Source organism: Pseudoalteromonas sp. SWYJZ19, from assembly GCF_015864375.1.
GTDB lineage: Bacteria > Pseudomonadota > Gammaproteobacteria > Enterobacterales > Alteromonadaceae > Pseudoalteromonas > Pseudoalteromonas arctica.
Genome location: NZ_JADYXI010000012.1, coordinates 57,672 through 115,342, shown reverse-complemented (window position 1 = coordinate 115,342; position 57,671 = coordinate 57,672). Strand labels below are relative to the sequence as shown.

Below are 57,671 nucleotides of genomic sequence, written 5' to 3'. Positions count from 1 at the left end.
ATAAAGTATTAAATGCTCTGTGTATTATAACATTAGAAGCGAGTTAAAAAGTTATCAAGCAGTTCTAAGCCTTGATCAGTTAGAATAGCTTCGGGGTGAAACTGCACACCTTCGATTGCTAGTTCTTTATGAAGTAACCCCATAATTTCGTCAAACTCGCCTTGCTCAGTCTGAGTCCATGCGGTTACTTCAAGTTCTTTAGGTAGAGTTTGTGCTTTAACCACTAAAGAATGATAACGACATACTGTTAACGGGTTAGCTAAGCCTTTAAACACCCCTTTATTAGTGTGAACTATGGGTGATGTTTTACCGTGCATTACTTTTTTAGCACGTATTACATCTCCCCCTAAAGCTTGCGCGATAGTTTGATGCCCCAAGCAAATCCCTAAAATAGGATATTGCCCTTTTAGTTGCTCAACAACATTTAACGAAATACCCGCTTCGTTAGGCGTGCATGGCCCCGGCGATAACACGATGTGTTTCGGGTTCAACTGCTTTATTTGTGCAATGCTTAGCTCGTCATTACGTTTCACTAAAACGTCTTGATCTAAACGCTGAAAATATTGCACTAAGTTGTAAGTAAACGAGTCGTAGTTGTCGATCATCAACAGCATTACACAACAAACCTTATAAATTATTGACCACTTACTTCACACAAGTGGTACTAAGCGCTGCATTCTACCACTATTAATTAACCAACATAAATTAGCAAAAAGCGTTAAAAATTAACTATTTTAGCTAAAATGCTTAAAAGCCTTTAGCAGGTATTGGTTTACTTAACCTGAACTCTGGTTAAGAGATTTATTAACGTATTGAATCATGGTGATATTTAAATTTATTTTCTCTAGCCAGAGATTCCTTGCAGCTTGAGCAATAATATCGAACCCTAAGCTTTTTACGAGTAGTTAATACTCCTATTTAGGCTGTATACCCCAACAATAAATTATTGACCTCTAAAGTACATGCGTTTATTGATCGCTCTATTAAATACTTTAGTGAAATACCTTACTGAGCAAAATAAACAGATTGTTTGCGCTACATCAAATTAGCGGCTCAATGGTTGAATTATATCTATGTAAGCCCCAGTGTATTATATGAAAGGCAGTAATTCACTTATACAACTCACTTACTTGTGAGCTCATTTATATCCTACTAAGGAGCGAATATGTTAGGCGAAGACCACTCACTCACTAATGACTTTCCAGAGTATTTAAATACCATTGCCAAGCTAAATGAAAGCGATACTGAGTTTGCAAAAAAAGCAGATAAGTACGATAAGCTAGACAAAGAAATTAGAGTGTTAGAGCTCAAAGATGCGCCCATAAGCGATGAGCAAATGCATCAGCTAAAACACGAACGTACAGAATTAAAAGATTGGCTATACGAGCGTTTGCAGCAAGAGCAGTAATGCCACTAAAAAAAGAGCTCACTGATGAGGTGAGCTCTTTAGAGCAACAATGGGTATTTTTTCTAAAACTTTACAAAACCACCTACTGGTTTCATAAATACAGTGCTTAGGCCTGCAAAGGCTTGCGCAAACTCTTTTGATAGTTGACTAAATACCGTTATTTTATCCATATCAACTACGCTTAAAAATAGTGGGCCACTTTTGTCCCAACCAGCAAGGTGCACTTTAGCAGCATCTTCATCTTGGTAACGCTCGTAAATATGTACACTGCGTTTGTCTTCACTTACTGTCCACTCATACATTAAAGTGCCGGCTTCACTTTTAGCCAAAGCAACTAATTGCGCCATTATCAATAAAAATTCATCGTATTTACCTTCTTTAATTTGGCCTTGTACTGTCCAGGTAACATGATTTTTCATTATGCTTTGCCTAATTTAAGTTGTGCTAAAATACTGTCTAACGTATCTACTAGTTGTTGATTTTTAGCATTATTAAGTGCATCAACATGAGGAAGCGCAAAGCGTCCTGTATCGTTATCAAAATACAGACCTGCGGCATCTTTAAATTCATCCCTAAGCGCTGCGCGACAAAAAATATCTGCGCCAATTTTTAAATCGCCGCCATCTATACCGTAAGCGTCTTTTACCATTTTACTTCCTAGTAACGATTTAGGGTTTACCGATACAACTAATGGCCCAGTATCTTTAAGCTCCAGCCCTAAATGACGCGACCACATAGTAATAGCCAATTTACTTTGTGCATAAGCCGCACTATCAGAAAGTTCAGTGTTACCTATAAGTGCATTTAAGTTAACGCTTGATTGCGCAGCTGATGACACATTAACCACTCGCGAATCATGACCAAGAACAGGTAACAATAGTTTTGTAAGAAGATATGGCGCAATCGTGTTTACAACAAAGCGAGCATCAAGGCCGTCAATTGTTGTAGCATCAACTAATTGATAAACGCCTGCATTATTAATAAGTACGTCAAGCTGGTTATTATTTTCGGCCAAATCGGCTAATACATTTTTTGCCAAAGTTTGAACTTGGCTCATATCGCTTAAATCAGCAATATAAGTATGTGTACTTGCATTTGGGTATTGCTCGGTTAAAGCTACTTGTAGCGCATTTAGCTTTGCTTGGCTGCGGCCATGTAATAATACGGTGTGACCTTGTGCTAATAACATCTTTGCAGTTTCTAGCCCAATGCCATCGGTAGCACCGGTAAGTAAAATTGTTTTGTTCATGTTGATCTCTCCTTACTTTATTTTCGCTATATTAGCATCCCGACTTACTGCTGATAATTAGGCCAATAGTTGAATCAGTTTATAGAATTAATTGATAAAGCTAAGCCTATGTTAGTTAATATAAAAGCATTCCTTTAAAAGGCAGATGAGTGTTTAAGCTGAATATTTTTTATGCTTTTATTTGAATTACCCAACAATCATAACTATTGTTTTTAAACCACCTTAATAGTAGTATTTATCATATAAATACACTTTTCGAGAAAACACATGAAAGTTTTAGTTACTGGCGGCATGGGTTACATAGGTAGCCACACATGTATTGCATTGCATGAAGCGGGCATTACACCTGTTATTTACGATAATTTGTCTAATGCTAGCCCTCGCGTACTTGACCAACTCGAAAAGATTACTGGTACTCGATTTGAGTTTATCCTAGGTGATATTCAAGACGAACAACAATTTAAGCTTGCTCTAAAACATACTCAAGCTAAGGCTGTATTTCACTTTGCTGCTTTAAAAGCCGTTGGCGAATCAACTGAGCAACCACTGCGTTATTATCAAAATAATGTGTCGGGTACATTAAGTATGTTACAAAGCATGCAAGAAGCCGATGTTAACCACATTATATTTAGCTCATCAGCTACTGTGTACGGCGAGCCAGACTACCTCCCTATTGACGAAAAGCACCCTATACGCGCAACTAATCCTTATGGTTGGACTAAAGTCATGGTTGAACAAGCCATGCAAGACGTATGTAATGCCAACAGTCAATTTATGGGTATTGCGCTTCGTTACTTTAACCCAGTAGGTGCGCACCCAAGTGGTTTATTAGGTGAAAGCCCTAATGGTATTCCTAATAACTTAATGCCATTTATTGCTCAAACGGCGGTAGGTAAACGCGACGTGGTTAATATTTTTGGTGACGACTACGACACTGAAGATGGTACGGGCGTACGTGACTATATTCACGTTTTAGATTTAGCTAAAGGCCATGTGGCGGCATTTATGCAGCATAAAACAGATACCGCCTTTCATGCTTACAACCTAGGCACAGGCCAAGGTTATTCAGTGCTTGATATGATTAAGGCATTTAGCGCATCAGCTGGTAAAAATATTCCGTATAAGAGTGCACCGCGCCGTGCAGGCGATATTGCCTGTAACTACGCCGATGCCACAAAAGCGCAAAACACACTTAACTGGCACGCAGAACTAACACTTAGCGACATGACCAACGATACATGGCGCTGGCAAACTAATTACCCTAGTGGGTTGGAGAGTTAACATGGCTTTATTAGAAAGTACTCACAGACGTAAAAACCCACTAACGGGTCGTTGGGTATTAGTGTCACCACATCGTAATAACCGCCCATGGTTAGGCGCAACAGAAGCAGTAAACGAAAGCGTACTGCCTAAACACGATGAAAGCTGCCCACTTTGCCCAAGTAACACCCGTGCAAATGGCGATAGCAATCCAGATTACAAATACACACATGTATTTAGAAATGATTTTGGTGCACTTACGCCTAATGCCAGCGAGCAATCTCAAAGCTTAGAGTCAGACAGCGATTTATTTGTTGCCGACGAAGCAAGCGGCGAATGCCGCGTAATTTGTTTTTCTCCAGAGCATAATAAAACACTACCAGAGCTTAGCCAAAACGCATTGCACGAAGTAGTAAAAACCTGGAAACAAAATTACACAGAGCTTGCACAGCAGTACGAATGCGTACAAGTTTTTGAAAATAAAGGCGAGATCATGGGTTGTTCGCAACCTCATCCTCACGGCCAAGTATGGGCTCACTCGCATTTATCAACCGAAATAGAAGCCGAAGATAACCAGCAGCTTGCCTATTATAAAAAGCATGGCACAGCCATGCTTGCCGATTACGCGCAAAAAGAACAAGCAGATCAAACACGTGTTGTATTTGAAAACGAACATTGGCTTGTTGTTGTGCCATTTTGGGCAGCGTGGCCGTTTGAAACAATGCTAGTAACTAAAGACAATATTCAAAACTTTAGCCAGCTAAACGATGCGCAAACCGACTCTTTGGCTCAGGCACTTAAAGTATTAACCACTAAGTACGACAACGTATTTAATTGCAGCTTCCCATACTCAATGGGATGGCACAATGCACCGGCTAACAGAGGCTCTGATGAGCAACATTGGCGTTTGCATGCACACTTTTATCCGCCGCTACTTCGCTCTGCTACTGTTAAAAAACACATGGTAGGCTACGAAATGCTAGGCGAAAGCCAACGCGATTTAAGCGCAGAAACCGCTGCTTCTATTTTAAAAGCAGCCAGTACAACACACTATAAAGATACAGCAGGACACACAGATGAAGCTTAACGAATTCCAACAACAATTTTTGTCACTGTATGGCGCGCCTGCTCAAGGTATTGCAGCAGCACCGGGGCGTGTAAACCTCATTGGCGAATTTACCGACTACAACGACGGTTTTGTTTTACCGTGTTCGTTAGAGTTTCGTACCCAAGTAATGTTTAAAGAGCGCGACGACAATATTATCACTGTGCATTCTTTAAATTACCCAGGCGAAAAAGACAGCTTTAGCGTTGATGAAGAAATCACTGAAGGCCAATCGCAATGGGGTAACTACATTCGTGCTGTTACTTACGTTCTTAAAAGAGCGGGCTACACACTGCGCGGCGCCGACCTACTTATTGACAGCAACTTACCGCAAGGTAGTGGCTTGTCGTCATCGGCCGCACTAGAAGTTGCTGTAGGCGGTATGTTTAACCATATTGCACAGCTTGGTTTAAGCGAAGAAAAAATTGCATTGCTAGGCCAAGAAGCCGAAAACGACTTTATGCATTGCCAATGCGGCATTATGGATCAGCTTATTTCAGCTAAAGGCGAAAACGGTCATGCGCTATTAATCGACTGTGAAAACCTAGCGACTAAATCAGTAAAAGTACCGGATGATTTAAATATTGTTATTGTTAACTCTAACTACCCACGTAAATTGGTAGATAGCGAATACAACCAGCGCCGTATTGATTGCGAACAAGCTGCTGTAAAAATGGGTGTAAAAACACTTCGCCAAGCAACCATGACTGGCCTGCAAGCAGTAAAAGCGACATTAAGCGAAAACGAATACAAACGTGCACACCACGTAATTAGCGAAAACGACCGTGTAATCGCAGCAACAACTGCACTACAAAATAATGATATGGATGCACTTCGTACGCTAATGGCTGCATCGCATCAATCGCTTAAACACGATTTTGAAGTAACCGTACCTGCAACCGATGGCCTAGTAGAAATTTGTAAAGAAGCGATGGGCGAGCTTGGCGCAGTTCGTATGACGGGTGGCGGCTTTGGTGGCGCAATTGTATGTTTGTGTCGTGATGCTGAAGTACCACTAATTAAAGCAGCGGTAGAAAAGCATTACTTTGAACGCTTTAATTTAAATGCTGATATTTACGTATGTTCAGCGGGTTCAGGATTACAAATTACGTCTTTTTAAATAAACTTAAGGAATAAGCATGGCAAAGGTTAATTGGGGAATTATTGGGTGTGGCAATATAGCTCACACCTTTGCTAAAAGCATTGCGCATTGTAGTGATGCACAGCTTATTGGCGCGGCTTCAACGAGTATGCAGCGCGCTAAAGAATTTGCCACACCGTACAATATTCAAGGCTACGAGAGCTATCAAGCACTTATTCAATGCCCAAACATTGACGCTATTTATATTGCCAATACGCACGATCAACACTTTAAAACAATAGCCCAATGCTTAACACACAATAAGCACGTGCTAAGCGAAAAACCAATTACCGTTAATGCTAAGCAATTGCAAAACCTCACTGAGCTTGCAAAACAACAAAACTGCTTTTTAATGGAAGGCGTTTGGATGCGGTTTTTACCAGCCATAGTAAAATTACAACAGCTCCTAAGTGAAGGTGTTATTGGTAATGTGCACAGTGTTAATGCCAACTTTAGTTTACCTGGCAGCTTTGCCGACACTCACCGATTAATGAACCCTGTAAAAGCCGGTGGCGCCCTGCTCGATTTAGGTATTTATCCTATTTCGATTGCTGATCTGGTATTTAATAAAGCCCCTGAACATATCAAATCCTTTGTACATAAAAGCACAACCGGCGTTGATGAGCGAAGCACTGCTATAGTTGATTACGGTAACGGGCAATTTGCATCTCTTGCTAGCGCACTGCAGCAAAATGGCCCAACAGAAGCATGTATTAATGGTGAGCTTGGCTATATTCGAATACCTCAGTTTGTAGGTGCAAAAACGCTAGAGCTACACATAAACGACCAAGACCCGCAATACTTTGAATACGACTTTAGCGACGATGAAAATTTTAAGTTTGAAATTGCACATGTCACGCAGTGTATATTACAAAAACAAACCCAAAGCAGCGTGTTGCCCCTCGGTACTAGCTTACGAGTTATGAACATAATGGATACCTTACGAGCACAATGGCAGTTGCAATATAGCAATGCCGTCGAGTCGGCTGAACTGACTAATTAAAAAATAAAAATACACAACAAGGACACACAATGACACACACACTCAAGGCGCTTTCAAAAGCCATATTACTTGCTACGTGCAGTTTATCTGCCAGTGTAGCTGTTGCTGAATCTAATAAACCAGAACAGCTATATCCGCCAATCACTAGCGAAGTACTGCCAGAGCTTGCAGCTAAAGGTAGCTACAATGTAGGTGTGCAAACACTTGATTTAGTTAACCCTGCGCAATTTGACCCCGCTACACAAGGCCAAAAAGATCGTCCTTTAAAAGTAGAAGTGTGGTATCCGGCTGCAAATACGGCAAAAGCGCCACTTACCAGCTACAAAGATGAAACTCGCTCAGGTAAAGAGTTTACTTTGCAAGCCGATGCAATGCGTGATGTCGCCATTAATAATAAAGAACACTACCCTGTGATAGTGCTTTCGCACGGTTATACCGGTTACCGTACAATTATGTACTACCTTGGCGAGCATTTAGCGTCGCACGGTTACATTGTGGTAGCTATTGATCATACTGACTCAACCAATGCCGATGTTGATTTTAAAAACGCGCCATTCTCTGGCTTTTTTAGCACGCTTGTAAATCGCTCACGCGATCAGCAGTTTGTTATTAATTACTTTAATGAGCAAAACAACTTTGCAAGCAAGCAAGTAGACAACAAAAGCGCAGGCGTAATTGGTTACTCAATGGGTGGCTATGGCGCTGTAAATACGATAGGTGGTTGTTACGCTTTTAATGAGCAAACTACGGCTATGTTTACGGGTATGAAAGACCCTGTTCAAATTGAAAAAGTACAGCAATTACTAAACAGCTGCGCTGGTGGGCAATATCAAAACCCAAAAGTAGACCCACGTATAAAAGCGATGGTGGCCTTTGCACCATGGGGCGGACAGCACGCTATATTTGATGCCAAAGCAATGGAAAATATTAAAGTACCTTCGCTTTATGTAGCCGGTAACTTAGATGACATTTCTGGCTATGAAGGTATTAAAAACCTTTATAACCAAACAGGCAGCAAAGATAAGTACATGCTTACTTACAAAAATGCACGCCATAATATAGCACCACACCCAGCCCCTGCTATTGCACAAAGCAGCAGTGAGCTAGATATAGGCCATTACTACGAGCCTTCGTGGTCTATGCGTACACTAAACGAAATCAACAAACACTTTGTACTTGCCATGATGGATTGCCACGTAAAAGGCATAGCCAGCGAGTGTAAATACTTAGATTTACCACAAAACGGCGACCAAGCTGTTGTTGATGGTAAACCGCTGCCACAGTGGCGCGGGTTTGATAATCGCTTTTCTACCGGTATGGATTGGCAACAAGCTAAACCTCACACCAAGTAATAATAAACTTTAAGCGGCTGTTTTAATCAATAGCCGCATACGCCCTTAAAATAATGCAAAAATAAAACGCCTTTTATATAAAAGAGTTACCAGAAAATATTAGCGTGTTTATTTTTTAATCTGCTATTTTAAGAAAAAACCATTGCCATTAACTTCGGTTAAAGGCAATCTAGTCATATATAAGATAAGATAAATAACACAAATATCATGTCCAAATACATACTCTCAATTGATCAAGGAACCACAAGCTCTCGGGCCATCTTGTTTACAAAAGATGCAGACGTTTTTGGTACAGCACAACAAGAATTTTCGCAGCATTTTCCACAAAATGGTTGGGTAGAACACGACCCTAACGATATTTGGCAAACAGTGCTTAGCACTAGTCGCGAAGTGTTAACTAAAAACGATGTAAAGCCTGAAGAAATTATTGCCATTGGTATCACCAACCAGCGCGAAACCACTTTAGTGTGGAACAAAAAAACAGGCAAAACAATTTATAACGCTATTGTATGGCAAGACCGTCGCACAAGTGACTATTGCGAAAGCCTAACAACTGATGAGCTTTGCCAAACGATAAGCGAAAAAACAGGCTTATTGCTCGACCCTTATTTTTCGGCCACTAAAATTCGTTGGATTTTAGATAACGTTGAAGGCGCACGCGAACAAGCCCTTGCAGGTGAGCTCGCCTTCGGTACGGTTGACACTTACCTACTTTGGCAGCTAACAGGCGGCAAAGAGCACCGCACCGATGCAACCAATGCATCGCGCACCATGTTATTTAATATTCATACCCAGCAGTGGGATCAAGAGCTTTTAGAGTTATTCGATATCCCAGAATCTATGCTGCCAGAGGTAATGGATTCAGCTGACGAGTTTGGTTCAACCAGCGCTGATATTTTTGGCGCGCCAATTCGCGTATGTGGTATTGCAGGCGATCAACAAGCTGCGCTTGTTGGCCACGCATGTTTTGAACAAGGCATGGCTAAAAGTACTTACGGTACTGGCTGTTTTTTAATGCTTAACACTGGCGAAAAAGCACTGACCTCAGAAAACCGCTTACTGACCACTGTTGCTTATAGATTAAACGGCAAGCCAACTTACGCCATTGAAGGCAGTATATTTATGGCTGGCGCAACTATGCAGTGGATTGTTGAAGGCTTAAAACTACTTAGCCATGCTGGCGAAAGTGAATCGATGGTTAAAGATGTACCGCTCGATCATGGTGTATTTTTAGTGCCTTCGTTTACGGGTTTAGGTGCTCCTTATTGGGACCCTAATGCACGTGGCGCTATTTTAGGGCTAACACGCGATTCGGGTATTAGCACCATAGTTGCCGCAGCGCTGCAATCAGTTGGTTACCAGACCAAAGATTTACAAAAAGCGATGGAGCGTGATGGTCTTCGCCCAAGTGTGCTTCGTGTAGATGGCGGTATGGTAAAAAATAATTGGGTTATGACCTTTTTATCAAACATTTTAGGCGCAACAGTTGAGCGCCCAACTGTGACCGAAACCACTTCTTTAGGCGTAGCATATTTAGCTGGCTTACAAACAGGTGTGTACGAGTCGACTGAGCAGTTATCTAAAATGTGGACATGCGACCGTCGCTTTGAGCCAACCATGAGTGCCGACGAGCGTAACGATCTATACGCAAAATGGCAGCACTGCGTAGCTCAAGTATGCTTAACGAATAAAAACTGCCCATAGTAAATACTAAGTGGTTAAGGCTAATACTTTAACCACTTTGCTTTTTTAACTTAGCTAAATGCTAGATTTAAAAAGCATGCTTTACTGCTTTAAATTGAAAATGGATTGGCGTCAAAATTAACGAATAAAAATCTGGGTTTTCTATTGTCAAATGAAAACAGCAGCTTTATGATGCTTATGTCTTATTTATATTACAAATAAAAAGGTTAGCTCGGTGGAATTAGCAGATAACGAATATGACTTACTAGTCATCGGTGGCGGTGTAAACGGCACTGGAATAGCAGCTGATGCAGCAGGCAGAGGATTAAAAGTACTCTTGTGCGAACAATCAGACCTTGCCTGTGCAACATCTTCAAACAGTTCTAAGCTGATCCACGGTGGTCTGCGCTACCTTGAGCATTACGAATTTAGATTAGTAAAAGAAGCCCTAGCAGAGCGAGAAGTGCTACTTAAAAACGCACCTCATATTATGTGGCCGCTAACCTTTAGATTGCCGCATCAAAAGCATTTACGCCCTGCGTGGATGATTCGCATTGGTTTGTTTATGTATGACAACCTAGCGAAACGCGAAACACTAGCGGGTTCTCGAAGCATTAAATTTGGCGAAAATAGTGTTTTAGAACCCTCTATTACCAAAGGGTTTGAATACTCTGATGGCTGGGTTGACGATTCTCGCTTAGTCGTTTTAAACGCCCTTGCAGCGCAGGAAAAAGGCGCCGTTATTACCACACAAACTAAGTGTGTAAATGCTAAACGTGAGCAAGGTAAATGGCAGGTAACGCTTGAGCAGCAAAAGAGCAAAGCTAAATACACCATTTCTGCCAAAGGCATTGTTAATGCTGCGGGTCCTTGGGTAGCTAAATTATTTGATGAAGCCCTAACAGAAAAATCACCACAAAATATTCGCCTTGTAAAAGGTAGCCACATTGTAGTGCCTCGCATTCACGATGAGAAACAAGCTTATATTTTACAAAATAAAGATCAGCGTATTGTGTTTGTTATTCCGTTTGAAGATGACTTCTCACTTATTGGCACAACCGATGTAGAACACAAAGGTGAAGCACAAGACGTTAAAATTAGTGATGAAGAAATTGATTACTTAATTGATATTACTAATACCTACTTTAAACAACCGATTAAACGCGAAGACATAGTACATACCTTTTCAGGCGTACGCCCATTACTTGATGACGAATCAGTTAATGCACAAGCCGTTACTCGCGATTATAAATTAGAGCTTTCGAGTGATGCTAAGCAAACACCTCTACTGAGTGTGTTTGGTGGAAAAATTACAACTTATCGCAAACTTGCCGAAGCTGCGGTTAATAAGCTTGAAGACTTTTACCCACAAATGAGCAAAGCGTGGACCAAGCATAGCTCGCTCCCTGGTGGTGATTTTAGCTCTGTAGAAGCACTTAAATCAGAGCTAAAAGCAAAATACGAATGGCTACCTGAAATAACACTTAAACGCTTTGTACGCACTTATGGTACTCGTGCTAAAAATATATTAGGTAATGCAACTGGGTTGAGTGATTTAGGCCAAGATTTTGGCCATGGTTTATTTGCAGCAGAAGTAGATTACTTGCTAAATGAAGAGTGGGCAGAAAACGCATACAATATTTTATGGCGCCGCAGCAAATTAGGACTACGTTTTAATGAGGCACAAGTTGCTGCGCTCAATGATTACATTGAGCATAACCAAGCAGCTAAAAGCGCTTAACTAAATTATATAGCTGCTTTTAACTGCAGCTATAATGATTTCCCGTAACCCCTTTATAATTTAACCGTTATAGAGGGGTTTATTTTTTTGACTCTAAATTAAATAAATAATTAAAACCGCTAAGCGTGGCTGTTTTAATATCAAACTCAACACACTTAACACCAATTTGTTTAAGCGCTGTGGTAAAACACTTATTAAGCTGCTTTGTGCCAATCACCACAACTTGTGTATCACTTAATAATTGCCACTCGCTTGCATGGCGAGCTGCTCGTACATCACTGCCAATTAATACACCCGACAAATAGGCTTTAGCTTGTACTGGCGTTAACTCCTTTGAAAGCTGGCGTGTACGCACACTAAAAATACCATGTGCCAAGTTACCGCTATCACTACCTAAAGTTAGCTCACAGCCTTGCTCAAATGCTTTAAAGTCAAACTCACCTTCTGCACAGTCGTTAGGAATTAAAACACTTTGGTGACATAACAAATCATATAACTCGCCGGTCATGGCTGTTTTAAAGCAAATAATTTCGCCGTTGTTTATAAGTACCCATTTAGTATGTGTACCAGGCAAACATAATAATATTTTACCTTGTTGATACTGTGGATTTTGTTTTAAAAACCCTAAAATTTGCAGCTCTTCGCCGCGCATTACATCAAACAAGCCGTTTTGCAGCGTACACTTTGTGCCAGGTAACGCTTTAATAATATGTCCATCGCAATCAAAGCTAATAGCCGCATTAAGGAGCTCTTCGGGATTAATTGGGCATTCTAAATAAGGGGTTTTGTGCCAGCCGATGCTTGAGGTAATTTGCCCTGCAATATATATAGGTAAACTGCCATATTCTTGCTTCCACACTGCAATGGTGTCGATTAGGGTTTGCTCAAAATTTTGATTCGCCTTAACAACGCCAGGGCCATCACGTTGTGCTAATAATTTAAGTGTTGATTGCGCTTGTACTTCGCACAAATAAGCACGTAAATGGCTCGTGCCCCAGTCAACAGCAATAAAAAGAGATGAATTAGCCAAGCTTTAAAGCCTCCCACCGTCGATTTTAATACTCTGCCCGGTGATCATACTGCTTTCATCGGCGGCTAAAAAGAGTGCCAAATTAGCAACATCTTCAGGTGTTACTAATTTTTTAAGCGCCATGGCTTCCATCCACTTAACTTGCTCTTCTTCGGTAAACCAACTTGCTAGTTGACGGTCGGTGGCAACCCACCCTGGTAAAATAGCGTTAACGCGAATACCAAACTCTCCATAATCGCGAGCCAATGCCTTAGTCATACCAATCAACCCTGCTTTTGCTGTTACATAACCGGCCATTTGTGGCTGGCCCATAATCGCGTTAATAGAGCTAAAGTTAATGATACTGCCCGCCTTATCATCTTTCATAAAAGACATAGCAACTTGAGAAGCAAAAAAAGCAGGGTTTAAGTTTATTTGTAAGCACTGATCCCAGTCTTGCACTGTAACGTCTTCGCTTGCTTGCCGGCGGTCGTTCGCTACATTATTAATTAATATATTTATTGCACCAAAAGCGGCGCATGCATCTACAAGTGATTGCTGAAGTGCATGCGAGTCAGTAACGTCCACTTGTCTGTACCATAATTTGGCATCGGGTAATTCGCTAATAAGCGACTGTGCAGCCTTATCATCAATATCAATAAACGCTACTTTTGCATTTTGGTTTACAAAGGATTTAACCATTGCTCTGCCAATGCCTGATGCACCACCGGTAATAAAAACAACTTTGCCAGAAATACTATGATATTGAGCTAGGGTGTCCAAATTAAACTCTCCAAACAACAACTTACAATAGTGTTTTGCTTATTAAAAACGCCAATAGACGTTATAAAGAACCAAAACGCTGTGCTAAAATAATTAGCCAATTAAAACTTTATATCATATCCTTAAGTACATTAATATGATATATGATATATAATAAAGCAATATATCAACTCGGAATCCTGCGCAATGAAAAGCCAACCTCGTCAAAATTTAACACAACAATTAACCCACGATTTGGGCTTTGCTATTGTGCGTGGTGTTTACCCTGTAAGCGAAGGCCTGCCTTCTGAAGCCGATTTATGTATAAAGTACGATGTGAGTCGCAGTGCTACTCGCGAAGCGGTAAAAATGCTCTCTGCTAAAGGACTTATTTCATCTCGTCCTAAGCAAGGTATTCGCGTACTACCAGAAAGTAGCTGGAATATGTTTGACACCGACGTACTGCGTTGGATTTTAAGCAGTAAGCCATCTTTATCATTATTAAAAGAGTTTACTCAAGTACGTGTCGCGCTTGAGCCACAAGCAGCCGCGCTTGCAGCAGTAAATGCCACTGCTGAACAGCTAGCTGAAATTGATAACGCCTTAGCTCGTATGGCTGAAGCTGACGAAGGCTTAGACGACCCACTAGAAGCTGACATTGCTTTTCATACCAGCATATTAGTGGCCAGTAATAATCGCTTTTTTGTACAGTTAACTGAGTTTATTAGTACTGCGCTTAGAGTAAGTATTCGCTACACAAACCACATTAAAGGTGTACCGGGCGCAGACGTGGCTAAACATGCTGATATTTTAGAAACCATAAAGTCACGCGACCCTGAACGCGCAAAAAAAGCAGTAGAAACAATTTTAGAAGAAGCACTACAGTTAATTGAATCTAAATTAGTTTAATGCAACTTTAGCTAAGCATATTTTATAAATATTAAGTCCATCAAGTTTACTCTTTGCAGTACATTCGATGGACTTTTTTATTACCTATAAGGCTTAAATTATACCAATTCGCTTAATTAAGTGATCTATTTTGAGGATGAAAAAACGTGTTGATAGCTAGGCAAAAAATTCGCTATTCAGTTGTTCTAAATGAGAATTTTTTAACGCAGGTAGCGACACGTTTAGCCCCTAAAAATGATTAAGTATTATTGCGGATTGGTATTTCAGGCATTAAAAAATCCGATATCAGTCACCTGATATCGGATTTTTAATTATTTAAATCAGATTAATAACTCTGGTTATTAACTGAGATAAAACACCTTTTTAGGCTCGAATTATAATCCTAATTTCTTCTCAAGATAGTGGATGTTAGTACCACCATTTTTGAAGTTTTCATCTGCAAGAATTCTCTTATGCAAAGGAGTATTAGTTTTAATTCCGTCAATTACCAGCTCGTTAAGTGCATTGCGCGCGCGAGCAATAGCTACGTCACGGTTTTCACCGTAAGTAATTAACTTACCAATCATTGAATCGTAATGTGGTGGAACCGTGTAGTCAGCGTAAATATGGCTGTCCCAACGAATACCTAAACCACCAGCAGGATGGAAACGTGTAATTTTACCCGGTGAAGGAATAAACGTTTCAGGATCCTCAGCATTAATACGACACTCAATAGCATGACCACGAATAACAACGTCGTCTTGAGTGAATGATAAAGGCTGACCCGCTGCAATTTTTAATTGCTCTTTTACTAAATCGATACCAGTAACCATTTCGGTTACAGGGTGTTCAACCTGAATACGTGTATTCATTTCGATGAAGTAAAACTCGCCGTTTTCGTATAAAAACTCAAACGTACCCGCACCGCGGTATCCAATTTCGATACATGCACGTGTACAGCGCTCGCCAATGAATTTACGCGTTTCAGCAGTAATTCCTGGTGCTGGCGCTTCTTCAACTACTTTTTGGTGACGACGTTGCATAGAACAATCACGTTCACCTAAATGTACTGCATTACCTTGGCCGTCTGCTAATACTTGAACTTCGATATGGCGTGGGTTTTCAAGGAATTTTTCCATATAAACCATGCTATTACCAAAGAATTGCTTAGCTTCTTGCTGTGTTAATGCAATTGAATCAATAAGTTCAGATTCGCTGCGAACAACACGCATACCACGACCACCACCGCCACCAGCGGCTTTGATGATTACCGGGTAACCGATACGCTTAGCGATTTGCATGTTGCGTTCTTTATCATCTGATACCGGGCCGTCTGAGCCTGGTACACATGGAACGCCTGCTTTACGCATTGCTGCAATAGCAGACACTTTATCACCCATAAGGCGAATAGTGTCGCCACGAGGACCGATAAATACAAAACCACTTTGCTCAACTTGGTCGGCAAAATCAGCATTTTCTGCAAGGAAACCGTAACCAGGATGAATCGCTACAGCGTCAGTTATTTCAGCCGCAGCAATAATGCGCGGAATATCTAAATAACTTTCAGTTGCTGATGGTCTACCAATACAGATGGTTTCATCTGCAAGCAATACATGCTTAAGATCGCGATCTGCCGTTGAATGCACAGCAACCGTTTTGATCCCAAGCTCTTTGCAGGCGCGCAATATACGAAGTGCAATTTCACCTCGGTTTGCAATGACTACTTTATCTAACATTAGAGTTGGCCTTTTAGGTTACGCTATTATTCAATGATGAATAGAGGTTGATCAAATTCTATTGGCTCGCCATTTTCAGCTAAGATAGCTCTTACTGTACCGGCTTTATCTGATTCAATTTGGTTCATCATTTTCATAGCTTCGATAATACAAAGTGTATCGCCAACTTTAACTTGCTGACCAACTTCTACATATGCTGGCGCTTCTGGAGAAGCCGCAGAGTAAAAAGAACCAACCATTGGTGATTTAACTTGATGACCAGTAGGTTCTGCTGGTGCTGCCGCTTCAACTGCTACAGGAGCCGCTGCAACTGGTGCTGCTGGCGCTGGTGCATATTGCTGTGGAGCAAATTGCGGGTAACCTGGGCCTGCACTCATGTTGTTGCGGTTAATACGTACTGATTCTTCACCTTCAGTGATTTCTAGCTCAGCAATACCTGATTCTTCTACTAATTCGATAAGCTTCTTTATCTTGCGAATATCCATTACACGACCCGCCTGTTAGTTGTTTGTGTGTTAATTTAAATTAAATTGCGCTTTGCAACCGGCTCACAGCGGCATTCAATGCTGCGTGATAACCCATTGCGCCTAATCCACATATCACGCCTTGTGCCACATCAGAAAAATACGAATGATGGCGAAAAGCTTCACGTGCGTGCACATTACTTAAATGCACTTCAAAAAACGGAATATCAACACTTAGCAATGCATCACGTAATGCAACGCTTGTATGCGTAAATGCAGCAGGGTTAATTATTATGTAATCAACCGCTTGCCAAGCACTGTGTATTCGTTCAATGAGGGCTTGCTCACTATTACTTTGAAAATGCGTTAACTCAACATCTAGACTATTAGCAGCACTGGTTAGCTCCTCCATAATCTCACTCAGCGTCTGAAAACCGTATTTATCCGGTTCACGTTTACCAAGCATGTTTAAATTTGGACCATTTATAACTAAAAGGTTAAATTTTGCAGCCATAATACGCGATATATCCTATAAGTAATGAGTTAAGCGGTTACTAACTAGTTTTTCACTTTTAAGTAAGCAGAAAAAGCAATGTAGCAACAATTTCTCACGTTAACCAACTATTATAGTGATTTCGACGTAAATAGCAGCAAAATACTGGTCTTATCAGTGTCGTGGGTACAAATATAAGAAGAATTAAGAAGGTGCCACTTAGTCAATTCAAGTGGCACTATTGCACTATTATTGTGCGCTGGCGCGCACAACTGCTAGGTGTTTAGCAAAGTCCTCAGCATTTAAAAAGCCCGTTACGCGCTGCGTACTAAGCTCTTGTCCTTGAGTATTAAAAAACAAAATACTAGGTAAACCAAACACCGTGTACTCTTCCATTAGCTCAATTGTTTTATTATCACTCTCAGTTAAATCAATTTGAATAAGTTGATAGTGGCTAAACTCACTTTGCACTTTGGCATCAGGAAAGGTGTAATGTTCAAACTCTTTACACGCCACACACCAGTCGGCATATAAATCGACCATAACCATTCGACCTTCGTCGTTTGCTTGTGCAACTGCTTCTTTTAGTTCTGCTAAATCAGCAACCTGTTTAAACTCATTATTTTGTGAGCTTACCTGTACTGTTTGTACTTGAACTGGCCAAAAGTAGTTTTTAGTTAACGTAAAGCCTGTAATAACTAATAGAGTTGCAGCAAACCATAATGCAGTTTTTAACTTGCTTTGTGTTTGGCTACTTTGCCAATGATGTAAGTACAGTGCTGTTGCTAGTGCAAGCACACCTGCCATTAATAATATAATGTCGGCGCTGATTAGTCGCTCAAGTAATATAAGCGGCACAACGAGCATCACAAAACCAAACAAGGTTTTAACTTGCTCCATCCAACCACCCGCTTTAGGAAGCAATTTACCGCCAGATGTACCGAGTAATAACAGCGGTAATCCCATACCTAAACTAAGCACGTACAGTGTTAAACCACCTACTAAGTAATCACCACTTTGCGCTACAAATAACAGCGCCGCCGACAGTGGCGCAGTAGTACAAGGTGATGCTATTAATCCCGAAAGTACACCCATTAAAAATACGCCAACGTAGTTGCCGCCTTTTTGGTTGTTACTTACTTGAGTTAGCTTGCTCATCATACTGCTTGGCAGTTTAATTTCGTACCAGCCAAACATCGACATAGCCAATAATACAAACAATAAACTAAAGCTAATTAATACAAATGGATGCTGTAAATACCCCTGCACTTGCCCACCAAGTGCCGCAACAACTAAACCAAGCGCTGCATAGGTAACTGCCATACCTTGTATATATACAAACGACAGTGCAAAGGCTTTTTTAGTTGAAAGGTTTTGCTGGCCCGCAATTAAGCTCGATAAAATAGGAAACATAGGAAATACGCACGGCGTAAAAGCAAGGCCTACACCCACTACAAAAAATATGAGTAAATTAGTTATCAAGCTCTGACTTGCTAATTGCTCAGTAAAGGTGAGCTCTTTTTTGGTGTCATCTGAATTTGTTGTGGGTTCAGTAGTAGGTTCAGTAGTAGGTTCAGTAGTAGGTTCAGTAGCTGGCTCATTAAGTGCTGCAAACGTATTGGTCGCAGACGCCGTTTCATCGGTAGCGCTATTTTGATCTACATTTTTAATCTGCGCGCCACTAATTACACTCAGCGGAATACTAATAACTTCAGGCGGATAACAAAGTCCTGCTTTTGCACAGCCCTGATAGCGAACTTTAACAACCGCTCCCTCAGTGATATTACTTAACTTGCTAACAACACTCGCGGTATTAAAAAAGACTTCTGTTTTACCAAAAAATTCATCTTCAATAATTTCGCCACTACCAGAGTCACCTACTTGGATGTTTGCGCCCTTGGCAATGATTTCTATTTTCTTTTTATATAAATAATAATCTGGCGCTATATCCCAGCCCACAAACAAGGTTTTTCCTTGCTGGTCAAAGTCAAATACAAACGCTTGGTCTACAGGTAAAAAAGTGTGTTGAGGAGGCCCAAGTAGATCACCAAGCACATTATTAGTCGCAGCCTTTACAGGTACAGTTAATAATGTAACCAACAATAAAAAGAGAAAACGCATTAATTCAGTACCTCGTCCATCCAATTAAAATATGCCAAGTTACCTGTTGAGACTTCTACAACCTGAATCTCTGGCACTTCGTAGCTATGTAGCTCTTTTATTGTTAAAAACACATCGTTCATTTTGTCTGCTTTCGTTTTTATAAGTAGTTTGGCTTCAGTTGCTTCTGCCACTTCGCCTTCCCACATATAAACAGAGCCCATGTTAGATAAAATATTTACACAAGCTGCTAGCTTTTTTTCTACCAACGCCCTTGCTAGGCTGCGTGCTTCTGCTTCGTCTTTGCAGGTCGTAAAAATCATTTTAAAATGCGTAGTCATTATGAACCTATACTTATTTAACAGTGTCTAGCTTCATAGTATCTGATAGCCGATACAATGTGTAGACGCTAAAATATCAGTAAAATGACGATACCTATGCCCTAACCTTGAAAAGAGACCTCGTCACCCTCATTTATATTTCATCAACTCTTTTGAGTGTCATTATTTAGAGAGCGCTATGTTTAGATTTTTATTTGTGTTGTTTATTATCATCCCTATTATCGAAATCGCCTTGCTGATTCAAGTAAGCGACGTGATTGGCGGATTTGCAACAATTGCACTTGTTGTTATTACTGCGATTTTAGGAGCCAAAATGGTTAAAACACAAGGTATGGGTGCGCTGCAAAATGTACAGGCGCAAATGGCGCAAGGGCAAATGCCAGCCAAAGAATTATTTACCGGAATATGCGTGGTAATTGCAGGTGTATTATTACTTACCCCTGGCATTATGACAGACGTATTTGGATTACTATTATTAACCCCTGCAATTCGTAACAAATTGGCTGCAGGCCTTGCTAGCCAAGCAACTGTTAGAATGAGCGCAGGTATGCAACAAGGGCCATCGCCGTTTGCTGGGCAGCAACATGCTGAACGAGAGCAAGGGCAAATGGAACGACCAACAACTATTGACGGCGAGTATGAGAGAAAAGATTAAAAATTTATCGTTTTTTCTCTTGGAATTTTACACTCCACCCCCATTAATGAATGCAAATTAGAAAAGCTTTTTTCTGTACTGTTCAGAAACTGTTAGGAGAACTAAAAAACATGAACATTCGTCCTTTACAAGATCGCGTAATCGTTAAACGTCTAGAAGAAGAAACAAAATCTGCTGGCGGTATTGTATTAACTGGCTCTGCAGCTGAAAAATCAACTCGCGGAGAAGTTGTAGCCGTAGGTAATGGTCGCGTTTTAGAAAACGGTGACGTGAGAGCGTTAGAAGTTAAAGCCGGTGACACTGTGTTATTTGGCTCATATGTTGAAAAAGTTGAAAAGATCGAAGGTCAAGAGTACCTGATCATGCGTGAAGATAATATTTTAGGCATTGTAGGCTAAACCTACTTTTCGTTTATAAACATTTAAGAATTTAGAGGAATTTAAAACATGGCAGCAAAAGAAGTACTTTTTGCAGGTGACGCACGCGCTAAAATGCTAACTGGCGTAAACATCCTGGCAAACGCAGTAAAAGTTACACTAGGTCCTAAAGGCCGTAACGTTGTACTAGACAAATCATTTGGCTCTCCAGTTATCACTAAAGATGGTGTATCTGTAGCAAAAGAAATCGAACTTGAAGACAAGTTTGAAAACATGGGCGCACAAATGGTTAAAGAAGTTGCATCTAAAGCAAATGATGCAGCCGGCGATGGTACAACTACCGCTACAGTACTTGCACAGTCTATTGTTAATGAAGGCCTTAAAGCTGTTGCTGCAGGCATGAACCCAATGGATCTTAAGCGCGGCATCGACAAAGCAGTTATTGCTGCTGTTGCAGAGCTTAAAGCGTTATCTGTTCCTTGTTCTGATACTAAAGCAATTGCACAAGTAGGTACTATTTCAGCTAACTCTGATAAAGAGATTGGCGACATCATTGCACAAGCAATGGAAAAAGTAGGACGTAACAGTGGTGTTATTACTGTAGAAGAAGGTCAATCACTTGAAAACGAACTAGATGTTGTTGAAGGCATGCAGTTTGACCGTGGTTACTTATCTCCTTACTTTATCAACAGCCCAGAAAAAGGCACTGTTGAACTAGATAACCCATTTATTCTACTTGTAGATAAAAAGATATCTAACATCCGCGAATTATTGCCAACATTAGAAGCGGTTGCTAAAGCAAGCAAACCACTACTAATCATCGCAGAAGACCTTGAAGGTGAAGCACTAGCTACATTAGTAGTTAATAACATGCGCGGTATTGTTAAAGTATCAGCAGTTAAAGCACCTGGTTTTGGCGACCGTCGTAAAGCAATGCTACAAGATATCGCTGTATTAACTGGCGGTACTGTTATTTCTGAAGAAATCGGCTTAGAGCTTGAAAAAGCAACAGTTGAAGACCTAGGTACAGCTAAGCGCGTAATTATCACTAAAGATGATACAACAATCATTGATGGTGCTGGTGAAGAAGCGGGTATTAGCGGTCGTGTTTCACAAATTAAAGCACAAATCGAAGAAGCAACATCAGACTACGATAAAGAGAAACTACAAGAGCGCATGGCTAAATTAGCTGGCGGTGTTGCAGTAATCAAAGTAGGTGCTGCTACTGAAATGGAAATGAAAGAGAAAAAAGACCGCGTTGAAGATGCATTAAATGCAACTCGTGCAGCGGTTGAAGAAGGCGTAGTACCTGGCGGCGGCGTTGCACTTGTACGTGCAGCTAGCAAGCTGGTAGATTTAGTTGGCGACAACGAAGATCAAAACCACGGTATTAAAGTTGCACTTCGTGCAATGGAAGCACCACTTCGTCAAATCGTAACTAACGCTGGCGAAGAAGCATCAGTTGTAATTAACGCAGTTAAAGGCGGCGAAGGTAACTTTGGTTACAACGCAGCAACTGGCGAATACAACGACATGATTGAAATGGGTATCCTAGATCCAACTAAAGTAACACGCTCTGCATTACAGTTTGCAGGGTCTATTGCGGGTCTAATGATCACTACTGAAGCAATGGTAGCTGAAATCCCAAAAGATGAAGCTGGTGGCGCTGATATGGGTGGCATGGGCGGAATGGGTGGTATGGGCGGAATGATGTAATCATCTAACCCATATACTATAGCATCCTAAGAAGCCCGCAAGGCTATGTTTTGCGGGCTTTTTTATTGACTTTACTTCCTCTTACATCCGATAATATTTCACTACTTCCAAAAATAACAAGGTATTAATGAAGGGTACCACTGCAAACTTCAGTTTAATTTTATTCATATTTAATATGCATACCCCTCATAAAGTACCCCACACAAGAGATGTAAATGCCATTAACTGCACAAGAAGTAAAAAATATATCCTGTCCTGAAGACAAAGCGCAGATAAAGAAATCAGATGGTAACAATCTGTTTTTACTGGTTAAAAACAATAACTCCAAACTATGGCGGCTCAGATTTAGACATGCAGGAAAGTACCAAGAAATGGCTCTTGGAAAATACCCCTCCATATCTCTCAGCGAAGCTAGAAGATTGGCTGAAGAAGCAAGAGCGTCTTTAATCAATGGTATTAACCCTATGGATGAAAGGCGGGAACGAAAACGCACAAAAGAGGTAACTAAAGACAAGTTATTTTCAACCATTGCAATAAAGTGGTGGGAGCAGCAAAAAGGTTCTTGGTCGGAGGATCACGAAAAAAGAATCAATCGCTGGCTGCTGGTGGACTCTAAAAGCTTAGGTAACCTTCACATTGATAATATTGACGCTGGGCATATTACTGAACTCATGTTAGCAGTTGAAGCAACTGGAAGCCCCAGAAAAGCACCAAATATACTGGCGGTAATCAATCGTGTTTTTGGTTATGCATTAGCGCACAGATTGACACGAAATAATCCTGCACAAGGCCTACCTCTCACCGATATACTAAAACCCTTACCAAAAGTAAAACATAGGGCTGCAATCGTTAAGCCTAATGAACTTGCCCAATTGATTAGAGATATAGATACAACAGAATCAGGCAATTACTGCACTGTTGAAGCACTTAAATTAATACCTAGAGTATTCTTAAGACCAACTGAGATTAGGAACCTGAAGTGGGAATACGTTGACTTTGATGATTCACTAATAAGAATACCAGCCGAAGAAATGAAACGCGGCCGAGAGCATATTGTGCCGATGTCAAAGCAAGTCGTAAAACACTTAAAAGAAGTGAAAACTGTTACAGGCTACTCCAAGTTGGTATTTCCTAACCAAAGAGATGGCAGCAAACCTATGAGTAAAAATGTATTAACTAATCGTTTACGAGATTTAGGGTACCCTGCCGATGTCATGTCAGCACATGGTTTTAGAAGTACAGCATCAACCATACTGCACGAAAAAGGCTGGAACCACGATGTCATTGAAGTGCAACTTGCCCACCTTACTGGCTCGGCTACATCAAGAGCCTACAATCGCTCAATATACTTGGCAGAGAGAACAAAACTAATGCAAGAATGGGCAGACTATTTAGATCAATTGTCTAATATAAAATAACAATGGTACATAAAAACAATGAAAAAAACAGACAAGTTTAGAGAGTGGCTCTCACTTGAAAATGCAGCTGCGCGTATCTCTAAAGAAATAAATGAAAATATAACTGTAAATGATTTATATCGGCTAGCACTCGATGGTCACTTAAAACTTTCTATGTATTTTGTAAATGATGGATATGGTATAGAGGGTGAATTGGGGGGAGTCGATGAGACTGAGAAGCAGTTACCTCAGCAAAAATTTAATACCTTGAACCGCACTGTTCAAAGTATGGCTGGTATTTGGGATTTAACAATGCAAGGCCAAGAGGCTTATGAAATTAAAGAGTATTATGAAGAAAGCAATTCAGGGGTAAGTGTAAAAAATCGTAGTAAAAATGGTATCTTAGTGCAACAAGATGGCGTCACTTGTAAGCTATATAAATACTTTGACTATGAGAAAATATGTAGTCCTGAATACAACGAATCAAAAGAGAGGAAACGTGCCCTTGCGGAAGAACCTGCTAAGATTTTTGAAAATCTTCCCATAGTTCTTGAGCAATTAGTTCGAACTGATAAATATGACATACAATATGTACCTTGTATCAAACTTTCTGATGCTGGTTGCGTTTTGATTATAAAAAATCGTGAAATCACTCGCTTTATCCAATTGATAGAAAATAAGCCGCAAGAAGAAAAACCACTTACATCTAAAGAACGAACTACAAAAAACATTCTAATAGGGGCACTACTGAAAGAGTTAGGTATAACCCCTCCTTATAAAGCTTCTGCCCCCGTTATTAAATTAATCGTTGAAAAATATGGTAAAACTATCGCTGACAACACCGTCCGCGCAACTCTACAAGAACTTGCTGAGCATATAGATTAGCCCACTTTGTATGAATTAAAAAACGCAATTGAAACTCTACTTTCTTCAATTGCGTTTCAGACCTCTCAAATCAAATAACCTTCTAATCATCCAATAAACGATTAAAAGGTTCCAATGTGTCCCATAAAATAATTCGCTTACCTGAAGTTAAAAATAAAACAGGTCTATCTCGCAGTACCATTTACTTGGGTATGGCTAAAGGTATTTTTCCGAAAACTATTTCACTAAGTGAGCGAGCTGTTGGCTGGCTCGATTCAGACATTGAGCAATGGCTTGATAAGCGCATAGCTGCATCTAAGGTGACTAACAATGAGCCGTCGTAACAACCCCAATCGCATCAAGATTCATCGTAGTTATACAGTGATTGATGTTAGCGAAGCATTAGGAGTTCATCCTAAAACTGTACGTAACTGGATTCGTGTTGGCTTGCCTGTAATTGATGATAGGCGTCCACTTTTGATCCATGGAAGCGACTTAAAAGTTCATTTAAAGCAGAAGCGAAAAACTTACATGTACAAATGTGAAATACATGAAATTTACTGTTTCAAATGCAAAGAGCCTAAAAACCCAACTATAGAATCACTTAAGTTTATATCGAAACCTGCTGGTATGGCGCAGATGTCTGGGCACTGTAAAGAATGTGGCTGCCAAGCAAATAAATATGTTTCTTGGCGCAATGTGAATCAAATTTGGCTTGAACTTGAGGGTAAATTACCGATAGCTGAAAAACACTTAATCCTGAGAGAAGAAGCTCTCTTAAATTGTCCTTTTGATATGGTATTTAATGATGAAAAAAAATAACACTAATAACGCCCGAATTCTTCATGAGTATAGCAAGTATTTGGGGGATGCAAAAAGCTACGACAAATCAACTGTTGACGGTGCCATGAAGTCAATTAATCGCTTTGAAGAATATACAGGGTACCTTGATTTTAATAAGTTTAGGGCAAAGCATGCCATTGGGTTTAAGAAGGATCTTCTTGCTCAAAAATCAACTGTGACTGGAGAGGTATTGAGTAAAGCAACAGTACTTACTGCAATTCGTCACATAAAAATGTTCTTTCACTTTTTAGTTACGCAAAAAGGTTATAGAGCAAAAATCAACTACAGCGATATTGAATATTTCAATTTATCTGAAAAAGATACTCGTATTGCTAATACAAAGCGAAGAAAAAATGTGGCTAAAATTGAGCAAGTTATTCAGACATTAGAAGCAATGCCCTCTAGTACGGAGATTGAGATGCGTGAAAGAGCTTTAATCGCTTTTATTATCTTAACTGGCGCACGAGATAGTGCCGTAGCCTCAGCCAAAATTAAACACATTGATATTACCGAGCAAAGCTTTTATCAAGATGCTAGGGATGTAAATACTAAATATAGTAAAACCTTTACTACTTACTTTTTTCCTGTGGGTGAGCTGCCATCAAAGATTCTGACTCATTGGATTGAATACTTAATAAATGAACTTGGATATAAGCAAAATGATCCATTATTTCCAAAAACCAAATTAGGACACAATAAAAATCAGCAGTTTGAGGCCATTGGGTTACTTAAAGAGCACTGGAGTAATGCTACCCCTATCCGCAAGGTATTCAAACAAGCTTTTGAGGCTGTTGGTTTACCCTACTTTAATCCTCATAGCTTCCGTAACACTTTAGTAAGGCTAGGTGAGAATCTTTGTTTAACGCCTGAAGAATTTAAAGCATGGAGTCAAAACTTGGGGCATGAAAGCGTATTAACCAGTTTTTATAGTTATGGTGATGTGCCAGATTATAAACAAGCAGAGTTACTGCGTAAATTAGCCAAGCCAGCTGAATGTACCTCCCCTGATATGGAAGAGCAATTTAATCAATTTCAAGCCTTTCAGAAAATGATGGCACAAAAGTAAAGTCCATTACATTAACCTGATTATCTGGTATCAAAAAGCAGTTGTATATTGATACCAGTTATCAAGGCAAGTCATAGTATCAATAAAACACGAATCAACATTAACAAAGCGTACATTTTAGGCATAGTCAAAGTGTACGTTCATCATTAATGGTAATTGTGTTCACTTTAAGTTGCTTTAGATTAAGTGTACGTATATTGTCATAACATTTAAGACTTAAAGTGAACACTTTCCAAGGAATAAATATGAGTGGTAAACAAATCGGGTATATTCGTGTTTCGACAATCGAACAAAACACCGAACGACAACTAAATGAAATCCCACTAGATGAAACGTTCACAGATAAGTGTAGCGGTAAAGATACAAACAGACCTGCTCTGAGAGAGCTTATAAAGTTTGTAAGAAAGGACGATACGGTTCATGTGCATGACATAAGCCGAATGGCTCGTAATACCGAAAACCTTCTTATGCTTGTTAAAGAGTTAACAGATAAAGGCGTAAAACTTATATTTCACAAAGAATCACTAACATTCACTGGCGAAGACAATCCGATGCAGCAACTAATGCTGACTATGTTAGGTGGTATTTATCAATTCGAGCGTTCTATGATGCTTGAGCGTCAACGTGAAGGCATAGCGATAGCCAAGCTAAAAGGGAAATATAAAGGTAAACCAGTCAATATCGAATTAAATGAAAATATCCGCACACTTGCCAATACAGGCATTAACAAATCTCAAATAGCTAAACAGCTCAACTGCTCTCGTACAACCGTTTATAAGGCTTTGTCTAACTAGTTTGTGAAGTTACTCCCAATTTACTTAGCTTTACTATCAGGTAATAACTTTCAGTTATATTAACAGTTGTATAGCTGGCTACTATAAAAATTCAAAATCACCTACTGAAACGATATTGAATATTGATGCAAAACAAACTATTGTATTGATACTGAATTTTAGAGGTGATTATTATGATTTCAGGTATAAATGGCGGTAATTGCATTCTTAGCTCTATGGCTAAAATTAGAGTTGAAAGCAACATGATCAACAAAGCTGAAGTTATTGGCAGTAAAGGTTCATTCCACATTATTTTTCATGGTTCTGTGGCAGAGTGGAAAGGCGAGCCAATCGTTTTAAGTAGCTCAAGACAACCTTACGAACCAAGAATATTCAAAAGCATCGATGGCGCAATTTCTGAGTTGATTAGAATCGGGTTAACCGAAGCATCCGTAAAAATTACCAATAGCGATAGCTAAACAAAATATAGAGAATTAAAAAATGAATAATAACTCCAGCACAGAAGTATCAAATTTATCGAGTTTTATATGGAACGTTGCCGACAGCTTATGGGGTGATTTCACACATTCAGATTTTGACAGGATTATCCTACCTCTCCTTTTACTTCGCAGATTGGAATGTATTCTAGAGCCAACAAAAGAAACGGTTTTAGCGGAATACGAAAACGAAAAAGATTCAGGTATCGATTTAGATTTATTGCTACCAGAATATTCAGGTTTACCATTTTTTAATACCAGTACATACACGCTTGAAACATTAGGTAGCACCAACACTAAATCTAACTTAGAACAATACGTCAGTCACTTTTCAGCAAACGTAAGAAAGATATTTGAAGAGTACAACTTCATCAATACTATTGCTGAATTAGATAACGCCAAGTTACTTTATTTTATCGTTAGCAAATTTGCTATTTTAGATTTAACGCGTGAAACAGTATCAGACCGAGTTATGTCTAACACCTACGAGCAATTAATCCGTGACTTTGCCGCATCGGTTAATCAAAAAGCTGGTGAATTTATGTCACCAAGAGATGCGGTTCATTTAACAACACTGCTGGTATTAAACCAAGACACTGAAATATTTACTGAATCAGGTGTTATCAGAACTATTTACGATCCAACTTGTGGTACTGGCGGCTTCCTTTTTGATGCCATTGACGAAATTAAAAATACGGGTTCTACCGCTAAAATTGTGCCATACGGACAAGAATTGAACCCAAAAACCCATGCAATGGCATTAACATCGATGTTGATTCAAGGGTATGACACCGACAACATTAAGCAAGGTAATACGCTTTCTGAAGATCACCTTCGTGGTAATAAATTTCATTATGGCTTTGCTAACCCTCCATTTGGTATTAAATGGGAGAAAGTAAAAAAACAAATAGTCACAGAACATGAAACATTAGGATATGCAGGTCGTTTTGGCGCAGGTTTACCAAGAGTAAGTGATGGTTCGATGCTCTTTTTAATGCATTTAGTGTCTAAAATGGAGTCACCTGAAAATGGTGGTGGGCGCATAGGTATCATTCTTTCAGGTTCACCGCTATTTACTGGTGATGCTGGCTCTGGTGAGTCTGAAATTAGGCGTTGGTTATTAGAAAACGATTATGTTGAAGCAATTTTAGCATTACCAAATGATATGTTTTTTAACACGGGTATTGGCACTTACATATGGATTTTATCGAATAAGAAAGCCAAAGAACGTAAAAATAAAGTTCAGTTAATGAACTTAGCGGATACATGGACTCAAATGCGTAAGTCTGAAGGTAATAAACGTAGAGAAATTTCGCGTAAACAAATGGAGCAAATTGTTGTTGATTACGACTCTTTTGAAAACGCACATTCAAAGTCAGTAAAAGTATTCAAAACGACTGACTTTGCTTATCGAAAAATAGCTATTAAACGCCCACTCAGAGCAAAAATAATCTTAGCAGAAGACAAAATATTAGCACTTGCAGAAGTTAAAGCCTTTGACAAATTAACTGATGTTCAACAAAACGCATGGTTAGATTTTTTCAATAAAAATCTTGGTGAATACGACTATTCACATTTATTTGAAGTAGTAAAAAGTCATAACAACTTAGAGGGTTTTGGTAGAACAGCCAAGGCTTTAGCAACCGCTTTTACCAACCACTTTATGGTGCGTGATGAAAACTGTGAAGCTATTTTAGATGCAAGCGGTAATGTAGTTCCTGACAGTACACTTAATGATAATGAAACCGTTCCTTTTGGCAAAGATATTGAAGACTACTTTAATGAAGAAGTTTTGCCTCATGTATCAGATGCATTTATTGATTACTCTATACGTGATTCTAGAGATGGCGAAGTAGGTGTTGTGGGATACGAAATTAATTTTAATCGTTATTTTTATGAGTATGTTCCACCACGATCGCTAAAAGATATTGATAACGATTTAAAAGCAAGTGAAACTCGAATTCAGGAACTTCTTGAGGAGGTGGCTGAATGATGAAGCCTTATTCAGAATATAAACCATCAGGTGTTCAATGGTTAGGTGAAATCCCTAAAGGGTGGTTACGATTACCTTTGAAGTATTTAACAAGCTCTTTTGTAAAAGATGGTCCTCACGAAACACCTATTTTTTTAGATGTAGGAATACCCTTTTTATCAGTTGATGGCATTCAAAAAAACAAACTTATTTTTGAAGGTTGCAGACATATAAGTGCAGAAGACCATAAAATTTATTCCAAAAAGTGCAAACCCGTTAAGGGTGATGTATTGCTAGGTAAAGCGGCTTCTGTCGGTAAGGTTGCCTTTGTTGATAGTGATAAGGATTTTAACGTTTGGTCTCCATTAGCAGTTATAAGCCCTAAGTCTGAAGTTGACGGAAAGTATATATTTTACTCACTTCAGTCTAAATTTTTACAATCTTTATGTGAAATTAAAAGTAACTCTAATACTCAAAAAAACTTAGGAATGAAAGATATTGATAATCTATCTTTTTGCGAACCTTCTTATGATGAGCGAGAGTCAATAGTGTCTTTTCTAGATTTTGAAACAAAGAAAATTGATAGCCTTATCTATGAAAAAGAAAGTTTTATAAAGTTACTTCAAGAAAAACGCGAAGCAATGATCTCTCATACTGTAACCAAAGGGTTGAATGACAGCGTGATGATGAAACCTAGTGGTGTTGAGTGGATTGGAGATATACCTCAGCATTGGGAGCTAAGAAAATTACGATACATAGGAGAATGCCAAAACGGTATAAACATCGGAGGGGATGCTTTCGGCAGTGGCTACCCGTTTGTCAGCTATGGAGATGTTTATAACAACAAGGCGTTACCTGAAAAAGTTAAAGGCTTAGTAGAATCAACAATTAAAGATCGTGAAATATATTCTATCCAAGCAGGTGATGTTTTATTTACAAGAACGTCTGAAACCATCAATGAAATTGGTTTTACTTCTGTATGCCATAAAGATATGCCCGATGCCGTATTTGCAGGATTTCTAATTAAATTTAGACCTAAAGATAATACTATCAACCCATTATTCTCAGAGTATTATTTTCAAAATGAAAAATTAAGAGCTTTCTTTGTTAAAGAGATGAATCTGGTAACAAGAGCATCACTAAGCCAAGAGCTGTTAAAGCGAATGCCTGTACCTTTGCCACCAGAAAATGAACAAATAGAAATTGCAAAGTATCTTTCTAATAAAGATAAAAAAATAAATGAGCTTATTAAAGAAACTAAATCTTCTATTGAGTTATTGAAAGAGCACCGTATAGCTCTAATCAGTGCAGCAGTCACAGGGAAAATAGATGTCAGGGAGGTCGCGTAATGGCAGCACATCATGAGGTTCATTTAGAAACCTATATAACAAAAAAATTAGTAGAAAATGGGTGGATTGAAGGCTCGTCTAATAAATATGATAAAGAACGTGCGTTATATACTGAAGATGTTGCTAAGTGGGTAAAAACGTCTCAGCCTGAAGCATGGGAAAAGCTTGAAAAGCTCAACGGAGCCAGAGCCGAAACAGTACTTGTAGATAGAGTAGCTAAGTCACTTGAAAGCAAAACGCTTGGTACGATGAAGGTATTGCGTGAAGGTATTCAAATAGCAGGTGCAGGTAAAATTTTATTGAGCCAAAAAGCCCCTGAAGACAATCGAAATCCGAAAGAAGTAAAAAAATATAACGCAAATATTTTACGAGTTGTTCGCCAATTAAAGTACTGCCCTACTCGTGAGTGGGAAATTGATTTAGTCTTTTTCATAAACGGTATTCCTGTCGCTACCGTTGAGTTAAAGACTGACTTTACTCAATCTATTGATGATGCGGTTAAACAATACAAAGAAGATAGATTACCTGTCATTAACGGTAGAGCAGAGCCACTATTAACCTTCAAACGTGGTGCTGTTGTTCATTTTGCTATGTCTGATAGTGAAATTAAGATGACAACTAAGTTAGAAGGTGAAAGCTCATTTTTCTTACCGTTTAACAAAGGTAATAACGGTTATGCTGGTAATCCGACAAGAGATGATGGTGAATATCCTGTCGCTTACTTTTGGGAAGAAATTTGCAAAAAAGATAGCTGGTTAAGAATATTTCATAGCTTTGTTTATATTGAATCTTCTGAAAAAGTTGATAAGCATGGCGTTCCTAAGCTCAAAGAAGTTCAAATTTTCCCTCGGTATCATCAGCTCAGAGCTGTAAATAAAATGATTGCAGATGCCAAAGCTAAAGGAGCTGGTCAGCAATATTTATGTGAGCACAGTGCTGGTTCAGGTAAAACAAGTACTATCGCTTGGACAGCCCATGATTTAACTCGACTTAGAAATGAAGAAGGCAAAGCGCACTTTAATTCGGTGATTGTTGTTACTGATAGAACAGTACTAGATGCTCAACTTCAAGATGCTATTCAACAGATCGATCATCAATTTGGCATGATTGAAGCAATTGATAAAAAGAAAACCAGCAAACCAAAAAGTAAACAATTAGCTGAAGCTTTGTTAAATGGTACTCCCATCATCATAGTTACTATTCAAACGTTCCCGTTTGCTATGGAATCTATCATTACAGAAAAGTCACTTAAAGATAGAAACTTTGCTGTAATTATTGATGAAGCACACACTTCACAAACAGGTAGTACAGCTCAAGGGTTAAGAGCTGCATTGTCATTAGACTCTAAAGATAATTTAGATAACATGTCTATTGAAGACCTGCTGTTGGAAGTTCAACGTTCAAGGGTTCGACCTAACAACATTAGTCATTTTGCATTTACTGCGACACCTAAGCACAGTACGTTTACATTGTTTGGTCGTCCTGAAGACGAAAACGAGCCTGTTTCTGATACAAACAAGCCTCAATCTTTTGATAAATACACTCAACGCCAAGCAATTGAAGAAGGATTTATTTTAGATGTATTGGAAAATTACACTCCATATAAAACAGCTTTTAAACTTGCCAGTACACTTGATTTAGATGACAAGCGTGTAGATAAAAAAATGGCTCGTAGATCATTAGCTCGATGGCAGTCATTACACCCAACGAATCCATCACAAAAAATTGAGTTTATTGTTAAGCATTTTCAAGAAAATGTAATGCACTTACTTAACGGTGAAGCAAAAGCGATGGTAGTAACAAGTGGCAGACCACAAGCTGTTAAATATAAAATGGCGTTTGATGCTTATATCAAGAAGAACAACCTTCATGGCATTAAGGCATTAGTTGCATTTTCTGGCAAAGTTAAAGGAACTGAGCTAGGTGACGATGATGGCACTTATGGATTTGATGAAGAGGCCGAGTACACCGAATTTAATATGAACCCTGAAATTGGTAATACTGATCTCAGACATGCTTTTGAAGAGTCTCAATACAAAGTCATGCTGGTAGCTTCAAAGTTTCAGACAGGCTTTAATCAGCCAAAGTTAGTGGCGATGTACCTCGATAAAAAGATAAGCGGTGTCGAAGCCGTACAAACGCTTTCACGCTTAAATAGAACTTACCCCGGCAAAGATACAACTTATGTTATTGATTTCGCCAATGAACCTGAAACCATTCTTCAAGCATTCAAAGATTATGATGAAGGTGCAACATTAGCAGATGTTCAAGACATTAACGTTGTTTATGACATAAAAGCCATTCTTGATAATGCTGATATTTATAATCATGAAGATTTAGACAAATTTAAAAAAGTTAATGTTAGTTTATTAAAAACAAAATCCACGTCAGAACAAGTTCATCGTAAATTATATACAGCAACTCAAAGACCTAATGACGTATTTAACTCTAAGCTTCAGGAGTTAACTAAAGCTATTAATGAGTGGGAAAGAAAATACAATCAAGCTCATAAAGAAAACGATGAAAACGCCATGAAGGTGTTTGACACTAAACGCTCTGAATACACAAAGCAGCGAGAAGGTTTGATACGTTTTAAATCTGATCTTACACGCTTTGTTAAAGTATATAGCTATGTTGCTCAACTGATAGAATTAGAAGACCCTAATTTAGAAAACTTCGCTAACTTTGGCAAACTGTTATCTAAAAGACTCAACGGTGTAGCTCAAGATCAAGTGGACTTAACTGGTTTAGTATTAAAAGGTTATAAGATCAGTAAATTAGATCAGCCTGATGAAACTAAAAGCGGAACACTTACTGGCATTAAAGCTAATGAGCATGATGCAACTGATAGAGAAAAAGAGTTCCTTAGTCAGATTGTGGTGCGCATGAATAATCTGTTTGGTGATATTTCAGATGCAACAGGACAACAACATTTTACCTCTCACATCGTTGATATAACTAAAAGTGACGCACGTGTTATCGACCAAGTTGAGAGCAACACCAAAATTCAAGCTTTGCATGGCGACCTACCAAGAACAATCCGAAGCGCGACAGTGGAAGCAATGAAATCTCATGGTGATCTTGCGAGGATATTACTTAAAGATAGCCAAAATATGGAGGCGTTTTCTAGCTTAGTTTACGACATAATAAAGCATGAAAATACTACTACCATTGATTTACAGCTAAACAAGTCTGTTGACGACAATACTTCTCCTATCGACTTTCTTCAAAAAGAAATAAATTTTTCAGAAGAAGTTATGCTATTTGATAGCGTTATTGAAGATGAATTTTTGGAAGATCCAAGAAAGATTCCTGTATGGTTTGGTACAAATCGTAAACTTAACGAAAATAATGGCGAAGTGTCATTTGGTAGTTGGGACAAAGTTACAACGCATGGAAAGTGTTTGGTGAATATACCTGAAGGACACAAACCGGGTTCGATAGGCTCTGCATGGTGGATTCGGCTTTTTAAAGGTGATGACAGACTGAGAGTACTGTCTGTTAAACCAATTGCTAGTGAGAAGTACTGGGATGAATTGAAGAAGTCAATGGAAGAAGAGAATTCAAATGCAGAAAAAGAGGCATTGTTTTTCTTACATGGGTACAACGTCTCTTTCAACGATGCAGCAGTACGCACGGCTCAACTTTCCTATGACTTGAAAATATCTCCTGCGATATTCTTTAGTTGGCCTTCAGATGCAGAAATTAGCTCTTATAATGCAGATGAAGCAACCATTGAAGCCTCTTACGAAGCTATTATTCAATTTGTGAAACAACTCGACATAGCTTCTATAGAGACAGGAACGACCCTTCATATTATGGCTCACAGTATGGGTAATAGAGCTATTCTTAAAAGCCTCGAAAAGCTTTCTAGTGATATAAAGAATGGTGAAAGCACGGCTATAGATAAGTTGGTATTTGCTGCCCCAGACGTTGATACAAGAGTATTCATGCAATCGATGGACAAGATTGAAAATATTAAAAGTCATAAAACTCTATATATATCTCAAAGAGATAAGGCTGTTTGGTTGTCTAAGGCAGTTCACAAAAACCATAGAGCTGGTTTAATGCCCCCAGTAACTGTCTTAGATGGAATGGATACAATAGATTCCACAGCGGTTGACGATACATTTTTGGGACATAGTTATGTTGACTCAGTAAGGGCTTTATTAACTGATTTATCAAGTCTTATTAAAGCTAGTTTGATGCCCAAAGACAGAGTTGGTCTTGAAAAGGCAGAAACTGAAGATGGGGAAGAGTATTGGAGAATTCGGTAATACTTATATCGCATGTTTATAACACGGGTCTAATGCAAATATGATGCTTAATTAACCTCAGGACAGAAGGTGATGGATTGACAACTGACTGTAACGCTCAAATAAACCTGGAGGGTACAAAAAAGGGTATCTTTTTCTTTTATGTTTTTTTATTGCTTAAAATCAACCCTTTAATTTTTTTGGGCGGCATGATGTAATCATCCCCTAAACACCTAGCTCAAATAAAAACCCAGCTTCGGCTGGGTTTTTAGCTATTGGGCACAAATAAAGTAAAAGCCACAGGTGTGGCTAATTAATAAAATGACTTCGCGTATCCCTTTGCTTCTTAAATGCATGCCAAGCCATACTCAGAGTTAATTTTATTTATTAAAAATTATTAAGGATATTAAGATGAATAAAAAACCTGAACTAATCATCTCATCACTCGATGCAGATAGATTGTATGACTTAATGGAATCATTGCCTGCAGGTAGCTTTGCTAATAAAGAAGAATTGGAAGCTGAACTGGCACGAGCGACAATAGTCGAACCTAAAGATATGCCATCATCAGTTGTAACGATGAACTCAACTGTAAACTTTATTGTTGAGTCTTCTAAAGAAGAATTTACGTTAACCTTGGTGTACCCAAAGAACAGTGACTCTAGCGGCGATAAAATATCGATATTATCACCCGTTGGTAGCGCATTACTTGGGCTAAACCAAGGCGACGAAATTGAGTGGCCTAAACCGAGTGGCGGCTTAATAAAGGTAAAAATAAAAGAAGTAACCTATCAACCAGAACGTGCTGGTGAATTACACAGATAAAACGTTTATGCACTTAGTACTAAAAAATCGGTTTAAAGTAGACTCAGCCTCGGCTGGGTTTTGCTTTTTATTATAAAGCAGATTGATACTGTTTAATTTATACCTATAACTAAGTTACATACTGCGGGCATATACCCTGCGTAATCGCTTACTAAACAACCTGAACTCTGGATAATAAATCTATCTCAAGCAGCTATTTTCAGCGCTCACTGCGTTGAATTTACTTGCAATAGGCCAGCTATTGACGCGTAAGTTCGCCTTGTTTTCACTGAAAATTTCTGGCTAGAGAAAATAAATTTAAATATCACTATAATTCAATACGTTGGTAAATCTCTTAACCAGAGTTCAGGTTAAATATGATAAAAAGCACATTTATTTAATAGTATGGAGTGAGCTAAACATGACTAACGTTCAACAGCATATAGGCAGCATTGCATTAGTTGTTAAGGACTACGATGAGGCAATTAAGTTTTACACTCAAAAGCTCAACTTTGAGTTAGTAGAGGATACTAACTTAGGAGAGGGTAGGCGCTGGGTGTTAATTTCACCTCCAAATTCAAACGGGGCTAGTTCAAACGGGACTTGTTCAAATGGGACTAATTCGAGCAGGACTAATCTACTGCTTGCTAAAGCCACAACGCCCGAACAGATAAGCGCTATTGGTAATCAAACCGGTGGTCGCGTATTTTTATTTTTGCATACCAATGACTTTTGGCGAGATTATAATTTAATGCTTTCAAAAGGCGTTACATTTACCGAAGAGCCTCGAGTAGAACCCTATGGCACCGTAGTGGTTTTTGAAGACCTATATGGTACAAAATGGGACTTACTGCAGCTTAATAATTAGCAAGATAAAGTGACGTTTAAACTCACGTCACTTTATTAACTAACTCTCTGACAATTGAAAATAAATCGCTGGGTAGCATTCCCCTTTGCCCGTCTCGCTCACTGGCGATATCACCGGCTTTAGCATGCAGTGTTACACCATAGCGTGCTGCTTCATCAATAGTTAAACCTTGAGCAAGTAAGGCACCAAGAATACCAGTGAGTACATCGCCACTGCCGCCAACGGCCAATGCCGGGTTGCCATCTTCACATACCCACGTGTGCTGGGCATTATCTATTAATGTTCCTGCGCCTTTTAATACACAAGTCGCGTTATAGCGTTTAGCGCAAAGGCGGGCATAATTAAAGCGGTCTGATTCTATGTCGCTGGTGCTAACACTTAGCAGTCGCGAAGCTTCGCCGGGATGTGGAGTAAGTACGCATTGCTCTAACGTGTATGATGAAGCTTTCTTAGCCAGTAAATTAAGGGCATCTGCATCTATAACCAATGGCATTTTATTGTTTTGGCAATATTGCATTACTTCATCGAATGTTTGTTGTGCCCACTCGTCTTGCCCAAGCCCTGGGCCAATAACAACGCAGCTTGCCCACTCTAGCGCTTGATGTAAGTTATTACTGCTTACCATAAGTTCTGGTCTGCCAATACTAATAGGCGTTATTGAGCTTTCGTGTGTATACACTCTTACCATGCCAGCACCCGTTCTAAGAGCTGCTTCACTACTTAACCTAATTGCACCTGCAGTACCTTGATTGCCACCAACACATAAAAGTTTACCGTGGCTTCCTTTGTGACTATTGATTGCCCGCGTGGCTATTCCTTTAAAGCTATTGATATTAACAAGGGTTCCTGAAGATTGAGCGATACAAGTAAACGCATCGCCAATTGCTAAATCATCAAATACTAACTTACCGCTATATTGTTTACCTGCCGTCGTTGCGAGCCCTTGCTTAATGCCCACAAAAGTAACGGTTGAAGTCGCTTGTACTGCACATCCTAAAGGCTGCCCTGTATTCGCCTCAATACCTGACGGTATATCAATGCTTATTACGGGCTTATCACTGTTATTTACAGCTTTTATTATATTCGCAAAATTATCGCGCACGGTGCTTTTAAGGCCAGTACCAAGGAGCGCATCAATAACGATATCGCACCTATTAAGAGTGTCTTTTGTAAAATGAGAAACCACCCCACCCGCTTCAATCCATAACTGCTGCGCTTTTGCTGCATCACCGGTTAATACTTTATTAGGCTCAGCTGCGCATACTGTTACCTCTTTACCTGATTGCATAATAAGCCTAGCTACAATGTAACCGTCTCCAGCGTTGTTACCATGGCCAACAATAACTAATGTATGCTGTGCATCAAATAACTGCCATTGCTTATATACAGCCTCGCCTGCACGCTGCATTAGGGTAAATAAATCACAATGACTATTTTTAGCCGCTAAAGCTTCATTGTCTCTTACTTGTTGTGCGGTAAATAAAGTTTTATTGAGCATAAAAGCTCCTTTACTAGGTGATACTTCACCTTATCAAATACTTATATCTAACGGCTAGTTCCATTGATAATTTTAAACTGCAATTTTATTTAAAATCTAACTTAGCAAAATACTCCCAAGCCAATTTGGACATGACCAACATGAGCACGACTAACTTGAGCAAGGTGAGCTAATTAAAGTACAATACAGTTAATTAAAGGCTTGGCTTACTTGTAACCCAAGCCTGTTTATTTTTAGGTAGAGAAAAACATGGCACAAACTCGCGGTAACTTATTTATTTTGTCAGCCCCTTCTGGTGCTGGTAAATCAAGCTTAATCAATGCGTTATTAAAAAAACACGCTGACATGAAAGTATCTGTATCACATACAACTCGCGCCCCTCGCCCAGGTGAAGAAAATGACGTGCATTATCACTTTGTATCTACAGACGAATTTAAAGCGCTTATTGCCAAAGATGACTTTTTTGAATGGGCTCAAGTATTCGATAATTACTACGGCACATCAAAGCAGGCTATTGAGTCGCAACTTGATGCCGGTATTGATGTGTTTTTAGATATTGATTGGCAAGGCGCTCAGCAAGTGCGCAAAATTATGCCAAGCGTACAAACTATTTTTATTCTACCGCCTTCAAAAGAAGAATTAGAACAACGCTTAAATAACCGTGGCCAAGATTCGGCTGAGGTTATTGCCTCTCGTATGGCAAAAGCACAATCTGAAACATCACATTATAACGAATACGACTTTGTAATTGTTAATGATGACTTTGAGGACGCACTTGCCGACATAGAAATGATTGTAATGGCTCAGCGCTTAACACTAAAAGCGCAAGAAGATCGTCATCAAGTTTTACTAAATAGTCTGCTTAAATAATTTAAGCCTACTTAAATTAGGCTTAGGCAAGTAAAACTGATAAAAATTGAACACTGGCTATTGGCGAAAGTGGCTCCTTGGAGTAAACTACGTCTTTGCTTTTAAATTATTTTTGGAGTGCTGTGATGGCCCGCGTAACAGTTGAAGATGCAGTAGATGCAGTTGGTAATCGTTTTGACTTAATTTTAGTTGCGGCTCGTCGTGCCCGCCAAATTGCTGTTGGTGGTAAGACTCCACTAGTAGACCCTGAAAACGATAAGCCAACGGTAGTTGCTTTACGTGAAATTGAATTAGGTTTAGTTGATAGCGCTTCAATGGACTTAATTGACCGTGAAGAACAACAACACCAAGAAGCAGCAGAATTAGCTGCTGTTGCTGCCATTGTTGGTGGCAACCAATAATCGACCTCCCGGTCTGATTTAGCCAACGGCGCAGTATTTCTACTATAGCCGTTGGCAATCCTTTCATTTCATCGTATATTCGTAGCTTACCTAATTTGCTTCACTAGAGCCTTTTTATCTTTCGAGGTTAAATTTGCAGCAGTATGCTTGGTATTTAGGCAAGGCAGAGCCTATGTAGTGTGGTTATTTCCCATAAATAGGCGATAACGCAGCATAAATGCAAAACATGCGCTGCCCAAAGGGTTCTGCCTAGGGGCAATTTACTCTTTGTTGCTCGATTTTTACTTAGCCCGCTAGGCTAAAAACCTCGCGCCGCGATTAAATCGCCCCTAGATTGAACAAATTTTAATCCTGAAAGGTCAACAGGCCCTAGAACATTGGAGTGTGAATGTATCTTTTTGAAGGTCTTAAAAAGAAAATTTCAGAATACTTGCCCGCTGCTGATGTAGAGCTGGTTCAAAAATCTTACGTGGTAGCCCGAGAGGCCCATGAAGGACAAACTCGCTCAAGTGGCGAACCTTACATAACTCATCCAGTAGAAGTAACCCAAATTCTTGCAGGCATGCATCTTGACCATGAAACGCTCATGGCCGCGCTAATGCATGATGTAATTGAAGATACTGATTTTAGCCAACAAGATTTAGCCGAAATTTTTGGCGAAACTGTGGCAGAACTCGTTGAAGGTGTAAGTAAGCTCGATAAGCTCAGCTTTAAAGATAAAAAAGAATTCCAAGCTGAAAACTACCGCAAAATGATTATGGCAATGACTCAGGATATTCGAGTTATTTTAATCAAGCTTGCTGATAGAACGCACAATATGCGTACTTTAGGGGCACTGCGCCCAGATAAGCGCCGCAGAATAGCACGTGAAACGCTTGAGATTTACGCGCCAATAGCAAACCGCTTAGGTATTCACGATATTAAAAATGAGCTTGAAGACTTAGGTTTTCAAGCTTTATATCCTATGCGTCATCGCGCACTTAAATCTGAAGTAGCTAAAGCACGTGGTAATCGCAAAGAAGTTATCACTAATATCCAACATGAAATAGAAGCACGTCTTGAAGAATCAGGCATTAAAGCGACTGTGTCAGGCCGTGAGAAACATTTATATAGTATTTATAAAAAAATGCTTAATAAAGAACTGCTATTTAACGAAGTTATGGATATTTACGCGTTTAGAATTGCAGTTGATTCTATGGATACGTGTTATCGCGTATTAGGTGTGGCTCATAGTCTTTATAAGCCTATAGAAACACGCTTTAAAGATTATATTGCTGTACCAAAAACTAATGGTTACCAATCGCTTCATACTTCATTAGTTGGCCCACACGGAATACCTGTTGAGATTCAGATTCGTACTCACGATATGGATCAGATGGCCGACAAAGGTGTAGCGGCGCACTGGATGTATAAAAAATCAGGTGATGGTGCAGGTAATACTTCGCAGCAACGTGCTCGCCAATGGATGCAAAGCTTATTAGAACTTCAGCAAAGTGCGGGTTCATCGTTTGAATTTATTGAAAACGTAAAAACTGAGCTATTTCCAGAAGAAATTTACGTATTTACACCTGATGGTCGTATTGTTGAGCTACCAATGGGCGCTACCGCAGTCGATTTTGCGTATGCTGTTCATACTGATGTAGGCAACACTTGTGTAGGCGCTCGCGTTAATCGCAAGCCACATCCTTTAAGTAGGCCATTAGATACAGGGCAAACCATAGAGATAATAACAAGCTCAGGTGCCCACCCTAATGCAACATGGCTAAACTTTATTGTTACTGGTAAAGCACGCTTAGGTGTTCGTAATTACCTTAGAAGCCAGCATCATGAAGAAGCCATGCTTTTAGGGCGCCGTTTACTTGATTCGGCATTAGGCGAAAACAAACTAGATAGCATTGCTGATGAAAATATAGCGAGAGTACTTGAAGAGCACGAACTAACTACGCTTCTTGAATTACTTGTAGAAATTGGCTCTGGTAACTTAATGAGTATGTTAATTGCCAAGCGCTTATTGCAAAATGACAATGACGATTTAACTGATATAACAAGCCAAGCTAAAGCGACCATTATTGGTACTGAAGGCATGTTAGTGAATTACTCTAAGTGTTGCCGACCTGTACCAGGCGATGCCATTACGGCTCATATAAGCCAAGGTAAGGGCCTGACCGTTCACCGCCAAGAATGTAAAAATATTCGTGGTTGGGAAAATGAGCGCTCTAAATACTTAGTTGTAAAATGGGACGATAACCCAGAAAAAGAATATATTGCAGCTCTGAGAGTTGAAATTATTAACCATCAAGGCGCGTTAGCTAAGCTAACCAATGTTGTCGCTACAACCCAAGCCAATATTGTCGAAATTGCCACCGATGAAAAAGAAAGTAATTTATACGTGATAGATTTAGGGGTTACCGTTAAAAACCGTATCCACGTTGCTAACATTATGCGCCGCATTCGCGTTATGCCTGATGTACAAAAAGTCTATCGTAAAAAATAAAATAGGAAACACATGAATAAAGCATTTATCTCTACCGACAAAGCACCTGCAGCTATTGGCACTTATAGCCAAGCAGTTAAAGTAGGTACCGCTGTTTATTTATCTGGTCAAATTCCATTAGTTCCAGAAACGATGGAAATGATTTCAGAAGATTTTAGCGAGCAAACGCATCAAGTATTTAAAAATATTGCTGCGGTATGTGAAGAAGCAGGCGGAAAAATTCACGATTTAGTTAAAATCAATATTTACCTAACTGATCTATCTAACTTCGCCACTGTAAATGAAGTGATGAGCCAATACTTTAAACAACCTTACCCAGCTAGAGCTGCATTAGGTGTTCGTGCACTACCAAAAGGTGCACAAGTTGAAATAGACGGAATAATGGAATTACCTTCTACCAATTAAGTATTACAGGCTATAGAGCTTCTCTATAGCCTTTATTTTTCGCTCCACACTTCGTTTTATCTGACTTCTTGACTCAAATGTAAATTTCTAGCAATCTGTAGTTGTGTTTTAAAAAACAAACTTAACTTAAGTAGTAAAAAAGGATTAACTCGTGTTTAAGCTTGCCAACAATGGAAATGTTTTACTTGATGTAAAAGAACATATTCCTCCCAGCGCTGCATTTATTTTAGAGGCTCTCGAAAAGTCAGCTTTTTGCGACTGTAAAATAGATCATGACGCTATTAATGATTTTTTTAAAAACGAAAACACACAACAAACTCTCGTTGTAGCAACAAAACACAATGCCACTTTAAATGTAACAATTAGCGACGATAAAATGCTGGCCATTGGCGAGCTAACGCTTGCCCAAGGTGGAAAGTTATTAAGCTTAGAAGATGCAAAAAAACAACTCGTTAAAGCAGGTATTGTGCGTGGGTATAAACAAGCTTTTTTAGAACAGCTGCTACAAAAACAATCTGAACACTCTGCAGGATCTGTCGTTAAGGGGATATTAGCTAAAGGTAGGCTCCCAAGCGATGGTTTAGCCACTAAACTAATAACAACCGTAGAGACTTTAAAAGACCGTTTAAAAGCGCCCAAGCTCAAAGAAGATGGCAGTGTGGATATGCGCGACTTTGGCAAGCTTGCAAGCGTAGAACCTGGCTCTGTGCTTATTCGCCAGCAACCTGCAACTCCCGGTAAAGAAGGCTTTACCGTAATAGGTGACATACTGCCCGCAAAACCCGGAGAAAATAAACAATTAGTCGCCGGCGAAGGGACTGAAATATCAAAAATGAATCCGCTTGAGTTAGTCTCTACTATTGCTGGTGTTCCGGTTGAAATTAATAATGGTATGCGTGTCGACGATATTTTTACCATTTCAGATGTAAATGTAAAAAGCGGCCATATTGATTTTCAAGGCAGTGTTATTGTTACTCGCAATATAGACCCAGGGATGAAAGTAACTGCCAAAGGCGATATTACTATATTTGGCACGGTTGAATCTGGCGAGCTTACTGCAGGAGGAAACATCACGGTTAAACAAGGCATTATTGGCCATCAAAAAATGGATAGTAAGTCACTTTCTTGCAAGCTAATTGCGCTAGGTGATATTCATGTATCTCACTCGCAGTATTGCTACCTCGATGCAAATAATATTTTTATTGATCGCCAAACAAGCCATTGTGTAATAAAAGCTAAGCGCTTACTGCAAGTAGGCCAATCCGACTTACCTAAGGGTAAAATATTTGGTGGTGAAATACTTGATGCAACAACTCTCATTGCTGGCGAAATAGGGAATGAATCAGGCGCTAAAATGATTATTAACCTAGCGACTTCTGGCGCTGAAATAACAGCGGATACTGATAATTGCTTTAAAGACTTAGCTAAAACAGATGCACAATTAGATACGCTGCAAGCAGCGCTAGAAAAAACTGATTTAGTGAAGGATGCCGAAAAGAAGAAAATATTAATTACTAAAATTGGAGCTACTCAGAAACATTACTGTGAGCAAGCAGAACTATTAGAAAAACGTCTTTCAAACTTAGATCATGACTTACACGATTTACTTAGCGACGCTAATTTAACGGTGAATTCTGTTTTGCATTCAGGCGTAGAGATTCATATTTTTGATAAAGTACTTAAAACAATCCGCAATTACCCTCCGTGCAACGTTAAACTTTTAAATAATAAAATTGAAATAGAGTTTAAAACACACTAAAAAATTGAGTGCTCTATTGAGCACTCAAATTAACTCACTTTTTTACAATTTAAAGTAAGCCACTTACCGTATCATAAGTTTGACTTGGCCATACACCCACTTGTACTTGGCCAATATGCTGCTTTTGCAGCAATAGCATAGCCAAGCGAGACTGCCCTATTCCACCGCCAATCGTTTGCGGAAATTTACATTGTAGTAGCGCTTTATGCCAATCAAACTCTAAGCGGTCTTCATCTCCAGTTGTACTTAACTGCGCTTTTAAAACCTCAGGGCTTACACGTATGCCCATTGATGATATTTCAAATGCATCTTCAAGTACTGGGTTCCATACTAAAATGTCACCATTTAAACCCATGTATTGATCGCATGTTGGCGTAGACCAATCATCGTAATCTGGGGCTCTTACATCATGAATTTTGCCATCTCCAAGCGCGCCACCAATACCAATTAAAAATACAGCACCATATTCTTGTGCAATGGCTTTTTCGCGTTGCTTAGCACTAAAGTCAGGATACATTTTACGTAGCTCTTCACTGTGCACAAACTTAATATCGTCCGGTAAAAAAGGCGTCAAACCATAAGACTCACTTACAAAAGCTTCCGTCTCTTTTATCCCTTTATAAATAGATTGAACAGTTTGCTTTAGTGTTGCCAGCGAACGCTCTGTCGTTTCGCTAATTACTTTTTCCCAATCCCACTGATCAACATATACAGAATGAATAGGGCTTAATGAATCTTCGTCTGGGCGCAAAGCTTTCATTTGAGTGTAAATACCCTCACCAACACCAAAGCCATAAGTAGCCAGTGTTTTACGTTTCCACTTAGCCAGTGAATGCACCACTTCGTAGCGGCTATCTGTAATCGCTTTCACATTTACAGCAACTGCGTTTTCATGGCCGCTTAAGTTATCTTGCGTGCCGTCGCCAACCTTAGCCAAAATTGGGGCTTGAACCTCAACCAGCCCAAGTTGGGTTTCTAGTTGTTGTGAAAAAAATTGCTTAACTTTACTTATTTGCTGCTGTTGCTGCACATAGTGTGAACTCATAATAATTGGCCTCATTCCCAGTTATTGTTACTTGCTTAATTGATAAAAAGCGCTCTAACTAGCGCCATTAATGAAGTTAATGTAACGATTTAAAGGATTAATTCAATATCCCATAACAGAAATAGCTTTAATATATAAAAATCATTAATTAAGTGGTATAAAAACCATATATTCGATAATTTCATGAGAAAAATAGAATGGAAAATTATTTAATCGATAATCTCGATAAACAGATACTTCATGCGTTAATGGCAAATGCCCGTACTGCGTACGCCGAATTAGCAAAAAGATTTAATGTAAGCGCTGGGACAATTCACGTAAGAATTGAAAAAATGAAGCAAGCTGGGATCATTACAGGCACCCAATTAACGATTAATACTAAACAGCTAGGCTACGATGTGTGTTGCTTTATAGGTATTAATTTAAATAACGCACGTGATTACCCACAAACACTTATAAAGCTAGAAGCATTGGAGGAAGTGGTAGAGGCTTATTACACAACAGGTAACTACAGTATATTTATAAAGGTAATGACAAAGTCCATTGATCACTTACAAGATGTGCTGATTAATAAAATACAGGCAATAGAAGCCATACAATCAACAGAAACACTTATTTCTCTACAAAATCCAATTAGCCGTACGGTAATGCCTTAACTGCAAAAATCTCGTATAATTGCCGAAAAAAGAGGATAACCATGCAGCAAACTCGCTATCAAAGAATCGAAGACGTACTTTCGCGCCGTCAAACAGACCTAACAGTGTGTTTAGAAGACGTGCACAAACACCATAACTTATCTGCAATAGTACGAAGTGCTGATGCGGTTGGTTGCCATCACGTACATGCTGTATGGCCTGAAAAGCAAAAATGGCTAACAAATAATACCTCAGGTGGCAGTAAAAACTGGCTAGAGACGCACTTACATAGAAATATTGATGATGCCGTTACTGCAATGCGTGAACGCAATCCAGAAATACAAATATTAGCGACTCATCTATCAGAAGATGCCGTTGATTTTAGAGAAGTAGATTACACCAAGCCAACGGCTATTATTGTTGGACAAGAAAAAACAGGGATATCAGAAAAAGCCCTAGAATATGCCGATCAAAATATTATTATTCCAATGCAAGGCATGGTGCAATCACTAAATGTTTCGGTTGCTGCTGCGCTAATATTGTTTGAAGCACAGCGCCAACGCGAGCTGGCTGGTTTATATAATAGAGATATGCTGAGCGCCGAAGTTAAACATCCACTTTACTTTGAAGGCTGCCACCCTATTATCGCAAGGCAATGTAAACAAAAAAAATTACCTTATCCTGCACTTGATGAAAACGGCGAAATAGTCGCTGACGAGCAATTTTGGCAAGCTTTAAAACATACTTGATGGACTAAAGCTCTGTAAGTACACTTAGCCTACTCACAAATAATAAGATTGATACACTTTGTCTAAACCTAGCTTAAATCAATACCCAATTACAGAGCTCAAAGGGGTCGGCCCAAAAATGGCTGAGCGTTTGTTAAAGCTAGGTATTTTAACTGTGCAAGATATGCTTTTTCATTTGCCACTTCGCTATGAAGATCGCACTCGCTTATACGCGATTAATGAACTGGCATTGCATAGCCATGTGAGTGTTGAAGCAACAATTGAAACAAGCCAAATTACGTTTGGTAAAAGGCGCATGCTTGTTTGCCAAATCAATGATGGTACTGGCAGGCTAACATTACGATTTTTTAATTTTACCGCCGCACAAAAAAACGCATTTAGTGCTGGTAAAATAATACGTTGTTTTGGTGAAGTGCGCCGTGGCCGTGTTGGCTTTGAAATGAGTCATCCTGAATACAGCATCAGCGATACTTCCAACGAGCAGCCGGTAGCGACCACATTAACACCCGTTTATTCAACAACCGAAGGTTTAAAGCAGCTATCGATTAGAGCTTTAAGCGAACAGGCTATTGATTTACTACATAAATACTCAGTGGAAGAACTATTGCCTTCACAGTGGCAGCCATCAAATATGCCGCTAAGTGACGCCTTATTATTACTGCACCGCCCACCAAATGATGTTGATGTAACTGCATTAGAGCAAGGTACTCACCCTGCTCAACAGCGCCTGGTATTTGAGGAGCTACTTGCTCAAAATCTCAGTTTATTAAAAGTACGAGAGCAAGGGCAACAAGTTAAAGCCGTAGCATTAAATCCGGTAAATACATTAGAAAGCCAATTTTTAGAACAACTTCCTTTTGCACCCACAAATGCACAAAGCCGCGTAGTTGCTGAAATTAAAGGTGATATGCAACACGCATATCCCATGATGCGTTTAGTACAAGGCGATGTAGGTTCAGGTAAAACCCTAGTAGCAGCACTGAGTGCACTAACCGCTATTGCGCAGGGCTTTCAAGTAGCTTTAATGGCGCCAACAGAGATTTTATCAGAGCAACATGGTGTTAATTTTACAACGTGGTTTAATCAACTAGGTATAACAGTTGCTTGGCTTGGCGGTAAAACAAAGGGTAAAGAGCGCGTAGCAACACTTGAAAAAATAGCCTCTGGTGAGGCGCAAATGATTGTAGGTACTCACGCTTTATTTCAAGATGAAGTAAAGTTTAATAACTTAGTGCTTATTGTTATTGATGAACAACATCGCTTTGGTGTCCACCAGCGTTTATCACTGCGTGAAAAAGGTAAATTTGGTGATTGTTACCCTCATCAACTCGTTATGACCGCAACACCTATTCCACGTACGCTCGCGATGACAGCCTATGCCGACTTAGAAACCTCGGTCATTGATGAGCTACCACCTGGGCGTACGCCCATCACAACAGTAGCACTTCCAGATACTCGCAGAGACGATATTATTGCCCGCGTTAAATTAGCGTGTAACGAGCAAGGCCGCCAAGTTTACTGGGTGTGTACTCTTATTGATGAATCTGAAGTACTGCAATGCCAAGCAGCGGAGGACAGCGCACTGCAGTTAAAAGAAGCATTACCAGAGCTAAACGTAGGTTTAGTACATGGGCGAATGAAATCAGCTGAAAAACAAGCCATTATGAGCGAGTTTAAAGCAGGCAATATACATGTTTTAGTTGCCACTACGGTTATTGAAGTTGGTGTAGATGTCCCTAATGCGAGCTTAATCATTATAGAAAACCCTGAGCGCTTAGGCTTAGCACAGCTGCATCAGTTACGTGGGCGAGTTGGCCGTGGCGCTACTGCATCGCATTGCGTGCTTTTATACCACGCACCACTGTCTCATACTGCTCAAAAGCGATTAGGTGTACTACGCGATAGTAACGATGGTTTTGTGATAGCTGAGCGCGATTTAGAAATTCGTGGCCCTGGTGAAGTACTCGGTACAAAACAAACAGGGTTAGCCGAGTTTAAAATTGCCGATCTTACCCGCGATAAGCACATCCTCAACCAAGTTAGACCGATTGCACAGCAAATGCTTAAGCAACACCCAGAGGTTGTTGACCCACTAATTCAACGTTGGTTGGGTAACAAGCAAAATTACGCGCAAGCGTAACCACTCTATTTTCGATACTTTTGAGTTTACTAAGTTAATTTACTAAATTAGCTTACTAAGGATATAAAAAAGCCAGCCCTAAACAATATAGAGCTGACTACTGATATCTAAGCTAAGCAGCAAAAAGCGATTAGCACCCTTTACTGCTCTTAGTTAAATTTAAGCTTTATTAAGCTCAAATATAAGCGATGTTTGCGGGAATGATATTGGCATTTGTAAGCCAAACTGCATTAACGCTTCACCGGTAAATGTTTGACCATTTACCGCAGCAATAGAAGATGGACGATACTCTTCAAATTTTACCGGCCACACTAAATTAAGTGTGTACTGCGCATCGGCATCTAGGCCAACAAAACGAAGCTTATTAGGCGCTGTACGCGGTGTTTCGCGAACACTGTTATAGGCAAATAACGCTTTTGTTTTTTGCGCATCGATTAAACCAAAGTTAATTGATAAATCGTCGCTATCTAGGCGGTACAAATCGGCAGCATGAATAAACTCCCGATGCTCTTTGTGAAGTGCTATTGCCGCTTTAAGTGCATTGTATTCGTGATCGGTCAGCTCACGTGGGTCCATTTCGATTCCCATGTGGCCAAACATTGATACCGCAGCACGCATTTCAATACTTACATTACGCCCTGTGATATGACAATCGCGTGGGCCTACATGTGCACCCATAACCGACGATGGAAAGAAGAACGAACATCCACGCTGTATTTCAAGGCGATCAAGCGCATCGTTTGAATCTGACGTCCATACACGGTCTGTGTGTGCAAGTACGCCGTAATCTACACGTGCACCACCTGACGAACAGCTTTCTATTTCAAGACCAGGGTGCGCCGCTTTAATACGGTCAATTAAACGATAAAGTGCCAATGTTTGCTGATGCACAGCAGGCTTGCCATCAAAATTACCCGCATGGTTAATATCGCGGTTCATGTCCCATTTAATGTACTTAATGGTTGGGTATTCAACTAAAATATCGTCGATGGCTTTGTATAAGTACTCAACAACCTCAGAGCGCGTTAAATCAAGTACTAGCTGATTTCTAAAGCTTAACTGTTCGTTGTTTTGGGAGCCTAAAACCCAATCAGGATGCGCGCGGTATAAATCACTATCTGGGTTAACCATTTCTGGTTCAAACCAAATACCAAACTCCATACCTAAGCTATTCACATGATCTATAACTGGTGATAAACCATCGGGGTAAATTTTGTAATCTACTGTCCAATCACCTAAGCCTGCATTGTCGCCACGGCGGCCTTTAAACCAACCATCATCAAGTACAAAACGTTCAATACCTAGCGGGGCCACTTTGTCGGCTAGTTGCTTAAGCGTATCTACGTCGTGATCAAAGTAAATGCCTTCCCATGTGTTGTAATGCACAGGGCGCGTTTTTTCACGTTGCGCTTGGCTAAGTAAATTAGCTTTAACAAAACGATGAAAATTACGAGAAAGCGCACTAAAACCTTCACTCGAAAACGAGCCATAAATGCTCGGGCTTTGATACGTTTGACCTTTAGCAAGCGTAAGCTCACCAGGAAGTAATAGCTCACCCATTTGTACATAACGACGACCTTCAGCTAAAAGCTCTGCGCGTAGTTTATTGTTGCCGCTCCAACCTAAATGAAAGCCGTAACATTCGCCGTGCTGCTCGCCTGCATTTTCGTTATGCACTAATAAACCAGGGAATACATCGTGTGATGTTTTACCTTTACGGTTTTCACGTACAAAGCTGCCTAAGACTAAATCAACTGATTGACGTTGGAATTCGTTTGACCAACGACCTTCAAAACTTACTATTTTACTTACGCTATCTGGCAGCTGGAATGTTGGCGCCGCGCAAAAGTTAACACTTAATGGCGAATCGCCTAAATTAGTTAATACGGTATGCGCGCTCAATACGTCAGTGTTTTTATCAAGCGTGATGCTGTGCACTACTTCAATACCACGAAGTTTATCTACACTTACAAATTCAAGTGTTGCAGCTGAAGGCTCACGTACTTCTTGAAGTTGTGGCCCTACTGACCATGCGATTGAATCATTTACTAGCTCAAGCCCTGGCGCACCAGTAAAGCCCTCGCCTAATAACGGAGATAGAGAAATAGGCGCTTCTTCAACCACGGCACATTTTACTTCTTGGCGGGTAGCAAGCTGAGTTAGCATTGTTTCTGTTGTTTGCTCAGATAGGCGTTTACCAAAGTACAGTAACGCCGGTGTTTTGCTCTGGCAGTCGAAAATAACGGTGCTGTTTACACTGTCTAATCGATAAAATGATTTAGTGTCGGCCATGATTTTCCTATCCTCTTGTTCATTGTGTGAGTTATAAATATAACGAAAGTAACTTAGTGATACTAAGTATTAATGTGTCTCTCGTTCTTTGAGGCACAATCTATCAGACGGTGACATTCAATAATAATAGTATATATCATATAAATTGGGTTTTGATAGTCTTTACATCGCAAATAGTTAGATAAACTCACTGGAAGTACCACTGTAGCAAAAAGCTATAAACCAACCTTAACTTTAAAGTGCTGTTACTAATTTCTTATACATATAAAAAAATCGGCCAGAGTTGTCCCATGACCGATTTTGTCAGCTTAAATTATTTATACGTTATTTTTGTACTTGTGCTTGTGCTTGTGCTGCGTCATCAAGTTCAGATGTTTTACCTGCCCATTGTGCATTCAAACCAAACACCACTTTATTTACTATTAATGCAAAAGCCACACATACAATCAGTGTAATTGGCATTAAGTGAATGTAATGAATATCAGTATGTAGTGGTGAGCTTGCAAATGTAAGCATGCCGTACATTACAACACCTAAAATTACTGCTGCAATACCCGCACGTGCATCAACATTTTTAAACAATAATCCCACTACAAAAATAGAGAATATAGGCATACTTAGTAAGCCATTTAATTGCTGTAGTAAGTTAATAATACTATCTGCTTGCTGATAAATTGGTACAAGTACCAGTGTTAAGCTTGTTAGTAGCAATGTTACGTAACCACTTAGCTTTACAACACTTGGCTCTTTATTAAAATATGCTTCGTGAATGTCACATACATACAATGCGGTTGCTGAGTTTAATAAGCTGTTGTAAGTAGACAGTACTGCTGCAGCCATTGCCGCTGCAAATACACCGGTTAACCATGCTGGCATTACATCACCCACAATTCGACCATAAGCGGCGTCGCCAATATCACCATAAAGCTTAAACGAAATAATACCCGGTAATACCACGATTGCAGGGACGATTAAAAAGCGAATACCCGCCGCTGCAAATATACCTTTTTGCGCTTCTTTAACATTAGGCGCTGCCATTGCTCGCTGCGTAATTGTTTGGTTAGTACCCCAGTAATACATTTGAATGAAGATCATACCGGTTAAAAGTGTTGGCCAAGGAATAGGTGAATCAGCATCGCCAATTAATGTTAAACGTTCTTCTGGAATACCCGTAAAGTCATAATCAATTGCATTAAGTGCTAAAAACACCACTAAAACAGCCATACCGAGTACAAGTATACCGTTGTAAGTATCCGATACTGCAACTGCACGCAGACCACCAAAGAAGGCATAAACAGCACCAAGAATGGCAAAGGCGGTGGCAATATACATAAGCGGAATATCAACTTTAAACATGGTTTGCATAAACAGCGCACCAGAGTAGATTACCGCTGGCATATAAATAAGTGCATTACCTAAAAAGAACAACCCACCAATAACAGCGCGAATATGCTTGTTGTTATAGCGCTTTTCTAAAAGCTCTGTGGTGGTTGTACAGTTGTATTTGTAATAAACAGGGATGAATACTTTGGCTAAAATAATCAACCCTATAATAGCGGCAAGCTCCCACCAAACAAGCAAAGCCATTTGGTTACCATTCATACCTACAAGTTGGTCAGTACTTAAATTAGTTAATGTGATTGAACCTGCAACAAACATCCAAGTAAGGCCACCGCCCGCTAAAAAATACTCTTTGGTTTGGCTTTGTCCGTTATTACGATTTTGGCCTCGGCATTTCCAATAAGTAAGGCCACCAATTAAAGCGGTGACAAAAACAAAAACCACCAGCTGTAAAATGTTATCTGACATGTGTGTGTCTCCTGCGCGTTATGCGCAATGTCTGGGTAATAAAAAATGCACGCTACAGCGCGTGCGCATCTCGACTTAGTTCTAACTTAATCTGCTTTAAAGGCATAAGTTCGGGACGTTGGTTGTGCAGCTTTACCAATGCATTTAACTGAAACAGTGAAATGAGCATGCTGTTAAGCACACTTAAGTAACCCTGCTTTTGTAGTTCTGCAATGGTATTGCTATCTAATGTTTGCAGTTTGTCTTCATCAACGGTGCTCAAACCTTGAATGGTTTGGGTTTCGCCTTGTTCAAACTGCAATACAATATCTATGTTTTTAATGAGTCCTAAACGCGCAACTTCTTGGGTAAATTGATACGTTTGGTAATCATTTTTTAAATCGCTTTCTAACAACTTTTGCTGCGCACTTAAAAATAAACTTGGGTTACCTTTAGCATCAAATAGTGACTCACCCTGCTCGGTGTTTACAGCTAAGCTTTGCTCATCAATCGTGATAAAATAGTCGCTACTATTTGCTTCTCGAGTCATTAAGTAAAGTGGCTGGGTTTGCATGCATACCGGTGTGTAAAGTGCCTGCCATTGGTTGTTATTTACCAATAGACTTTGCCCAGCACTAAAGCTTGTTAACGCTGATACGGTATAGCTGCCATTTTGTGCGTTACGTGCTAAAAAAACAGGTAAATCGCAGGCTGCTTTTGCTATTTCATTTGCTCTTAAATTAACTAAATGCTGTGTTTTTGCGTATTCAACAGCGGCATTGTGGTTAATTTTTAATGTTTGGTGTTTGGTGTTTACTAGTTCACTAATAGCCATAGTTACACATCCTTAAACTGGGTTAGCTGCTAACCACTGCTCTATAAAAGCACGGTGCGGTGGTAAAGTTTGCAACATCTGCTGTGTAAGCTGGCTGTTACGTTCTATTATTTGTTTAGCTTGCGCGTCTTGTGAATACAAATACGCTTGTTTAGTAAAGTCAGGCTTAAAGCCCATACCGTACAAAACATACTGATAGCTGGCGGCTGGAAATAACTCTAATGCGCCATGAAAATCTTGAATAAGCGGGCCACGGCTTCCCCAAAGAAGTAAGTCTTCTTGCAGGGTTTCTGGAATAGTATCAGGCTGTACATGCGCTTGCCAGTAAGGTTCTGGGCGCTTGGTTAGCATGTAATGTAGTTTTAAAAAGTCGATAATACGCTGCCAACGATAATCCATCTGCTCATTAAAGCGCTTAGCTACAATAGGCATTACTTGGGTATCTGCTGGCATATGTTCAGCAACAAAGCGTGCTGAAATTTCAACAAGCATAATGGCGGTAGCTTCAAGCGGCTCTACAAACCCTGCCGACATACCAATGGCAACACAGTTTTTATGCCAAAACTTCTCACGGTATCCTGATTCAAAGTTGATTTTACGGGCAGTTAAACCGTTTGCTGCATCTCCTAAATAGTCTCTTAGGTTTTGCTCTGCTTCATCGTCTGATAAAAATTTGCTTGAATAAACATGCCCTACACCTCGGCGGTGCGTTAAACCAATATCCCAAATCCATCCAGCGTTTTGCGCTGTTGCTATGGTGTGGCTCGCCAAAGACTCATCGTTTTCATCGTAAGGAACTTGCATAGCCAATGCGCTGTCGTTAAATAGCACGTGGTCCATTTTTTTAAACGGTACGTTAAGCGCTTGGCCTAATAACAATGATGAAAAGCCAGTACAGTCTATGTATAAGTCGGCATTTATGGTGCGGGTTTGATCTTTTAGAGTAAGCTCATTTATTGCACCATCGTCATCAAGCTTTACCTGATCAACAGTACCAATAATATGATCTACACCAAGCTTACTTTTACAATGCTGTTTAAGCATTTCGGCAAAAGCGCCGGCATCTAAGTGATAAGCGTAATTACAATTACCTTGATATTCACCTTGCGATATACCTCTTGGGGCTAAGCTTGCTTCGCAAATATCATGTTGAAAATTTGTTTGCTGTGCAAAGTCTTCAACATTATCTAAATAAGGGGCTAAATCTATACGGCCGTAGCCTAGCGGTACAGTAAATGGATGGTAGTAAAAGTCATTATTGCCATGAGTCCAATTTACAAACTTTCCACCTTGTTTAAAAGTGGCATTACAGGCTTTAAACACGTCAACTTCACGTAAACCAATTTGCTGAAGCGTGTTTTTCATCGTGGGCCAGGTACCTTCACCTACGCCAATTGTTGGAATGTCTGACGATTCAACCAATATCACTTTTAAGCCGTCACCATTTTGACCTTGGTGATACGAAGCTATAATTGCAGCGCTCAGCCATCCTGCTGTACCACCGCCAACTACCGCTACTGTTTTTATTGCTTTATTCATAATGGACTACTCTTTGAGTATTTTTGATAACGTTTTATACAACAAATGCCCGTTAGGGCATTTTGATTTAATGTAGTTTCATTTTAGCCAATTAGGTTAACTAACATACATTACTGCTAAATCAACCTAATTGGTATTAGCACCAAAGTGCTGCAATGAAACAAGAGGCGAGAAATTCGCCTCAAGCATTAATTAAAACGATCCGCGAATACCAAACGCGTAACGTGAGCCATTATCTTCAACCGAATAGATTTGGTTAGCAAAACGACCCGTTTGTACTAACTCTTCTTCAGTGATGTTGATGCCTTCAGCAAAAATAGTGAAGTTTTCGTTAATATCGTAGCTTGCACTAATATCCCACTGACCGTAAGTTTCTACGTTCACTGGTTCACCGTTAAAACCATTATCAACTAAGCGTAAAAAACCTTCACGGTTGTTAAATGCAACACGTGCTTGCCAGTTATCTTGCTCATAAAATAATATTAAGTTTTGTGAATCGCCTAAACCTTCAAGTGCAAATGTTTGTGTGGTGTCTGCACCTACGCTAATGTCACTATCTACGACAGTCGCATTGGCTATAATACCAAAGCCATTTTCAAATATGTGCGTCACACCTACTTCGTAGCCAGTTACTTTAGCTGACTCACCATTTTGAGGGCGAGTTACTGTGTATATTTCTGAGCTACCATTAAGCTCATCATCTGCTTGACCTGTACAAGTGGTACACGCAAAACCAGGACCTGAGCGGTCAGCCATTTCAAATGTTTCTTCACCTGTTAGCGTAACAATAAAGTCATCGACTTCTTTACTAAATACTGCAAAGCTAAATAAGTTAGCGTCGTTGTAGTACCACTCGTAAGAAATATCCCAGTTTTCTGACTGGAATGGCTTAAGTGCAGGGTTACCACCATTTGCTGTTAAGTTTTGACGGCGTGGCTCGTTAAATGTAGTAGCAGGAGATAATTGAGACATCGTTGGACGAGTAATACTGTCGTACGTTGCAAAACGTAAAATCATATTGTCTTGCAGCTCTAACTTAACATTCAAAGATGGTAGTAAGTTTGAGTAGCTAGTGCCCTGTTCAATGTTCGTTGCTGGGCCAAATACGTTAGCAAATAATGTTGCATCAGTTGTTGGCACTACATCGCTAATAAAGCTTTGTACTGCCGCTACTTCAATATCAGTTTCTGAGTAACGTGCACCTAAATTAACAGTTACTGGCATATCAGCTAGGTCAAAACCAAGCGTAAAGTCCATGTATAAGCTAGTGATATCTTCGTTAATTGTGTAACGGTTATTTTGTAGTGTTGGCTCTACTGGGAAACCTTGATCGGCTAGGTAATCAAGCATTTTATCACCGTCGTAGGTGTAGAATGTATCGATTAAGCCTGGGAAGTAGTTGCTTGCTTGGTAAGCTTCAAAATCAATTGCATCAAGTGGTGCTTCAGTACCGTAACCACAGAACTGACATTGGGTACCATAAACTTGGAAGCTTGATTTTTCACGCTCTTGACGATAAGCACCAAAGTTAATGCGATCTACTGGGCCTTTATCTGGCACGTATTCAAAATCAGCTTTTACTTCAGTAATTTCATCTTCATCAGTAAACTGTAGACCCACTTCGTTATAGTGAAGGCGGGCAAGGCTTGGATCTGGCAATGAACCATTTTCAAAGCCATCATGCTGTACAGTAGGAATACTGCCTGTACCGTCAAAAGTATAACTATTAATAATACCGACAACGTTAAAGCGGTCAGTACCTGCACGGTCGTTTTCGGCTGTTGAACGAGATACATCAAATTTTGCTTTTAATGAATCATTTACTTGCCAATCAACGTTAATACCAAATGCTTTATTAGTTACATCACGTGAGTTACGTGTATGTGATACAAAGTCACTTGCAGGGTCGCCACTTGGCGCACCCAAACCAACGTCTTGAGAGAAAGTTAAAAGAGTGCCTGTTTCTGGATCAATCGTTGCGCTACCTACGCGGTCTGGTTCAAACCAAGAGGCTAAATCGCGTACTGTTGAATCAACTTCAAATTTTGA

The 57,671-nt window shown here is 39.7% G+C and carries 49 protein-coding genes (1 of these 49 only partly in view); 32 read left to right on the top strand and 17 right to left on the bottom strand.

The genetic code is table 11. The features are described from left to right. Positions 1–32 precede the first annotated feature (32 nt). Entirely contained in the window at positions 33–614 is a 582-nt protein-coding gene (locus I6F45_RS13190) for an anthranilate synthase component II (protein ID WP_101164425.1), read from the bottom strand. Positions 615–1,165: 551 nt separating this feature from the next. Here I6F45_RS13190 and I6F45_RS13185 point away from each other — a divergent pair. Next, positions 1,166–1,408 (top strand): YdcH family protein, encoded by a 243-nt coding sequence (locus tag I6F45_RS13185; RefSeq protein ID WP_165740579.1) that lies wholly within the window; start codon positions 1,166–1,168, stop codon positions 1,406–1,408. A 62-nt stretch (positions 1,409–1,470) separates the two neighbouring features. Here I6F45_RS13185 and I6F45_RS13180 read toward each other — a convergent pair whose 3' ends face one another. Together I6F45_RS13180 and I6F45_RS13175 are read right to left on the bottom strand one after the other, a co-directional pair. Continuing rightward, a complete protein-coding gene (locus tag I6F45_RS13180) occupies positions 1,471–1,827 on the bottom strand; it encodes a putative quinol monooxygenase (RefSeq protein ID WP_165740578.1) in 357 nt (118 codons plus the stop codon). Beyond that, a complete protein-coding gene (locus I6F45_RS13175; RefSeq protein ID WP_197160758.1) occupies positions 1,827–2,657 on the bottom strand; it encodes an SDR family NAD(P)-dependent oxidoreductase in 831 nt (276 codons plus the stop codon). The genes I6F45_RS13180 and I6F45_RS13175 overlap by 1 nt, the downstream gene beginning before the upstream one ends. Positions 2,658–2,924: 267 nt before the next feature. On the opposite strand from I6F45_RS13175, the gene galE reads away from it, so the two are divergent. From galE to glpD, 7 genes are all read left to right on the top strand, one after another. Continuing rightward, positions 2,925–3,938, top strand: a complete 1,014-nt coding sequence (gene galE / locus I6F45_RS13170; RefSeq protein WP_197160756.1) for a UDP-glucose 4-epimerase GalE — start codon at positions 2,925–2,927, stop codon at positions 3,936–3,938. A gap of 1 nt (position 3,939) precedes the next feature. After that, positions 3,940–5,004 carry a UDP-glucose--hexose-1-phosphate uridylyltransferase gene (locus I6F45_RS13165; RefSeq protein WP_197160754.1) on the top strand — a complete coding sequence of 355 codons (1,065 nt, stop codon included), beginning with the start codon at positions 3,940–3,942 and terminating at the stop codon, positions 5,002–5,004. Then, positions 4,994–6,142, top strand: a complete 1,149-nt coding sequence (gene galK, locus I6F45_RS13160) for a galactokinase (RefSeq protein WP_197160752.1) — start codon at positions 4,994–4,996, stop codon at positions 6,140–6,142. Before I6F45_RS13165 ends, galK begins: the two co-directional genes overlap by 11 nt. A 19-nt stretch (positions 6,143–6,161) precedes the next feature. Then, positions 6,162–7,166, top strand: coding sequence for a Gfo/Idh/MocA family protein (locus I6F45_RS13155; RefSeq protein WP_165740573.1), 1,005 nt, complete (start codon positions 6,162–6,164; stop codon positions 7,164–7,166). Between the two features lie 29 nt (positions 7,167–7,195). Further along, on the top strand, positions 7,196–8,518 hold the full coding sequence (locus I6F45_RS13150; protein ID WP_165728297.1) for an alpha/beta hydrolase family protein: 1,323 nt from the start codon (positions 7,196–7,198) through the stop codon (positions 8,516–8,518). Positions 8,519–8,725: 207 nt separating this feature from the next. Beyond that, positions 8,726–10,222, top strand: a complete 1,497-nt coding sequence (gene glpK, locus I6F45_RS13145; RefSeq protein WP_032826852.1) for a glycerol kinase GlpK — start codon at positions 8,726–8,728, stop codon at positions 10,220–10,222. A 214-nt stretch (positions 10,223–10,436) separates the two neighbouring features. Beyond that, on the top strand, positions 10,437–11,942 hold the full coding sequence (gene glpD, locus I6F45_RS13140) for a glycerol-3-phosphate dehydrogenase (RefSeq protein ID WP_197160750.1): 1,506 nt from the start codon (positions 10,437–10,439) through the stop codon (positions 11,940–11,942). A 79-nt stretch (positions 11,943–12,021) separates the two neighbouring features. On the opposite strand, the gene I6F45_RS13135 is transcribed toward glpD, so the two are convergent. Both I6F45_RS13135 and I6F45_RS13130 read right to left on the bottom strand, forming a co-directional pair. Beyond that, entirely contained in the window at positions 12,022–12,972 is a 951-nt protein-coding gene (locus tag I6F45_RS13135) for a 2-dehydro-3-deoxygalactonokinase (protein WP_197160748.1), read from the bottom strand. A 3-nt stretch (positions 12,973–12,975) separates the two neighbouring features. After that, a complete protein-coding gene (locus I6F45_RS13130) occupies positions 12,976–13,734 on the bottom strand; it encodes an SDR family NAD(P)-dependent oxidoreductase (protein ID WP_165728300.1) in 759 nt (252 codons plus the stop codon). A gap of 186 nt (positions 13,735–13,920) precedes the next feature. On the opposite strand from I6F45_RS13130, the gene I6F45_RS13125 reads away from it, so the two are divergent. Next, positions 13,921–14,622, top strand: a complete 702-nt coding sequence (locus tag I6F45_RS13125; protein ID WP_165728301.1) for a FadR/GntR family transcriptional regulator — start codon at positions 13,921–13,923, stop codon at positions 14,620–14,622. 374 nt (positions 14,623–14,996) lie between these two features. Here I6F45_RS13125 and accC read toward each other — a convergent pair whose 3' ends face one another. The 5 genes from accC to cutA all read right to left on the bottom strand — a co-directional run bounded on the left by accC (position 14,997) and on the right by cutA (position 19,735). Beyond that, positions 14,997–16,337 carry an acetyl-CoA carboxylase biotin carboxylase subunit gene (accC, locus tag I6F45_RS13120; RefSeq protein WP_165728302.1) on the bottom strand — a complete coding sequence of 447 codons (1,341 nt, stop codon included), beginning with the start codon at positions 16,335–16,337 and terminating at the stop codon, positions 14,997–14,999. A 26-nt stretch (positions 16,338–16,363) separates the two neighbouring features. Continuing rightward, entirely contained in the window at positions 16,364–16,822 is a 459-nt protein-coding gene (gene accB / locus I6F45_RS13115) for an acetyl-CoA carboxylase biotin carboxyl carrier protein (protein ID WP_007580042.1), read from the bottom strand. A 40-nt stretch (positions 16,823–16,862) separates the two neighbouring features. Continuing rightward, positions 16,863–17,315: a type II 3-dehydroquinate dehydratase gene (aroQ, locus tag I6F45_RS13110; protein WP_197160746.1), complete on the bottom strand. Its 453-nt coding sequence runs from the start codon at positions 17,313–17,315 to the stop codon at positions 16,863–16,865. 228 nt (positions 17,316–17,543) lie between these two features. After that, positions 17,544–19,415, bottom strand: coding sequence for a protein-disulfide reductase DsbD (locus tag I6F45_RS13105; RefSeq protein ID WP_197160745.1), 1,872 nt, complete (start codon positions 19,413–19,415; stop codon positions 17,544–17,546). Further along, positions 19,415–19,735 carry a divalent-cation tolerance protein CutA gene (cutA, locus tag I6F45_RS13100; protein WP_165728305.1) on the bottom strand — a complete coding sequence of 107 codons (321 nt, stop codon included), beginning with the start codon at positions 19,733–19,735 and terminating at the stop codon, positions 19,415–19,417. Before cutA ends, I6F45_RS13105 begins: the two co-directional genes overlap by 1 nt. A 178-nt stretch (positions 19,736–19,913) precedes the next feature. On the opposite strand from cutA, the gene I6F45_RS13095 reads away from it, so the two are divergent. The 15 genes from I6F45_RS13095 (at position 19,914) to I6F45_RS13025 (ending at position 37,172) form a co-directional block, all read left to right on the top strand. Beyond that, positions 19,914–20,390: an FxsA family protein gene (locus I6F45_RS13095; RefSeq protein WP_007580034.1), complete on the top strand. Its 477-nt coding sequence runs from the start codon at positions 19,914–19,916 to the stop codon at positions 20,388–20,390. Between the two features lie 110 nt (positions 20,391–20,500). Continuing rightward, positions 20,501–20,788, top strand: coding sequence for a co-chaperone GroES (locus tag I6F45_RS13090; protein ID WP_007580032.1), 288 nt, complete (start codon positions 20,501–20,503; stop codon positions 20,786–20,788). A 48-nt stretch (positions 20,789–20,836) separates the two neighbouring features. Then, positions 20,837–22,483 (top strand): chaperonin GroEL, encoded by a 1,647-nt coding sequence (gene groL, locus I6F45_RS13085; RefSeq protein ID WP_165728306.1) that lies wholly within the window; start codon positions 20,837–20,839, stop codon positions 22,481–22,483. 215 nt (positions 22,484–22,698) lie between these two features. Continuing rightward, complete coding sequence (locus tag I6F45_RS13080) at positions 22,699–23,901, top strand: tyrosine-type recombinase/integrase (RefSeq protein WP_197119378.1); 1,203 nt, start codon at positions 22,699–22,701, stop codon at positions 23,899–23,901. An 18-nt stretch (positions 23,902–23,919) separates the two neighbouring features. Further along, complete coding sequence (locus I6F45_RS13075; protein ID WP_165740714.1) at positions 23,920–24,765, top strand: hypothetical protein; 846 nt, start codon at positions 23,920–23,922, stop codon at positions 24,763–24,765. Positions 24,766–24,881: 116 nt separating this feature from the next. Further along, entirely contained in the window at positions 24,882–25,088 is a 207-nt protein-coding gene (locus I6F45_RS13070) for a helix-turn-helix transcriptional regulator (RefSeq protein ID WP_165740715.1), read from the top strand. Beyond that, complete coding sequence (locus I6F45_RS13065; protein ID WP_024593419.1) at positions 25,075–25,566, top strand: helix-turn-helix domain-containing protein; 492 nt, start codon at positions 25,075–25,077, stop codon at positions 25,564–25,566. The genes I6F45_RS13070 and I6F45_RS13065 overlap by 14 nt, the downstream gene beginning before the upstream one ends. Next, positions 25,550–26,653: a tyrosine-type recombinase/integrase gene (locus I6F45_RS13060; protein WP_197160743.1), complete on the top strand. Its 1,104-nt coding sequence runs from the start codon at positions 25,550–25,552 to the stop codon at positions 26,651–26,653. Before I6F45_RS13065 ends, I6F45_RS13060 begins: the two co-directional genes overlap by 17 nt. Positions 26,654–26,898: 245 nt before the next feature. Then, the gene (locus I6F45_RS13055; protein WP_197160741.1) at positions 26,899–27,447 is read left to right on the top strand and encodes a recombinase family protein; all 549 of its coding nucleotides are present in this window, start codon (positions 26,899–26,901) and stop codon (positions 27,445–27,447) included. 173 nt (positions 27,448–27,620) lie between these two features. Continuing rightward, positions 27,621–27,905, top strand: coding sequence for a hypothetical protein (locus I6F45_RS13050; protein ID WP_197160739.1), 285 nt, complete (start codon positions 27,621–27,623; stop codon positions 27,903–27,905). Between the two features lie 22 nt (positions 27,906–27,927). Next, positions 27,928–29,916 carry a class I SAM-dependent DNA methyltransferase gene (locus tag I6F45_RS13045; RefSeq protein WP_197160737.1) on the top strand — a complete coding sequence of 663 codons (1,989 nt, stop codon included), beginning with the start codon at positions 27,928–27,930 and terminating at the stop codon, positions 29,914–29,916. Next, on the top strand, positions 29,913–31,244 hold the full coding sequence (locus tag I6F45_RS13040) for a restriction endonuclease subunit S (RefSeq protein ID WP_197160735.1): 1,332 nt from the start codon (positions 29,913–29,915) through the stop codon (positions 31,242–31,244). The genes I6F45_RS13045 and I6F45_RS13040 overlap by 4 nt, the downstream gene beginning before the upstream one ends. After that, positions 31,244–35,521 (top strand): alpha/beta hydrolase, encoded by a 4,278-nt coding sequence (locus I6F45_RS13035; protein WP_197160733.1) that lies wholly within the window; start codon positions 31,244–31,246, stop codon positions 35,519–35,521. Before I6F45_RS13040 ends, I6F45_RS13035 begins: the two co-directional genes overlap by 1 nt. A gap of 390 nt (positions 35,522–35,911) precedes the next feature. Continuing rightward, on the top strand, positions 35,912–36,325 hold the full coding sequence (gene rnk, locus I6F45_RS13030; RefSeq protein WP_010555031.1) for a nucleoside diphosphate kinase regulator: 414 nt from the start codon (positions 35,912–35,914) through the stop codon (positions 36,323–36,325). A gap of 400 nt (positions 36,326–36,725) precedes the next feature. After that, on the top strand, positions 36,726–37,172 hold the full coding sequence (locus I6F45_RS13025; RefSeq protein WP_197160731.1) for a VOC family protein: 447 nt from the start codon (positions 36,726–36,728) through the stop codon (positions 37,170–37,172). A 22-nt stretch (positions 37,173–37,194) separates the two neighbouring features. Here the strand turns inward: I6F45_RS13025 and I6F45_RS13020 are convergent, their stop codons facing one another. Continuing rightward, complete coding sequence (locus tag I6F45_RS13020; RefSeq protein ID WP_197160729.1) at positions 37,195–38,670, bottom strand: NAD(P)H-hydrate dehydratase; 1,476 nt, start codon at positions 38,668–38,670, stop codon at positions 37,195–37,197. A gap of 249 nt (positions 38,671–38,919) precedes the next feature. Here I6F45_RS13020 and gmk point away from each other — a divergent pair, with 249 nt between their 5' ends. The 5 genes from gmk (at position 38,920) to I6F45_RS12995 (ending at position 44,599) form a co-directional block, all read left to right on the top strand. After that, complete coding sequence (gene gmk, locus I6F45_RS13015; RefSeq protein WP_197160727.1) at positions 38,920–39,540, top strand: guanylate kinase; 621 nt, start codon at positions 38,920–38,922, stop codon at positions 39,538–39,540. 125 nt (positions 39,541–39,665) lie between these two features. Continuing rightward, positions 39,666–39,941: a DNA-directed RNA polymerase subunit omega gene (gene rpoZ, locus I6F45_RS13010; RefSeq protein WP_007378835.1), complete on the top strand. Its 276-nt coding sequence runs from the start codon at positions 39,666–39,668 to the stop codon at positions 39,939–39,941. 388 nt (positions 39,942–40,329) lie between these two features. Continuing rightward, a complete protein-coding gene (spoT, locus tag I6F45_RS13005; protein WP_007580016.1) occupies positions 40,330–42,435 on the top strand; it encodes a bifunctional GTP diphosphokinase/guanosine-3',5'-bis pyrophosphate 3'-pyrophosphohydrolase in 2,106 nt (701 codons plus the stop codon). A gap of 12 nt (positions 42,436–42,447) precedes the next feature. Then, positions 42,448–42,840 carry a RidA family protein gene (locus tag I6F45_RS13000; RefSeq protein ID WP_007580015.1) on the top strand — a complete coding sequence of 131 codons (393 nt, stop codon included), beginning with the start codon at positions 42,448–42,450 and terminating at the stop codon, positions 42,838–42,840. Positions 42,841–42,991: 151 nt separating this feature from the next. After that, on the top strand, positions 42,992–44,599 hold the full coding sequence (locus I6F45_RS12995) for a DUF342 domain-containing protein (protein ID WP_197119389.1): 1,608 nt from the start codon (positions 42,992–42,994) through the stop codon (positions 44,597–44,599). A gap of 49 nt (positions 44,600–44,648) precedes the next feature. On the opposite strand, the gene asnA is transcribed toward I6F45_RS12995, so the two are convergent. Continuing rightward, complete coding sequence (gene asnA / locus I6F45_RS12990; protein WP_197160725.1) at positions 44,649–45,644, bottom strand: aspartate--ammonia ligase; 996 nt, start codon at positions 45,642–45,644, stop codon at positions 44,649–44,651. Between the two features lie 197 nt (positions 45,645–45,841). Between asnA and asnC the strand changes: the two genes are divergently transcribed. The 3 genes from asnC to recG are packed head-to-tail and all read left to right on the top strand — an operon-like array spanning position 45,842 to position 49,168. Then, positions 45,842–46,300: a transcriptional regulator AsnC gene (gene asnC / locus I6F45_RS12985; protein WP_002958822.1), complete on the top strand. Its 459-nt coding sequence runs from the start codon at positions 45,842–45,844 to the stop codon at positions 46,298–46,300. A gap of 41 nt (positions 46,301–46,341) precedes the next feature. Beyond that, entirely contained in the window at positions 46,342–47,028 is a 687-nt protein-coding gene (trmH, locus tag I6F45_RS12980) for a tRNA (guanosine(18)-2'-O)-methyltransferase TrmH (RefSeq protein ID WP_007580009.1), read from the top strand. A 58-nt stretch (positions 47,029–47,086) separates the two neighbouring features. Further along, positions 47,087–49,168 (top strand): ATP-dependent DNA helicase RecG, encoded by a 2,082-nt coding sequence (gene recG / locus I6F45_RS12975; protein ID WP_101163262.1) that lies wholly within the window; start codon positions 47,087–47,089, stop codon positions 49,166–49,168. A gap of 159 nt (positions 49,169–49,327) precedes the next feature. Here recG and I6F45_RS12970 read toward each other — a convergent pair whose 3' ends face one another. The 5 genes from I6F45_RS12970 to I6F45_RS12950 form a co-directional block, all read right to left on the bottom strand. Then, positions 49,328–51,460 carry an alpha-galactosidase gene (locus tag I6F45_RS12970; protein ID WP_197160723.1) on the bottom strand — a complete coding sequence of 711 codons (2,133 nt, stop codon included), beginning with the start codon at positions 51,458–51,460 and terminating at the stop codon, positions 49,328–49,330. Between the two features lie 324 nt (positions 51,461–51,784). Next, positions 51,785–53,269 (bottom strand): SLC5 family protein, encoded by a 1,485-nt coding sequence (locus tag I6F45_RS12965; protein WP_197160722.1) that lies wholly within the window; start codon positions 53,267–53,269, stop codon positions 51,785–51,787. 52 nt (positions 53,270–53,321) lie between these two features. Further along, the gene (locus I6F45_RS12960) at positions 53,322–54,083 is read right to left on the bottom strand and encodes a SapC family protein (RefSeq protein ID WP_197160721.1); all 762 of its coding nucleotides are present in this window, start codon (positions 54,081–54,083) and stop codon (positions 53,322–53,324) included. Between the two features lie 12 nt (positions 54,084–54,095). Then, complete coding sequence (locus tag I6F45_RS12955) at positions 54,096–55,622, bottom strand: tryptophan halogenase family protein (RefSeq protein WP_165728313.1); 1,527 nt, start codon at positions 55,620–55,622, stop codon at positions 54,096–54,098. 192 nt (positions 55,623–55,814) lie between these two features. Further along, positions 55,815–57,671: the 3' portion of a TonB-dependent receptor gene (locus tag I6F45_RS12950; protein WP_165728314.1), read on the bottom strand. It continues 891 nt past the right edge of the window; only the last 1,857 of its 2,748 coding nucleotides appear in the window; its start codon lies off the right edge, out of view — the gene reads right to left on this strand; it ends in the stop codon at positions 55,815–55,817.

Bases quoted from the DNA above. Each gene is read 5' to 3' on its own strand.
- groL (WP_165728306.1), top strand. From the start codon at position 20,837: ATGGCAGCAAAAGAAGTACTTTTTGCAGGTGACGCACGCGCTAAAATG.
- I6F45_RS13000 (WP_007580015.1), top strand. From the start codon at position 42,448: ATGAATAAAGCATTTATCTCTACCGACAAAGCACCTGCAGCTATTGGC.
- spoT (WP_007580016.1), top strand. From the start codon at position 40,330: ATGTATCTTTTTGAAGGTCTTAAAAAGAAAATTTCAGAATACTTGCCC.
- I6F45_RS13065 (WP_024593419.1), top strand. From the start codon at position 25,075: ATGAGCCGTCGTAACAACCCCAATCGCATCAAGATTCATCGTAGTTAT.
- I6F45_RS13035 (WP_197160733.1), top strand. From the start codon at position 31,244: ATGGCAGCACATCATGAGGTTCATTTAGAAACCTATATAACAAAAAAA.
- I6F45_RS13045 (WP_197160737.1), top strand. From the start codon at position 27,928: ATGAATAATAACTCCAGCACAGAAGTATCAAATTTATCGAGTTTTATA.
- I6F45_RS13040 (WP_197160735.1), top strand. From the start codon at position 29,913: ATGATGAAGCCTTATTCAGAATATAAACCATCAGGTGTTCAATGGTTA.
- asnA (WP_197160725.1), bottom strand. From the start codon at position 45,644: ATGAGTTCACACTATGTGCAGCAACAGCAGCAAATAAGTAAAGTTAAG.
- I6F45_RS13055 (WP_197160741.1), top strand. From the start codon at position 26,899: ATGAGTGGTAAACAAATCGGGTATATTCGTGTTTCGACAATCGAACAA.
- I6F45_RS13125 (WP_165728301.1), top strand. From the start codon at position 13,921: ATGAAAAGCCAACCTCGTCAAAATTTAACACAACAATTAACCCACGAT.
- rpoZ (WP_007378835.1), top strand. From the start codon at position 39,666: ATGGCCCGCGTAACAGTTGAAGATGCAGTAGATGCAGTTGGTAATCGT.
- cutA (WP_165728305.1), bottom strand. From the start codon at position 19,735: ATGACTACGCATTTTAAAATGATTTTTACGACCTGCAAAGACGAAGCA.
- I6F45_RS13150 (WP_165728297.1), top strand. From the start codon at position 7,196: ATGACACACACACTCAAGGCGCTTTCAAAAGCCATATTACTTGCTACG.
- I6F45_RS13060 (WP_197160743.1), top strand. From the start codon at position 25,550: ATGATGAAAAAAAATAACACTAATAACGCCCGAATTCTTCATGAGTAT.
- galK (WP_197160752.1), top strand. From the start codon at position 4,994: ATGAAGCTTAACGAATTCCAACAACAATTTTTGTCACTGTATGGCGCG.
- I6F45_RS13050 (WP_197160739.1), top strand. From the start codon at position 27,621: ATGATTTCAGGTATAAATGGCGGTAATTGCATTCTTAGCTCTATGGCT.
- I6F45_RS13165 (WP_197160754.1), top strand. From the start codon at position 3,940: ATGGCTTTATTAGAAAGTACTCACAGACGTAAAAACCCACTAACGGGT.
- trmH (WP_007580009.1), top strand. From the start codon at position 46,342: ATGCAGCAAACTCGCTATCAAAGAATCGAAGACGTACTTTCGCGCCGT.
- I6F45_RS13080 (WP_197119378.1), top strand. From the start codon at position 22,699: ATGCCATTAACTGCACAAGAAGTAAAAAATATATCCTGTCCTGAAGAC.
- I6F45_RS13025 (WP_197160731.1), top strand. From the start codon at position 36,726: ATGACTAACGTTCAACAGCATATAGGCAGCATTGCATTAGTTGTTAAG.
- glpK (WP_032826852.1), top strand. From the start codon at position 8,726: ATGTCCAAATACATACTCTCAATTGATCAAGGAACCACAAGCTCTCGG.
- accB (WP_007580042.1), bottom strand. From the start codon at position 16,822: ATGGATATTCGCAAGATAAAGAAGCTTATCGAATTAGTAGAAGAATCA.
- asnC (WP_002958822.1), top strand. From the start codon at position 45,842: ATGGAAAATTATTTAATCGATAATCTCGATAAACAGATACTTCATGCG.
- I6F45_RS13090 (WP_007580032.1), top strand. From the start codon at position 20,501: ATGAACATTCGTCCTTTACAAGATCGCGTAATCGTTAAACGTCTAGAA.
- rnk (WP_010555031.1), top strand. From the start codon at position 35,912: ATGAATAAAAAACCTGAACTAATCATCTCATCACTCGATGCAGATAGA.
- I6F45_RS13175 (WP_197160758.1), bottom strand. From the start codon at position 2,657: ATGAACAAAACAATTTTACTTACCGGTGCTACCGATGGCATTGGGCTA.
- I6F45_RS13180 (WP_165740578.1), bottom strand. From the start codon at position 1,827: ATGAAAAATCATGTTACCTGGACAGTACAAGGCCAAATTAAAGAAGGT.
- I6F45_RS13185 (WP_165740579.1), top strand. From the start codon at position 1,166: ATGTTAGGCGAAGACCACTCACTCACTAATGACTTTCCAGAGTATTTA.
- I6F45_RS12955 (WP_165728313.1), bottom strand. From the start codon at position 55,622: ATGAATAAAGCAATAAAAACAGTAGCGGTAGTTGGCGGTGGTACAGCA.
- I6F45_RS12965 (WP_197160722.1), bottom strand. From the start codon at position 53,269: ATGTCAGATAACATTTTACAGCTGGTGGTTTTTGTTTTTGTCACCGCT.
- I6F45_RS13155 (WP_165740573.1), top strand. From the start codon at position 6,162: ATGGCAAAGGTTAATTGGGGAATTATTGGGTGTGGCAATATAGCTCAC.
- I6F45_RS13020 (WP_197160729.1), bottom strand. From the start codon at position 38,670: ATGCTCAATAAAACTTTATTTACCGCACAACAAGTAAGAGACAATGAA.
- aroQ (WP_197160746.1), bottom strand. From the start codon at position 17,315: ATGGCTGCAAAATTTAACCTTTTAGTTATAAATGGTCCAAATTTAAAC.
- I6F45_RS13095 (WP_007580034.1), top strand. From the start codon at position 19,914: ATGTTTAGATTTTTATTTGTGTTGTTTATTATCATCCCTATTATCGAA.
- gmk (WP_197160727.1), top strand. From the start codon at position 38,920: ATGGCACAAACTCGCGGTAACTTATTTATTTTGTCAGCCCCTTCTGGT.
- I6F45_RS12970 (WP_197160723.1), bottom strand. From the start codon at position 51,460: ATGGCCGACACTAAATCATTTTATCGATTAGACAGTGTAAACAGCACC.
- I6F45_RS13190 (WP_101164425.1), bottom strand. From the start codon at position 614: ATGCTGTTGATGATCGACAACTACGACTCGTTTACTTACAACTTAGTG.
- I6F45_RS13105 (WP_197160745.1), bottom strand. From the start codon at position 19,415: ATGCGTTTTCTCTTTTTATTGTTGGTTACATTATTAACTGTACCTGTA.
- galE (WP_197160756.1), top strand. From the start codon at position 2,925: ATGAAAGTTTTAGTTACTGGCGGCATGGGTTACATAGGTAGCCACACA.
- I6F45_RS13075 (WP_165740714.1), top strand. From the start codon at position 23,920: ATGAAAAAAACAGACAAGTTTAGAGAGTGGCTCTCACTTGAAAATGCA.
- I6F45_RS12960 (WP_197160721.1), bottom strand. From the start codon at position 54,083: ATGGCTATTAGTGAACTAGTAAACACCAAACACCAAACATTAAAAATT.
- accC (WP_165728302.1), bottom strand. From the start codon at position 16,337: ATGTTAGATAAAGTAGTCATTGCAAACCGAGGTGAAATTGCACTTCGT.